A 44,177-nucleotide genomic window follows, 5' to 3' on the forward strand; every position below is an offset into this window, starting at 1 on the left:
ATTCTAGCTATTATAGACCCTCTTTTAGGTCTTAGCTACTTCAGCCCCTTTTTTTTTATTGTTAGCTATTTTGTCTGCTAACACATTTGGGTCTTTTCAAGACCCCTATGAGGCTAACAAAGCCTCATGCAAGTTACTAGCAGAGAAACAATTTCCCATTAATAGTGTTGGTCTGTTTCTAACACTATCCTCCAACGGTTCAGGTCACGACTTAAGTGGTAACTTAGGCAGTTGTTTCTTAATTCACCCTCAGTTTGCGCTAACAGCCTTGCACAATATTATTTCAACTCCTAACAGCTCGTTCTATGCAAGCTTTGATAATTTAGAATTATCCATGAACAAAAACTTCAAATTTGATCCAACTGAAGTTAAAAAGTCTACAAATCTTATAGCCGTTGAAAAAATTTTCCCCCTGTCTGACTATAAAGCGATTAAATACACTCGAACCGAAATACAGGGGAGTACACTTATTGAGGCTATAGAAAACTACATTATAAATCTTTCTCCTTTCCTTAGGGTAAAGGAGGACACATTTAAAATCCCAACAGATATTGCTGTACTGAAACTTTCAACGCCTGTCAGTCGGGAGATCCCCTTAATAGTGTTAAAACCTTTAGATTTTATTCAAAAAAAAAGGACAATACTCGGGGTAGGCATTACTCCACACTTTAAATTTAGTACGGGAGAATGTTGGCATGGAATGGAGAAAAAAGCTTATCCTGCAAAAACAAACCCAGCCCCCAATCCTTTTATTGTCAAAGAAGGAAACTCTTTTGTCCATAGACCTCTTTTACAAGGATTCGTACAACAGATAAAATCTTTGCCAACAGCAAGCAAATCTTACAGTTTATTCAAAGGAAAAGATGAAATTTTTGACCCCACAGAAAGTCGACAATATCATCGCCTTATTACTGAAAATAAAATGTATGATGAACTTTGCGGTCCCTTTACAATGGGCATGAGTGGCGCCCCTATTTTTATAGAAGAGGGAGCTCATTTTTCCTGCGTGGGTGTTGTTTCTCAAACCCAAAGTATATCTACAATCGGCCTGTTAGCGAATATCTATGAAGTTTTCTCAACCAAAATAATTTCAAAGATAGATCGGATCATTCAAGACAATAGTGATCTTTCTTTCAAAACACGGGCTGAAAAATTGGAACTATTGGCCAGTCTAAAAGAATCTGTAGCCAGAAACATAGAACTTGCCAAACCAGAAGAAGCCCTGAAAAACATAGATATTCTTATCTCATACGCAAAAAAGCTACCTGAACGGGGCTATTAATTACTAGATTTTGTAGAAAGAATAAAGCAAAGTTATTTTGAGCTTAAATTTCCAGATATTAGATATTTCTGGGAATTCATCTCATGGTATGGTATAAGGCCCTTTGTATTAAAAATAGGATTCAAAATGGATATTAGAAATTTAGCCATCATTGCACACGTTGACCATGGTAAAACAACCTTGGTGGATGCCCTGTTGCATCAAAGCGGAACTTTCCGTTCAAATGAAAGAATTGAAGAACGGGTGATGGACTCTAATGACCTAGAAAAAGAACGTGGCATCACGATTCTTGCCAAATGTACATCTGTTGAGTGGGAAGGCGTGCGCCTAAACATCGTTGATACCCCTGGACACGCTGACTTCGGTGGAGAAGTTGAACGTATTCTAGATATGGTTGATGGTGTTGTTTTGTTGGTAGACGCAGCAGAAGGCCCCATGCCCCAAACAAAATTCGTATTGACCAAGGCTTTGGCCCAGGGATTAAAGCCTATCGTTTTGGTGAACAAGATTGATCGCCCAGATGGCCGCCCTCAAGAAGTTGTGAATGAAGTTTTTGACTTGTTTGCCTCTTTGAACGCAACAGATGAACAGCTGGATTTCCCCATCGTTTATTCGTCTTCCCGCGAAGGTTGGGCTGTTTTGAATCTGGATGATCCCCGGGAAAATCTAAAGCCTCTCTACAAAGTTATTTGCGACCACATTTCCCCCCCTAATGTAGATAAATCTGGTCCCTTTAAGTTCTTATCAACTATTTTGGAATATGATTCCTTCGTGGGGCGTGTTTTGACGGGCCGTATTGCATCAGGCAAGGTATCCGTCAACATGCCTGTAAAGGTATTGGCCCCTGACAGCACAGTCAAGGAACAAGGAAAAATCAGCAAAATTATGGCCTTCCGCGGTATTAACCGTATTTCTGTTGACTCAGCAGAAGCAGGAGACATTATAACCCTAGCCGGTCTTCCCGATGCCACAGTGGGAGACACCATTGCGGATACAAGCGTCACGGAAGCGTTGAAGACAATTCCCATTGATCCACCTACCCTTTCTATGACTTTCAGCGTGAATACGTCTCCTCTAGCGGGCCGTGAAGGTAAGAAATTGACCTCTCGTATGATTCGTGACCGTCTATTCCACGAAAAAGAAATCAACGTTTCCATTCAGGTGACTGAGTCAGACGCAAAGGATTCTTTTGAAGTAGCAGGGCGCGGAGAACTTCAATTGGGTGTTTTGATTGAAACCATGCGCCGTGAAGGATTTGAGCTTTCCATCAGCCGGCCTCGCGTTTTGTACAAAACAGACCCCGTTACAAAGGAACGCCTGGAACCTATGGAAGACTTGCAAGTCGACGTAGATGAACCCTATGTAGGCATCGTGGTTGAAAAAATTGGTATCCGGAAGGGTGAATTGCTGGATATGTTCCCTATCGACGGGGCAAAGACTCGGCTAAAATTTATTGTTCCAACCCGTGGACTCATTGGGTATAGAAATGAATTCCTGACAGATACCCGCGGTACAGGGAACATGAACCGTTCTTTCCATAGCTATGGTCCTTACAAGGGCGAAATCTCTGGTCGCAGAAATGGTGTTTTGATTTCAACAGAACAAGGAAAAGCTGTTTCCTATGCCCTGTGGTTTATTGAAGATCGTGGGGTGCTGTTTGTATCCCCCGGTGATGAACTTTACACAGGCATGGTGATTGGGGAAAATTCACGCCCCAGCGACATGGAAGTAAACCCTATAAGGGAAAAGAAACTGACCAACGTTCGGGCTTCGGGTAAGGATGATGCGATTCGGTTGACTCCGCCCCGCCCCATGAACTTAGAGCAGGCTATTTCCTATATTGATTCGGATGAATTGATTGAGGTAACGCCTGCGTCTGTTCGTATTAGAAAAGTACATCTGGATCCTAATGCTAGAAAACGCTCTTCACGGGAAGATTAGGGAAAAGGGGAAATGAAAAAATTCTTCCCCAAATCTTTTTTTGAAGCCTATTTTTCACCTCGCGTTTTAAGCATTGGCTTCTTTGCATTCCCCTATGGAATGATGTTTTTTCTGGCGGTTACAACTCCCCAGATTTGGCTGAAAGAAATTGGCATTGACCACACTAGTATTGGTCTTTTTGCCCTGGTCAGCATCCCCTATGTCATCAAATTTTTATGGGCGCCTATGGTGGACGCCATCAAGATTCCTTTTTTGCATCGCCTAGGCCAACGACGCAGCTGGCTTTTGCTGGTGCATGTGTGTTTGGTGCTGGGCCTTATTATGATGGGTCAATCAAACCCTTCTCAAGGAGATCTAATGTATACAGGCTGCATCGCCTGCATTTTAGCCTTTTTTGCCGCCACGCAAGATATCATTATTGACGCTTACCGTATTGAAATTTTGAATAAAGACCTGACCGGCCCAGGCATCAGTATGCTGATTTTTGGCTATCGTTTGGGATCTATTACCGCCAAGGCCGGCCCCCTTTATTTGGCCCATAACTTCAGTTGGCCGCTTGCCTATATTGTCATGGCCATGCTGATTGGTATTGGAATTATTGCGACGTTGATGAACCCCGAGCCCCCTCACCCCAAAACCACCACCAACACCCTGTATCAGACGGTTGTATTACCTTTTCAAGAATTCGCCAACAGATCTAGCCTTTGGCCTCTGGTCTTTCTTTTTGTTATTTTCTACCGCTTTGGAGACGCCATGATCAATAATATGGCCGCCCCTTTTTATCTGGACATTGGCTTTACCAAAACTCAGATTGCTTCAGTCACCGGCATCTTTGGCATCTGCGCCACCATCGTGGGCGGGTTCTTGGGGGGCGCCCTGGTCAGACGGTATCACATTTTCAAATGTCTGCTCGTGTGTGGCCTTTTGCATGCTTTTTCCAATTCTATGTTTATGGTTTTAGCCTACTTTAAGAATGACTTGGGCATTTTATATGGATCTGTAGCGGTTGAAAACATCACGGGTGGCATGACGACTGCCGCTTTCTTCGTTTACTTGTCGCGCCTGTGTAAGCTAAACTTTGCGGCAACCCAATTTGCTCTGTTGACCTCTCTGTGGTCTCTATCCACTCCGCTCGCGAGCTTTAGCGGCTGGGTAGTTGACCAGTTGCATCAAAACTGGATTTCCTTCTTTTTCATTACGATTATCGCGGCTCTGCCCGGTATTCTTCTGATTGCCTGGCTGCCGAAATATCAGTTCGGAAATGAAGGAGCCATGGATTCGGTGAGTTAGTCCCCTTCCCCACAAATTAACGATTACTTCGCAAAACTGCTCCCTTCCCCACCCCCACTGCTTTCCTCGGACTTGATCCGAGGATCCATTCCTCATTTAACACGAAATACTCAACAAAAAGCTTGCAACTTTTTTCGGGAATGGTATTTTGTTCATCATGTTGGGGCTATAGCTCAGCTGGGAGAGCGCTACGATGGCATTGTAGAGGTCAGCGGTTCGATCCCGCTTAGCTCCACCAACATATATGGTTAGGGCTTGTAGCTCAGTTGGTTAGAGCGCGCGCTTGATAAGCGTGAGGTCGGAAGTTCAAGTCTTCCCAGGCCCACCAGTTTCTTCATTGCTATGGCAAGAAGATTCGGGTATATAAATAAAGTCCCGTATTGGGGGGGTGTAGCTCAGCTGGGAGAGCGCCTGCCTTGCACGCAGGAGGTCATCGGTTCGATCCCGTTCACCTCCACCATTTATTGGGGCTTGTAAAAAGTATAACTTATGAAAATACGTCGTTTTCAGGTCAACAAACTTATCCGCGATAAAACCACAGACCTTATGCGTTCCCATGGTATGTCTTTTGTCGAGCGCCCCATGGATACCCCCGAATATTTAGAACGTTTGAAAGATAAGCTTCGTGAAGAAACTCTGGAAGTTATTCATGCCAAAACGATTGAAGAAACCCTTGAGGAATTAGCCGACCTGTCAGAGGTCATGCACGCCCTTTCAAAAACCCTGGGCCTTTCTATGGATCAAATTGAAGAAAAACGCCTGGCGAAAAAAGAATCCCGAGGCGGTTTTGAGAAACGATTTTTTGTGGATTATGTTGATGGAACCTCCGCCAGTTACGGCACCCAGTATTTCCTGAACAATCCCAGTGAGTATCCTGAAGTGACAGAGGACAAATCAAAAGAATAACTGTCTCCCCGCCCCTTAAGTTTGCCCTTTCAAAATCATCCCGTTTCATTTATCGTAAAAGTATGGTTAAAAGTTTTGCAATTATCGTGCAGTGCCCTGTTTGTAGTGCTCAGTTTGAGGCTGAGCTGAAAGAGTTTGCTGCTTATTCTCGCCAAGTAAGATGCTCGAACTGTCAGCATGTGTGGCGTATTTCTAAGCAAGATGCCCTGCAGAGCCAACCAGTCCCTATGGACCCCGCCTATGAAGGCTTGGATGAAAAAGTAGCCAACACTCCTGAATCTGACGATATCGTTACTGAGGAAGTCGCCGAGGAAGAAACGGATGAAGCCCTGGAAGAGGAATTCGTGTCAGCCCACTCTTTTTTTGGCAGAAGACTTTTTATGATTGTTGTGCTGCTGGGCTTAATTTCCTCAGGCCTATATTTCGGAAAAAATTCAGTTGTTGAACTGTTGCCAGAAGCCCAGCCTCTGTATGATACCCTGAACATTTCAACGATTTCTTCATCTCATTTTAAATTGCGTGATACCTCTTGGAGCCGCACAACGTATAACGACCGCCCCTCCGTTATAGTAAAAGGCTTTGTTGAAAATACATCTCAGTCCGTTCGTCAAGCCCCCCAAATACAAATCAAGTTAAATGGGACTGGAGAATGCATGCCCGCCAGCTGGTTTGATGAATTTATTAATTTTGGCACAAAATCAGATCCTTCAAGATGTTTGCTGTATCAATCAACAGTCGCCCCCGAAAAAGATGTTGTGCTGCCCGGAGAAAAGGTTGAATTTTCTTCCGTTTATCCTTATGTTGAATCTGCAAAGATTAAAGAAGTGTTAGTGGATTTTGCCCCCTAACCCCTAAGGAAAGAAAGAGCCAATCATGACCTCAATTGAGAATTTTTTTAACGCGGAATTTCAAGAACATGCGGATGTTGTTCAAAAAACACAGTCTGCTATTTACGAACCCTTTTGTGAATTGCTAGAGCACTGCGTCACCTGTATTCAAAAAGGTGGAAAGATTATTTTCTTCGGAAATGGTGGCAGCGCGGGGGATTCCCAACATCTGGCCACAGAACTTGTTGTACGGTATCGTCACAACCGCATTCCCATTGCGGCAATCGCCCTAACCACGGATACATCAGCCTTAACAGCTATTGGAAATGATTTGGGCTTTGAATTTTTATTTTCCCGTCAGCTGGAAGCCCTTGGCAAACCAGGGGATGTGGCCATTGGTATTACGACCTCAGGCAAAAGTCCCAACATTACCCTGGCTCTAACCAAAGCAAAAGAAATGGGGATTGTGGCTGCTACCCTAACCGGCAAAGGGGGCGGAGACTTACACGGTATTGCCCACCCCATGATTATTGTGCCATCAAACACCACAGCCCGCATTCAAGAAATGCATATTATGATTGGGCAAATGCTGTGCGATGCCTTAGAAAAAGAACTTAAAATAGAAACATTTCCTGCGTAAAACCATGGACGATTTAGCCACCTATTTAGCTGCCTTTCCCAAAGCCCACGTTCTTTGCGTGGGGGATCTGATGCTTGACCGGTATGTGTACGGCACCGTTTCGCGCATTTCACCCGAGGCCCCTATTCCTGTCTTGAATGTAGACCGGGAGTTTTACACTCTAGGCGGCGTGGGCAACGTGGCTGCAAATATCGCGGCCTTGGGCGCAACACCTCATATGGTGGGCATACTGGGAAAAGATGTTTATGGGGAAACTTTAAAAGGCTTATGTACGGAAAAAAATATATCCCCCAAACCCCTGTTGGCACTACCCCATTTTCAGACAATTTTGAAGAATAGATATTGCTCCCAACAGCAGCAACTTCTGCGGGTTGATTATGAAAAAATTCAGACCTTTGACAAGGATGTGTATGACAAGATTTTAGATCAAGTCGAAAAGCTAATGCCTCAGGTCAAAGTGTTGGTTTTATCTGATTATGGCAAAGGCGTTTTGCACCCAGACTATGTGCTTAAGCCCCTTTTAAAGATGGCACAGGCTCATAAGATTCCCACAATCGTTGACCCCAAGGGCAAGGATTTTAGCATTTATCGGGGGGCTACCCTTGTGACGCCCAACCGGAAAGAACTGCAAGAAGCAACTAGTTTCCCTTGTAAAACGAATGCAGAGGTAGAAAAAGCTGCCCACTGGTTGATTCAAAATACTGGTATTCATAATGTGTTGGCCACGCGCAGTGAAGAAGGCATGACCCTGGTTCAAGACAAAAAAAGCCCCCTTCACTACCCTACACAAGCAAAAGAAGTCTTTGATGTATCAGGGGCTGGTGACACGGTTGTAGCCACCCTTGCCGTTGGACTGGCGGCGAATGTTCCCCTGGAAAAAGCCGTATCTCTGGCGAATCTGGCTGGATCTATTGTGGTGGGAAAAATTGGAACGGCAACCGTCAGCCCCCAAGAAATTTTGGATTCACAATTTTCTTCCCTCAGCCATTTGTACGCCGACAAAATAGGAACCGTGAGTCAAGCCCAAGACCAAATACGAAAATGGCGTAAAAAAGGATACAAAGTCGGGTTTACCAACGGATGTTTTGATCTACTGCACAAAGGACACATTTTCTTACTGCACGAGGCTCACAAAACTTGTGACCGTCTGATTGTCGGTCTGAACAGTGATGCTTCCGTAAAAACCTTAAAAGGGCCCAGCCGGCCTATCAAAGACCAAGAGGAGAGATCCCTGATTCTGGCTAGCCTACAAGACGTTGATTTTGTGACAATTTTTTCTGAAGAAACCCCTCTTAAATTGATTGAGGCCCTTGAGCCCGACGTGCTGATCAAGGGGTCAGACTATACAGTCGACAAAGTCGTTGGAGGCCCCTTTGTGAAAGCCCGCGGTGGCCAAGTGGTGCTGATCAATCTGGTGGATGGGTTTAGCACAACAGGCACCATTAAGAGTATGTCTGGGGAGTAAGCTCCTATGGATCCAACGGGTCTTTCCCGTGGACCCATTCTTTACTTATGCCTCTCTAAGCATCACTCTCTTTTTGTTCTGGTAATTTTGGTCTAGGCCTAGGTTTGGGTATGGGTTTCTCTGTCCCTGGTAAAAGACCAGTCTTTTTCAAAGTTGGAAACAAAGGAGTAGGGGAAGTGACCACTCTTTCTTCCAGCTTCTCTTCTCGGCTAGGTCTCCGTTTTAGCTTAACCCCAGCAGCTATTTGTGCTGCAATATCACCAGCGGAAGTAGCTGCTGAGGGAGGAGCCTTCGATGCAACCTCAACTTTCTTCAATTTTTTTCCTGCCTGTATTTCAGCCAAAAGGGCACTCTTTGGGTTACCTCCCTGATTCAGCTCGGCGTTACTTACTTCTTCCCCCTTTTTTAATTTATTAGCGGCTATTTGCTCGGCTAATGAAAGCGTCTCATGGCCTTTTGTTCCTGAAAAGGGAGCAGGCGGTGGTGGCGGTGGCGGAGGTGGCGCGCTTCCAAAAGGAGGAGGAGGTGGTGGTGGAATATTCGAACCGGTAGCCCATCCTTCCTCCACTGAAGAAGTTGGACGAGGCGATGATGACCGCTCCCTCACGACACAATATGCATCAGAGCGCTTTAAAATTTCAGCAACAAGTGGTTCAAGAGATTGTTGATTGGATTCAGGAAAGCGCTCTCGTAGAAGTTTTAAAATATCTGAACCCAAATGCCCCTTATCAGCAGGCATTTGACGCCCCCTACTTCCCATAGATGCTTGCACACCCTGCACATAATACAGCCCTATCAACGCAATACATAAAAACTTGAATTTCATTTACGAATACCCCCTAATTCTTTCTTTATTTTTTTCACGGTGTCACAAAAAAGTAGCCTCGTCAAATAATTTCCAAGAGGATGTAGGGACGCTTCTAAAAAAGCTTCTTTTTTAGGGCTTGGTATTTGGTCAGAGCTTGGTTCAATTTAATACCCCTATTTTTCCAATAAGCCCTTCTGAATCGATCAAAGGTTTTTCTATCAATTTTAGAAGTTCCTGATTTCAGGTTATAATGCAATTTGCCATGATATTTATTATGGGTTGATTGAGTAATTTCGGCCAATACCCCATCCTGCTGGGTTAAGTGGTGTAATTGTATAGGTTTATCGTCTGCCCCTAAAGGTGAATATCCTAATTTAAGTCGCTCTAAATTGGTTCTTCCCCTAGCATCTTTCTTAAGAGGTGAAATATGCGCTTGCAAAACCAATTGCTCATTTTTGTCAACCTTGTGCGCAAAAAACTCACAGGACTCAAAATGTCCCCCTACTGCGCCTATCTCAATAGAAGTAGCTTTTCTTAAAACTGCCCCCGCATTAAGCGGTGTTACAACTGGATTAGGATTTTTTTTACTGGGAACACGATCTCCAATATAATTGGTAAGCTCTGATAAAGCCCTACGTTCTATTTTAACGGGAGTCAAATGACTAGGCGATAAAAGCCCTAAAGATTTTCTTTTACTTGAACGACCGCTCCGCATGCTTGCCTCTATTTTTCCGTTGTTAGGCATACGCAATTCAGAACTTAATCGGGCTGCAACGGGATGTTGCACAGTATTTTCATCTAATATTTCAAAAAACAAAGACGACTTAGCAAAATTATTAAATAAAAAACAACAAAATAATAAATAAAATATATACTTATTCATAAAATACCTCTTCATATAAAGTGTTATATACTTATTATTAAATTTTTAATCAATATTTATTGTTGTTAATTTTAATTATTATTTAAATTTTATTGTTTTTCTTCAAAAGTTGTTTTTCTTAATGAACCCTGGTATAGTGAATAAATGCGTTGTATTGCCTATTCCACAGCTGAGTCTTACACTCTCAAAAAATTAGCCGATCATTTTCAAAGTGAGGGCGCCAAGTGCTCTCTGCACAATAAAGAGGTTCTTCACCTTCCTCGGGCCAAAGAAAAGGGCGATATTTTCTTTTTTGATTATGGATGTGTTGTTTTCTGGAACGTTCCTAAAAAGACTGAACACAGTATCTTAGAAACGCTAAAAAATTTCTCAGCCCATCCCTATCACAAGCAGGAATCAGATGAATTCGAATACGAAGTCAGTCGCAAAGAACCCAAAACACTTATAAGCAACGGGGTTATTACCCTGTCTGGCACGAAAGTTTTCAAAAAACTTGTTGTTTCTTTTGCTTTGTCCCAATCCGTTAAGCTGATGACTTTTGAAGAAGTTATTTTGAATGCCATTGAAGATACGCGAAATATGCCAGAAGAAATGGCATTACATGGGAAGGTCTCCCTATCTCGCAAAGAAATTTCCCAGAAAATGGGCCGTATTTTTATTGTGCGCCATTCGGTGAATTTGCATACAGAAATGCTAGATATTCCTGAATTCTTTTGGGAATATCCGGAATACGAATCCCTGTATAAAATGATTTTGAAAGACTTTGACGTTCCCCAACGTTTAGAAGTTTTGAACCGCCGCATGGAAATGATTCAAGAGCTTTTCTCTATGTTAGGCGGAGAACTAAACCACCAGCATTCGTCTCTGCTCGAGTGGATCATTATTATTCTGATCTCAGTTGAAATTGCCCTGTTCCTGTTGAAGGAAGTCTGGAAAATCGTTTAAATTAAATAGTGGTACCCGCGGCCGGACTCGAACCGGCAAGGCCGTTAAGCCAACGGATTTTAAGTCCGTCGTGTCTACCTATTCCACCACGCGGGCATGGAATGTTCCCAACCTAACGAAAGGCTCCTATATATTCAAGAGATAAAAACTTAAAATCCTGGAAAAAGAATATTTTTGACTTTGTTTTTGACAAAAGATAGACTTAATAAAAACAAAGGGGGAAATATTCTCGCTTTTGGGCCTATGAAAGCCCTAGCCGCCTTTCAAAAGATTTTTGTTTAGAGTTTGTGAAACAAGATGGAAGCTCTCAAAATGACGTGCCTCCTTTCAAAGTATTCCAAGGCAGTTCTTTAGGCGTTGGAAAGAAAGTAATGTATCGTTCTGAAAATGCTATGTCTGTCACAAAAGCAGGTACAGCTTATCAGTATTGCTTCCAAAGACCTAAAAAGACACATCTTGATAGAATGAAGTTTGTGTGGACCACGGATGATGTGCCCTCTGAAAATCTGGGTTTGAAAGTGACAGGCTTTGAATACCTTGGAGAAATGAAAGAAATCAACGAATAACAGGGAACTTTTTTACACCTTCTGTAGTTTATAGAACAGAAGGTGTAATTTTGTTGTCAAAATTATGACCTTTAGTTAATGTAAATCCCAATGGAGACGCCTTATGGCATGGCATAAATTTTCTTATTCAATACTGCTTTATGCTTTAGTATTTTTGGCATTCTGCGACAGTACACAATCTGCAATAACTCATGAGGAACCAATGGAGCCACTTATTCGTATAGTTCAAATTACAGACACTCACATCATGCCAAAAGGTGAACATTGGTGTAGCAAAACCGAAACTTTAACAAACCGTCGTCTGCAAGATGTGATCGAAGAAGTTAATGCTTTAGATCCTGATTTTGTCGTTCACACGGGTGATATTACGGATACGGGTGATCTGGCTTCTTATGAACATGCGAAAGAATTATTAGATCAGCTGAAAGCTCCTTATTTTCTGACCTGCGGAAATCATGATAACTTTCAAAACTTAAAAAGTGTCTTTCCAAAGCAACCCTTCATGAGCAATCATTTTGCATTACACGATTTAAATGGCAGCTTTATTCGAACATTAATTCTCGATACGCGTATTCCCGATAAAGATGAAGGTGTTTTATGCCCAGAACGCATACAGTGGCTTAAAGATCGTCTTGAAGAAGATTCCGAAAAACCCACTCTGCTTTTTATGCATCATTTTCCTATTGAGGTTCAAGAACCCCTATTTTCTTCAATAAATCTGAAAAACAGCTCTGAATTAGAGCGGATTATTTTAACCAATCCTCAAATTATGGGGGTTTACTGTGGTCATTACCATCACGCTGCTTCCGCCGTTTTTGGAGGGATCCTGTGCTGGATTTCCCCCAGCACGGCCCCTTCCCATGTTTTGGAAGGCAGCAAATGTTTGGGACTGACCCTAAGTAATCCTGCCTACAGCCTTCATAGTTATCAAAACAAAAAAACTCATAGTAAAATAATGACAATTGCTCCTTTTGTACCCTTATAGAAAATGAAAAAGATCTTAATCCATAAACCGGCAATGAAAATTGTAGGGATCTCAGCCCGTACCAACAATGCTGCTGAAATGAACCCTGCAACCGCCAAGATTGGGGCCACAGTTCAGGAGTATTTTCATCGGGGCCTTCCAGAAAAAATTCAAAATCGCGCATCCCCCGGCACCACCTATTGTATTTACACAGACTATGAAAACGACTTTCAAGGGGATTACACTTATTTCATCGGAGAAGAAGTCTGTTCTTTTAATGAGATGCCAAAGGGCCTAAACTCTCTTACCATTCCAGCACAAAACTATGCCCAATTCACGGCGGGCCCCGGCCTTATGCCAGGCGTTTGCATTGAAGCCTGGCAAAAAATTTGGCAAATGGCTCCTGAAGACCTGAGTGGCCCCCGAAGCTATCAAGCTGACTTTGAAATCTACGACGACCGCGCTCAAGACCCTCAAAATGTAGTGCTGGATATTTGTATTGGGATTAAATAAAAATGCCTGAAATTGGTTTCGTTGTAAGAAGGACGATAATAAAAACCTAGGCTTTCTTAAAATCTAATGCCACCACATAAATTTCGGCAGATTCTTTCCGGCTAGCTTGAGGCTTTACGTGCTTAACTGTTTTAAAGTGCTTTTTTAAATTCTTCAAAAGATCTGCGTCTGATCCCCCTTGCCATACCTTGGAAATAAACGTCCCCCCGGGGGCAAGAACCTTTAAAGCGAAATCTAAAGCCATTTCAGACAGGGCAATAATACGTAAGTGATCTGTGCTTTTGTGGCCTGTTGAGGGTGGCGCCATATCGCTTAGAACAACATCTGCAGGACCCTTTAAAAGTTTATAAAGCTCCTCAACCGATTCCAGTTTGGTGAAGTCCATTTGTAGGCAAATGGCCCCCTCAAGAGCATCCATGGGTAGAATATCCAAGGCAATCACTTGGGATTCGGGTTTGCTTGTATCAACCTTTTCCAAAACCACCTGAGTCCACCCCCCTGGGGCTGCCCCTAAATCGATGACACGACATTTCTTTTTAAACAAATCAAAGGTTTCGTCCAGCTCAAGCAACTTAAAGGCTGCGCGAGAAAGGTAACCTTTCTTTTTGGCCTCCATCACAAAAGGGTCGTTCAATTGGCGCTGCAACCATTTCTTTGAAGAAATAGTACGCCCCTTTTTCTTTTTAAGCTTGACGGTTTCAGACCGCCCCGACAGGAAAGTTGTTTTCTTAGTCATGCCCGTATTGTAGCGATTGTCGACCGTTAAAAGCAAAGAGTTTTTTAACCTTATCTCTAGTACCGTTTCCAAAAAATTAAGGAGAACGAATGAAACCAGGGTCGAGGGCTTCGATCTGCACTTGACGCACACGAGAAGTCCAAGATCCCGCAGGTTTGCGAAGTAATCGTTCATTTTTGGGAATAGTGCTCCAGGGGCGATCTTTCTGAGAATGCCGAACTGTTTCCACATAAAATCCCCCTGCCCTTTCTGTGATCATATGGGCACCCTGAAAAAAAACATCGAATCGATCTATGATAATTTTGGGTCTTGTACAAAAGGTTCGTGCTTTTCTAAGAGGCTCAGCTGCAATCAAAATATCGGCCTGCTCACAAGCCTTTTCTAAAGAGTCCAGGTTTTTTAGATACGCAATTTTCGTGGGGCCCCTTTGGAAAAAACATCCTCCTTCAAAAAACTCTACGGGAGCTAAAACTTTATCTTTCTTTTTGCCTTTAAATTTTAAGGTTTTATCTGGGTCTACCCCTAGTCGCGCCGCCCAGGCCTCGGGCAGAAAAGATCGGATGCGGGGAGATGAAATATAAAGCTTTCCACCATTTTCAATTCCAATGGATTTGGCATCCCCCGATACAAACAAAAAAGGTTTTTCATCCTGACAAAAACTAAGTCCAAACAGACAAAATCCCACCAACCCAACAAACCGAATAGGTCCCTTCCAAATAAGCAGCCAGAGCCCCCCAAAGGCAAAACAAACAAGCCCCCACAGGGGAATGCTCGACACAAAAACTGAGGCCCCGGGAAGACTTGATACATGCTCCGCCACCTTTTGCATCAAGCCCAATCCCTGACCCAAAATCTTGATACCCCCATCCAGGGAATAACCGCATGCAAAGGCAATGACACAGATAATGCCCACAGGCATCACCCAAAAAGTCAGCAAGGGCAAAACTAAAAGATTTGATAAAATAGCCTGCAGGGAAAACTTATGAAAATGATAAATAGTAAAAGGAAGGGTTGCGCAGGAGGCAATAATGCTTGAGAAAATAATACCCCCGCCGTACAGCAGAATTTTTTTTGGCCATGAGTCGGACAGGCTCCTTTGCAAGGGAACCCCACCCCATTCATAGAACCCAATCAGGGCCACAACAGCGCTGAAAGACATCTGAAAACTAGGCGTCAGCAAAGATTCAGGCTGCATCAGCAAAATAGCCAAGGCCGCAATGGCCACCAGTCGTAAAGATAAAGGATTCCGATCTAACAGTACCGCTACCATCATCAGGGAAAAACTGATGAAAGACCGCTGGGTCGGAATGCTGGCCCCTGACAAATTCAGGTAAAGAAAACTGCTAGTCAAGGCCCCTATGGCCGATAATTTAAACAAAGGAACCCGCAGTAAAAGCCCCGGGATTAGGCCAAATAAAACCCGAAAAAACAGAAAAGACAAAGCCCCAATCAAGCTAAGGTGCAGCCCCGAAATGGCCAGCACGTGGGCCAAACCAGAGTCGGCGAACTGTTGCCGCGTTTCTTTTGAAAGTCCGCCTGTATCCCCCGTGAGCAGAGCCGCCCCAATCGCACCATTTTGACCTGTCAAATGGGTTTGCAAATAAGCCGTTAACGCAGCCCGAAATCGCTTAAAAGAATCTCTGGCTGATACGGTTTTGGGAGTGACCGCTATAATTTTTGTGACAAATCCCATACCACTGACACCATCAAAAAAAGCCCGTCGTCGGAAATCATAGGCCCCCGGATAAGGCGCCCCAGAAACCGCCGCAATCTTCGCTTTCAAGACAATTGCATCTCCCATTTGCAAAGACATATCTTTATTTGTTTTGCACAGTAACCTGACCAAAAAGGGATGATCCGTCTGCTTTTCATTGATGTGATCTATACGCACCAAAAGACGTCGTCCGTTGGGCGTATCTTGAACATTTTCCAAAGTTCCTTGTATAGTTTTCATCCCCATAGATCGATGCAACAGAGGTGTCTGTAAGGAATGGGTTCTGAACTGGGCCACAGAAAATCCGATCAAGGCACAAACCATTAGGATCAGAACACCCTGCACTGATCGAAAACTCACAAAATAGATAACCCCCGCCAGAACTAGAGAGAAAGCAGGAAATACCCACTGCAACACTTGGGGTGGTTCCTGTTGTAAATTAAAATAAACCCCAATGCCCAAAGCCACAGCTACAGGCATCCACAGAAAAAGACGGCTTTTCTGGTGATCTAAAAACGATTCGATGGTTTGAAGAATAGTTATGGTTGCCTCCGTCATATTTTAATGATTATTTGACAAGCTTTAGATAGCCATTTACCATAAAAATACATATAAAAAAAGCCACAAAAGGGGATGCTATTATGAAAAATGAAAAAGTTATTCAGCTGCTGAAAGAAGCCCAATCCGGGACCTATGTGTTATCTTTGAATACACAAAAGTGTCATTGGAATGTTGAAGGCATTAATTTTCACTCTCTTCACCTAATGTTTGATGCGCAATATACGATGTTGGCAGAGGACGTGGATGTGTTGGCTGAACGCCTGCGCGCCCTGGGAGAGTACGCCCCTGGTAGCTTTAAAGAATTTGAAAAATTTTCCCCTGTTGATGCTTTGGAGAAAACAAAACTATCAGAATGTGAAATGCTACAGTTCTTGGTGAAAGAATATGAGAAACTGATTGCCACCTTGTTGAAGTTGGTGGAGGAGTCCTCAAAAAGCAAAGACGACGGCACGGCTGACATTGCGCTCGGCCAATCTGAAATTCGCCAAAAAACCTTGTGGATGCTAAGAAGCAGCTTGAAGTAGAGGGTTTTCACGCCCGCCCCGCTGCCTTCCTCGGGCTTGCCCCAAGAACCCTAGCTAAGGATTTGGAACAATTATTTGTGCACGTGTAAGCGCTCCCATTCTTTCAAGCTCCAAAATAGTTTGAAATTGTAGCACTCGACGTGGGTAATCTTGAATAATAGAAAGAATGACTCGATTGACAACATCTATTTTTACTGGGGCTGCCATCTCCAGTAAATAAGGCTCAATCCCGTGCACCGCTGAAATGATTTCCTGCAAATTTTTTGTCTGTCCTGCCAAATCAGAAAGCAAGGTGGACGTTTCCAGAAAATAGTCCGATGCGGAAAAAGCCCCCTTTACTCTTTGTCGTATAGTTTCTTGATCCGGCAACTGAAGAATTGCAGTTTGTATGCCCTTAAAAAAAACAGCTTTTGAAGCAGCATCTTCTTCAGATTCTCCAGCAGCAGCCCAAGCATTTACACATCCTAATAATCCGATGAATAGTATGACTATAATTTTCATATTTCCCCTCCCTAAATTTATAGTTTATTCCTTAGAATATATCAGATGCTTATCATTTTCTAGCTCATTATTGATTCAACTAAGGCTTTGGGATACGCTCTGTAAGTCGAAGAAGCCCCATTTCCTCAAGGACTACAATTATTTTAAACTGGGCTTCCAACTCTGAATGATCTTGAATAATAAGCAAAATAATATCATTCATAACCTCTGTCTTGCGTGTAGCAGAAAGTTGAATAGAAGATCCGCTGTCATACACTGCCGAAATAATATCCTGAAAGCTCTTGTCTTGGCCGGCAAGTCCTTCAAGCAACTTAGATTGCTGAAGAAAAATCTCTGTCCTGCCACCTAAATGCTTCTGAAGCCTATGGCGCAATGCCTTTTCGTCTGGCAACCGCACAATTGTTTGCAAAAGAGTTTCATCCAGCCTGTACTCGGGTCGAGCCACCGCCTGAGAATTCGTGCCCCCTAAAAACCCTACAATAGCCAGAAAAAATCTTAGGAAAACAACCAATAAAGTCCCCCCACCAATATAATGGTTGTAATGATCCACCCTATAATCCCCACCACAATTTTTTGTTTGGCAGGCCTGTTTCTGTTGGCTGGTTTGAATTCCATGGTAAGCTCCGTACACTCTAATTTCTAGAAATAGTATCCACATCATAAAAAAATTTGTATTGTTTGGCCAGCCCTTATTCAGTATCTTACTGCTATGTATAAAATCTTGTTTTTAGCGCTCTTATTTCCCTGCCTTTCTACAGCTAGCTCATTCAATGGCGCTGATCTTAGCTTGGTCTGGGGGCTACCCTTTGCCGGTATTCTTTTGTCCTTGGCCTTGCTTCCCCTCATAGTACCCCATTTTTGGCACAAACATTATGGCAAAATCATCGCCGGATGGACCCTTGCTCTTTTAGCCCCCTTTTGGAGTATCTTTGGATACGCTACAGTCACCACATCCCTTGCCCACAGCTTGCTTTCCGAATACATTCCCTTTGTTCTAATGATTGGGGCCCTCTTCATCGTAACAGGTGGTATTCGACTTAAAACACACTGGAAAGGGACCCCCGTGGGCAATGCGGGCATCCTGCTAGCGGGCACCTTTATCAGCAGTTGGATTGGTACAACGGGGGCCAGTATGCTGCTTATTCGCCCCCTGCTTTTGGCCAACGCCTGGCGTCAAAACAAGACTCATGTTTTTATCTTTTTTATTTTTCTGGTTTCTAATATTGGCGGATCCTTAAGTCCTTTGGGGGACCCTCCTCTGTTTCTGGGCTTCTTGCAAGGGGTTCCCTTCTTCTGGCCTCTCCTTAATCTATGGGGCCCAGTTTCTTTGATGAGCCTGGCTTTACTCGCAATTTTCCTAGGTTTTGAATCTTATTTCTATGGCAAAGAAGAAAATAAACCTTTGGAAATTTTGCCTAAATCCATAAAAATTGAGGGCAAACGGAATCTATTTTATTTGGCGGGAATCATTGGGGCTGTTTTACTAAGTGGCAGTTGGAAATCTGATATTTCTTTTATGGTATACGGTACAGAACTTGCCCTGGAACATATCCTGCGGGACGGTTCAATGATCCTTTTTTCTTTGCTCTCTCTTGCGTCCACTCCCAAACACATCCGGGAAGAAAATCACTTTTCTTGGGATCCCCTTATGGAAGTTGCCAAAATTTTCCTAGGTATTTTTATCACTGTGGCCCCAGTTTTGGCTATTTTAAAAGCGGGAGAATCCGGCGCCCTAGGCCAAATCGTTGCCCTGGTTAATCAAGATGGTAGTCCCCACAACGGCATTTACTTTTGGTTGTCAGGACTTTTTTCTTCCGTCTTAGACAATGCCCCCACCTATATGGTTTTCTTCTTTATGGCGGGCGCTGACGCGACAGAACTAACAACTCATCTGCCCAGCACACTAGCCGCTATTTCCCAAGGATGTATTTACATGGGGGCGCTAACCTATATCGGCAACGCCCCCAACTTTATGGTCAAGTCTATCTTGGAACATCGTGGCGTCAAAATGCCCAGCTTTTTCGCCTATATGGCCTGGTCCTTCAGCATTTTGATTCCCTTGTTTTTAATACTAACCCTGTTCTTGTAGAATTTTTTGCTCTTTGATCACTAGATGGATGAAATCTTCTAAGTAGATTTCAACCTTTTCTAAACCTACCCTCAGTTTATAAATTTTTTCTTGCGATTTCATCAAATTTTTTGTGGCTTGCAAGTTGTTTTCTGGACCAATTTTTTCTATACAAGATTTGATTTTACTGTCTTTCAACGCCTGATTCAAATTTTGCCAAAGAACTTCAAATGCCTTATCTGTATCTAAATCTGCCCGGGTTTTTGAAAAGGCTTTCTCTTTCTGTGCATAAGGCATGCGTTCAAAAGACATCAGATCATCCCCCCAAGGTTGCGCCGCCAGCTGAGGCCCAGAAAAAATATTCTTTCTAAAAAAGTACGTATAAGTCAAAGCCGTTCTATGCATTTTTGGGGTGATTTTTTCAGTCAACAGCAAAAGATCTAAGCCCGTACCCGACCAAGACTTTTCTTCAAACTCCGGTACGGAAAGCTCTCGTTTAAGCATTTCTAAAAATTGAGACCTATGGGCAAGAACTTTTTCTTGTGTTGAGTGGTTTTCGGTTTTCGGCCTTGTTTCTAGCAATTTTTTTAAAGGACGCCCCCCAGCTTTTTTTCTTTTGTGGATAGGATATTTATTTTTTGTAGACATTTTTATACTCCTTTTTTATTTTAGATTTACTGTTTCTTTTATGGATATATTCATTAATACATTTTTTACTTAAAGTAAATATAAGTAATTAAAAAAAGTTAATGCTTTGTTTTTCATCCTTACAAGAATGGAGCAAATTAAAAATTCTATAGATACAAGGAATCACCTATATAATTTGCAAAATTCCCCGCCCCCCAGTACAATCTGCCCATGCTTAGACACTTGCACAAAAAATCCTTTACCCTTATGGGGCACCAAACGTCTATTGCCTTAGAACCTGAATTCTGGGAAGAACTTTCTAAAATAGCCGTCCTTAACAAAGTCTCACTGGCTGGCCTGATTTCTAAAATCGATGAAAATCGCACAAATCAGAAACTTCCCCATAGCCTAGCCAGTTGTTTAAGGTTATATGTATTAAAATATTTAAAAAATAAGGAAATAATGTGAAATTTATCAAAATAATAGGTTTAAGTTTTTTTATTGCTTTATCAGCCCATGGGGCGACAAATTCAGACCTTGAATCTGAAGACAGATGTCTTTCACCTTCTCCAGATTTTGAACCAGAAAGCAGACGTCTTTCATCTCCTGTCGAAGGTGTGGCAGAAACTCTAGATCTTTCTAAATTATTTAAAAATTTACTATCTTTGTTAGAGCCACTTAAACCCTCTGTCGTCAAAAGAAAAAGTTTTGAAGACGCGGACAGTCCTGCATCCAAAAGAAAATAGAAGCCACATTATTCTTCAGTGATCGTCTGCACCTCTAATACTTTTTTCTTTAGATTGAATTGATTCAAGGCCAGGCCAGACAGTACAAAAACAGCCCCCAACAAAATCAGCCTGGTTGGCACTTCATTTAAGAATAGAAATCCGAAAAGCATAGAAGTAACGGGAATCAATAAGGCAAAATGCAGCACCTTTGCGGGTGGATATTTTTTCAGCAAAAACCCCCAAATGCTGTATCCCACAACCCCTGAAATGAAAGAGGAATAAAGCAAAGTTATGGTGGTTTCCAGAGAAATATGCGTAAAGCTATTTACAAAAACATCTTTCCCCTCCACTACCCAAGAGAGTCCCAAAAGAGGAATGGGTGGAATAATATTCATCCACAAAATCAGATGAACCATATTCAACTGATGGGCCGACCGCATAGCAATATTTGAAATAGCACAAAATATAGCCACCAACAAAACCGCAGACAACCCATAAGTAGAGAAAGTATTCGTTTCAACCTGAAAGGCAATCAAGCCAATGCCCATAAACGCAATGATCATACTGACCCAATTTTGCCAATTGGGCCATTCTTTCAACCATATAATGCCCAGGACTAGGGTAAAGAATACTTGCATTTGCCCCAACAGGGCCACAAGCCCCGCAGGAAGCCCCCAATAGATGGCCAATAAAATCAAGGGCAACTGAAACGTCCCAATGAAAAGCCCCAGCATTCCTATCATTTTCCACGATGGTGGCCGGGGTATAAAAAATAAAAGAGGCCACACACAGACAGATCTTAAGGCCGAGAAAACCAGGGGCGACATGGTGTGCAACCCCATTTTCATAACAGGGAAGTTAAGCCCCCATATGACCGCCAACAAGACTGCTGCAAAGATATGTTTTGGTTTCAAACTGCCCCTCTCACCCCCTCAATAATCCGGTTTTGAACGTCTTCCGTCAAATAAGGATGCATAGGCAAACTAATCACTTCCTTAGCGCAATGATCTGTGACCTTTAAACCCTCAGGATCCCTAGGGAATTCCCTATAGGGGGCCTGGGTATGCAAAGGATGTGGATAATACACAACCGCTGGGATGCCCTGTTGGTTCAAATGATCCCGCACATGGTCACGGTTAGTAATCCTCAAGGTATATTGGGCCCAAACGGAACCGCCGTGCTCTGGCACAAAGGGAACTGTCGCCACATCTTTCAATGCTGCTGAATAGTGGGCCGCCACTTTATTACGCAGTTTCATTTCATGGGCAAATATTTTCAGCTTCTCAATCAAAATCGCCGCCTGCAACGTATCAATACGGCCTGTCAACCCCAGTCGAGAGGTCTCATATCGCACCTTCCCCTGCCCATGCAGCCGAATAGACTTCATGGCATCGGCTAGTTCTGAATCCTGGGTGAAAATGGCCCCCCCGTCTCCATAGCCGCCTAAAGGCTTGGCGGGAAAGAAGCTAGTTGTTCCAATCAGTCCATAAGCAAAAGTAGATTTACCCTTATAGGTCGCCCCAAAGCTCTGGGCCCCATCCACAATAGTCCACAATTTATGAGCCTTCGCAAGTTCGTTTATTTTATCGTGGTCAGAGGGTTGCCCAAACAGGTCCACAGAAATGATTCCTTTTAGATTAAGCCCCAGCTTTTTCGCATGATGAATTGACCTCTCTAAGCTTATGGGGCACATGGTATAGGTTCTTAAATCAATATCCACAAACACGGGCGTTGCCCCGCGCAAAGCCACAACTTCCGCTGTTGAAATAAAGGTGAAAGAGGGTACAAAAACCGCATCCCCCGGCCCAACATCTAAGGCCATTAAAGCAATGGTGATAGCGTCCGTTCCGTTAGAGCACGAAATCACATGAGGCATATGTGTAAAGGCAGACAGATCTTTTTCAAATTCAACGACCTCGGGCCCCATAATGAAATGACCGTGGTCCAGAACTTTTTTGATGGCCCCATCGATGTTAGGCCGAATAGTCTCAAGCTGAGTTTTAAGATCAATAAATGCGACTGTGTTTGTTTTGTTCATATCCTTTTCCTTTTTCCTTTTTGGTGCGCCCGAGGGGATTCGAACCTCTGACCTTTGCCTCCGGAGGGCAACGCTCTATCCAGCTGAGCTACGGGCGCCTAGTGTGGTATATTACTTATAACCGAAAAAGGATCGATATAATCAAAAACTTTGGGTATACTATATTCAATTATTGTTTCACTTTGTAAATAGAATAATATGAATTCGCCACAAATATCTGAAAAAATCTACACCACCCACCGGGAACAAGTCTCGTGCCAGGGAGATAAATCTGGAAAACATCCCAAAATTTATCTAAAGCTTCCCCCAACAGGGCAAGTCAAGTGCCCCTATTGTTGCAAAATTTTTGCGAAATCTGCCCCATGAGAAACGCCCTTAAATACTTCCTTACTTTTTTCGGCCTAGGTTTATGGCCCAAAATGCCGGGCACTTGGGGTAGTCTAGGTGCCATCCCCCTGGGAGTAATCTTGCTGTATTTTGGCGGACCCAAAGCAATTTTGACCGTGGCCCTTTTCTTGTTTTTCCTCAGTTGGCTTGCCACCAGAATCTATACGGCTGATTCCACAATTAAAGACCCCCAAGAAATTGTCATCGACGAGGTCATCGGTATGCTGATCAGCATGGCCTTTTGCCACAACGATCCAATCTTAATTCTACTAGCCTTTATCTTGTTCCGCCTATTTGACATTTTCAAAATTGGCCCCGTCCGCTGGGCCCAAAACCTGTCCGGAAACCCCTGGAAAGAATCCTTGGGTGTTATCCTGGACGACACCTTAGCTGGCCTCTACACCGGCCTTATCGTCTATGGGGTAAGCTGCTTTAGGTAGCCAACCCCTTAATTTTTACAAATGCGCCAACTTTTGCATAGCAATCTAAAAATCCGTATGCTAAATCATAAAGAATGCAGGACAAAAAAACTGACTCTTATGCCAAAAAAAATGCTGAGCGCTTATCTAAAGCCCTTCGCGAAAACCTGCTGAAAAGAAAACAACAGAAACGAGCTAAAGAAGAAACAGTAAAGAAAGATACTTAGGAGATTTTCATGGGAATAATGCCAGATACTTGGATTCGGGAACAGGCTAAAAAGGGCATGATCACGCCCTTTGCGGAAAATCAGGTCGCAAGCGGCAAAATTTCTTATGGACTTTCATCTTATGGCTATGATGCCCGGGCAGCCCGGGAATTCAAGATTTTTACCAATGTGGACAGCGCTATTGTTGACCCTAAGAATTTTTCGAATTCATCTTTCGTTGATCGGGAAACAGACGTCTGCATTCTGCCCCCCAATAGTTTCGCCCTGGCCCGCACGGTAGAGTACTTCAAAATTCCCCGAGATGTGCTGGTCATCTGCCTAGGTAAATCAACCTATGCCCGCTGCGGCATTATTGTGAACGTAACGCCTTTGGAGCCCGAATGGGAAGGCCATGTGACGCTGGAATTTTCAAACACAACCCCCCTGCCCGCCAAGATTTATGCGAATGAAGGCGTGTGCCAGTTTTTGTTTTTTAAAGGAGATTCCTTGTGTGAAGTTTCTTACAAAGACCGGGCTGGAAAATACATGGCGCAAACAGGCGTGACCTTGCCTAAAATTTTGAGTAAATAATATGGATAAGCTAAGGATTCAGGGCGGATTCCCCCTTAAAGGATCGGTCACCATAGGGGGCGCTAAGAATGCCGCTCTTCCCTTGATGACCGCTTGTCTATTGACTTCTGAACCTCTTGTTTTAGAAAACATTCCCAATCTGGCTGACATCCATAGTCTGAAAAATTTGCTTGAATCCTTGGGCGTCAGTTGTTCCTTAGACATGAATGATCGTCGCATGACTCTGCAGGCCCAAGATCCATCCATTCATGCAGACTATGAACTTGTGCGTAAAATGCGGGCATCCATCTTGGTGCTTGGTCCTTTGCTAGCCCGAAAAAGAAAAGCAACAGTTTCCTTGCCCGGCGGCTGTGCCATTGGAACCCGCCCCGTAGATTTGCACCTAAAAGGCCTAGAGAAATTGGGTGCCTCAATTGAATTAAAAGACGGTTATATTTTTGCAGAAGCTCCAGATGGTCTTAAGGGCGCTGATGTTGCCTTTCCTCTCGTTTCCGTCACGGGCACAGAAAATTTGTTAATGGCCGCCACTTTAGCCAAAGGGCAAACACGACTGCTGAATGCTGCTCGGGAACCTGAAGTTATAGACTTGGCTAACTGCCTGGTCAAAATGGGAGCCAAAATTGAAGGGATAGGATCAGATACTTTGATTGTTCAGGGAGTTGACTCTTTAAGGGGAACTACTCATTCCGTCATTCCCGATCGCATAGAAATGGGAACCTACATTATGGCCGCCCTGGTCACCAAGGGAAAACTTGAAATTAAGAATGCATCTTTAGACCTTTTGCCAACAGTCAAAAATATTTTAGAAGATGTGGGGGCTGTATTTGAACAACACGAGCACAGCTTCACCGTACATGCGCCCCATGGTTTAAAATGCGTCAATGTCATTACTGAGCCCTTCCCAGGGTTCCCCACAGATCTTCAGGCCCAATTTATGACCCTTATGTGTGCCAGCACGGGTAACTCCATGATTACGGAAACCATTTTTGAAAACCGGTTTATGCATGTGGCGGAGCTCATTCGAATGGGCGCCAACATTCACATTCATGGATCAACCGCCATGGTCACAGGTGGCGCTGAATTAAGGGGTGCCCCCGTTATGGCAACCGATCTACGGGCCTCGGCCTCCTTAGTGTTGGCAGGCCTTATGGCTCATGGAGAAACCCTTGTTCAGCGCATATACCATTTAGATCGGGGTTATGAATCTATGGAAGAAAAACTTAAATCTTGTGGTGCCCATATTGAAAGAATCTCACAACCTGATACAGTAATAAAATGACTCAGGATAGTTTGACACACAAACCCTTAAAACTGATGGCCAAATCTGGCAAAGATTTGCATGTGCTGTCAGCCTGCGTTCAAGATTCCTTAATTCCCCTCCATGGTATGCGATATGATGAAAAAGGGAAAAAATTTAATGTATATGCGAATCGCTACAAGTGGGAATCTCATCATCTAAATCCTAAACAACCTCACGGAGAACGTGTTCACAGTGGCCTTTCCTTTGATAATGTAGAGCAAGTTGAATACGCCGGCTTTGACCCGAAAGTTGATGCAGGAAATTCTTTATATCTATTGGCCCTGAAACATTTACCCCCTTATGTACAAATGACTTTTGCTAAGGACGCTAAAATTCGCCTAAAGGTACCTGAGCTGTCTGTAAAGCTAAAAGACAGCGACCACGCCCCCTGGCCCGCAGCTAAGCCTGACCACAATCTATAGTCTTGCCGAACAGATTATTCTATGGCATATGTTGGGAAAGTTTTTTTCGCCGTCGTGGCTCAGTGGTAGAGCACACCCTTGGTAAGGGTGGGGTCGAGGGTTCAATTCCCTCCGACGGCACCATTATCCTACCTCTTCCTACAAAAGTATCATTTTTGCAACACATGTGGCTTTTGTTAAAGCAATTTTCTCAAAATGCTCTTGCTTCTTGGGTTAGAATACATTTAGATTGGGGTCATGTAATATATTTTTAGTTTAGGAGAAACAAAAATGAAAAAAATATTAGCAACATCTGCTCTAGCTGCAGTACTCGCGTTCTCAGCTGAAGCAAAATTCGAAGGCTTCTATGCAGGAGCTCAAACTTCTTACAGCAAAAGCACAGTTAGTTTAAAAGGTGCTCCTAGAACTGGTCAGACTTCAAAAAGCACAAACCCTGCTGGTTACGCTTTGGGTCTTAACGGTGGTTATGGCTGCAACATGGGTGCCGTTTATCTTGGCGCTGACTTGAATGCAGGTTATGACTGGGCTAAGCACACAAATGGTTCTACAAAGTTCCAAGCTAAGAACAACTGGTTCGCAGGTCTTGGCGCACGCGTAGGTGCTCATGCAACAGATAACTGGTTAGCTTATTTGTACCTTGGGGTTGATTACAGCCGTACAAAGCTGTCTTACTCAACTTCCACACAAGCAAATTACAACAAAATTAGCAAGACTTCTAACGTATACTCTTACGTTCCTGGTCTTGGTACAAGCTACAAGTTCAGCGACAACATTTATGTTGATGCTAACTACAAGTATGCTAGATCTTTCTCTCAATCTAGACCTAGCCATTATGTATTCGCTAAGAGTACTCAAGCTCATGTCTTCACTATCGGTGCAGGATATCAGTTCTAATCGAACTAAATACTATAAAGGAAGCCCCAGATTTTCTGGGGCTTTTTTTTATGCCTTCCTCAGAAACTTTACACAAAAAGCTTCTTCAATCTTTCAGATCTATCCACCCCATCCAACCCCATATCCCTAATCCAATCCAGTGCTCTGTTATCATTTGAAAAAAGCCAGTTGAGTCCATGCATGGCCAGCAACATTTTTGCGTGATGGGGGCGCTGCCTCCGTTCAAAGGTTTGCAACATACTATAACTACCCACATCAAGACCATTGTCCCGGGACTTCCCTAATATATTCACCAGATTTTCCACATCTTGAACGCCTAAGTTAAAGCCCTGCCCCGCTAAAGGGTGCATGCCATGGGCTGCGTCCCCCACCAAACAAAATCGGGGTTTGACAAAATTAGACATAAAATTCCCCGTCAAAGAATAGGTATGCAAAGATCCTTTTCGGGTAATTCCACCCAGAAACTCCATATGCTCAGCCACTTTTGCATCAAATTCTGCCTCAGATACCTGCAAAAGATTCTCAGCATAAGAATTTTCTACAGTCCAAACAATTGAGGATTGATATCCACCTTGAGCTGGCAAAATGGCAAAAGGCCCCGTGGGCAAAAAAAATTCATAAGCTTTATTTTCATGGGCAAGGGAATGCTGATAAGTCGCCACAAAGGCCTGCTGATCGTAGTCCCATTCTCGACAGGGCAGCCCCACTAGAGATCGACTCAGAGAATTCTTCCCATCGGCCCCAATAATCAAAGAGGCCTTGGCTACAAAGGGCTGCCCCTTCTGTTGCCCCCCCACAATCCCATACGGTGTTTCAAAAATTATCGATTCAACATCAACACCCCCCTGATACTGAATATCAAATTGGCCTGCCCACTCAACAATGGTCGTGCGCATAGTTTCAAAAGGAATCATATATCCTAGGGGATTCCCCCGATTAAGCGTCTTAGAAAAAGTCACCTGCCCCCGCCCCTGATTTGAAGCATGAACCTCATCAAGGGGCGTTGCATGGGCCCGCATCAATTCCCACAAGCCAATCTGTTGGAAAAAAATCTGTGAGGCAGGAGTCAGCGCAATCAGCCGCCCATCCACTCCCTCAACCATCTTTTGATGGGGTAGGGGTTTTTGGTCAAGCAAAGACACAGAAAACCCAGCCTGAACAAGCGTTCCCGCCAAAATAGACCCTATGGGCCCCGCCCCAATAATGCTAATATTTGTTTGGTTTTCCATTCTTGAATCCCTTTTCCAGCCTTACGAGAAGGGACACAGTCCTGACCCGAGGACCCACGTCTTAGTCCGCAGGGCCGGCGCCTTCATTTTGTTTGCGTCTTTTTTCTGCGGCTTCAGCGGCTCTTCTTCTGAGTTCGTCGCGGGAAGGAGCAGCTGATTTCTTCCTTGGCGCAATAGCAGGACCTTTTTTGCGAGACATCTTTGCAAACTCGGCGGCCAATGCATGTTTCAAATGACTGTCTGCACCCTCTAAGTCCCCCTCAATAAGTTCGGCAAAAGTATCAGCTTGTCCTTCAAAACCCTTGTTATCTTCTAACCCATATTCCTTCAACTGTCTTTCCAAGAAAGCTTTATACAGCTGCCCCATTTCTTCAGGGGTTGTTTGCGGGGTTGCGCCTAATGCCACTAACTTTTTTGACATCCAGGTTGCGTGTTGAGAACTCTCTCTAAAATTAGATTGGGCCAGCAGTATTTTCATTGAGGCGGGCCCCTCAGCTTGACCAAAAAGTTTATCTAGCTCTGGGTCAATTCCGCGCAGGCCGATTACAATACGTTCTGTGATGCCCTTGGTGCAACTTGCGGCATTACCGCTGGGTCGTCCAGCATCTTCATAAGCTGTAATGGATTCTCCTATAAATTGCTTAGCCCATAGCTGTAGTTGAGCCGGGTGGAAATGCCGAACAAACGCATAGACTTGGCATAACTCCCTTTGAGCATCCTCGCTTTCCAGCCCCCTTGCTATGGCAGCCTTAGCAGTTGCGAGTTCTTGACCGCTATAAAGTTTTTCTGCTAGAGCGTTCACTGCTGCAAAAGATCTGGAAAATTCCAGAGTTTTTACTTTGCCGCGTGTAAGTCTTTCTTGTATACCCTCCAAAACCGCATCATTGAGCCGCTTAGTTTTAGGAGACTCACATCGCGCCCCGTCAGAAGGCCCTGCATCGGCTGGCCCTGCTACTTGAGTGTCCGCATAATTATGCACTTCAAATGCCCGTCCGGGGGTTGCAGTAGCGGGATGGGCATGGTTACGAAGAATTTCTAACATCACGTTTGGCCCGGCGCCTTGCGTTTCTCCTCGTGTTTCAGCTTCTCTGTAAAGACGAAGAGTTTCAGTGGCGCGAGCAGCTCTCTCATGAGCAGGCACAGCTACTAGAACGGTTATTATATAGAGACGTACACTTCCATCCATTGCAGAAGTGAAGAGTCTTTGAGCGGCGCTACTAAAGCCATTCCTCTCATGAGCAGGCACAGCTGCTAGGGCGGATATTATCGCGGCACGCACATTCGCGTCACGTGTACTTCCATTCGTTTCAGAGGGGAGGAGTCTTTCAGCATCACTAATAAAGTCATCCCTCTCAGGAGCAGGCACGCTTGCTAGACTTTGTATTATCTGGGTACGTGCAGACTGCTGGAAATATTCATTTTCCATTGCAGGGGTAAAGAGTCTTTGAGCATCGCTAATAAAGCGATCCCTCTCAGGAGCAGGCACAGCTGCTAAAGCGGATATTATCCCGATGTAATCAGGTGCACCCATTTTAGGGTTAAAGAGTCTTTTAGCAGCGCTCATAACGCCATCCCTCTCAGGAGCAGACACACGTTCGAGAGCGGATATTATCACGGCACGATAATATCCATCCATTGTAGGGGTGAAAACTCTTTGAGCAGCGCTAATAAAGCCATCCCTATCAAAAGCAGGTATAATGGCGAGACCTTCTATTATACGGCCACGGTCATCTCCAGACATTTCAGAGGTGATGAGTCTTCGAGCATAATCGCAAACACTTACCCTATCCTGCGCAGAAATTCTATCAATGGAATCAACGATAGATTGACATCCGGCTTTTAAGCCCTTACACAAAGGCTCAGCCAATTCTTCAACAGAAGGCTGATGAGAGTTATCATCCCTATGCGCTGCAAACGCAACGGGCGCTCCCACTAGAATTCCGCTTATCAAAATAAAAAATATTTGTCTGAATTTTGTCATTGTCCTACCTTCCGTTTTTTTATCTTTGCATTTTTTATGGAGGGCGTCAAAAAAAAGAATAAGGATCCATATCAACTTGTTTCTTAACGGTTGAAGGAATTTTGACATCTTTAAGCCACAGGCGTATGACCTCTTGAATATTAATGTTTTTGTCAGTCTTGACCAAAAATCGCCAACGGTATTGCTTTTTTAGGCGGCTTAAAATGGCGGGGGTGGGCCCCCAAACCGTCAAGCCTGCATGGCGGGGAATACGCTTGGCCAATTCTCTGGCCACGCTTTCCACTATATCCGCCCGGTGGCTTGATAAAATAAGAGCTGCCAGCCTGCCAAAGGGCGGAAACCCATGAATCTGTCGATCGCTCAATTCCCCCTGCAAGAAGTCATCAAAATTTCCCTGGGATAAAGATTCCATCACCAAATTCTCTGGTGCATGGGTTTGAATGAAAACTGTCCCCTTGTGATGGGCCCGTCCAGCCCGACCTGACACTTGATGTAGCATTTGATAGGTACGCTCCGGCGCCCTCAAATCTGTGCCATGCAGGCTTAGGTCTCCGTCAATAATGCCCACCACCGCCAAATTGGGAAAGTGGTGCCCCTTGGCCATCATTTGCGTTCCAATCATCAGCTGAGTTTTGCCTGATTCAATATCCGCAAAAGTTTCTTGCACCTTGGCGGGCGTTTCCATGGTATCGCTGCTGATCATCACAGACTGCACCTCGGGAAATAATCCCTGTACTTCCTCAGCCAGGCGCTCAACCCCCGGCCCACAAGGCTTCAGGGAATCCTTTGTCTGGCAGGATTCACAGCCCAGATAATTCTTTTTCTGGTAGTTACAATAGTGGCACCGTAAAAGACCCTGTTCCTTATGATACACAAGGGTGGCATCACAGTGGGGGCATTCGGGGCGCGCCCCACAACAAGAGCACACCATAAAGGGGGAATAGCCCCGGCGATTCAAGAACAGCAAGACCTGCTGCTGATTGGCAAGTCCCTTTGAAATGGCATCAAACAGGGGTTTTGAAATCCACTTAGAGGCCATTTCGACCTTTTTCATATCAACCAATTGCACATCTGGCAACTGGGCTTCCCCATGGCGTTCTGTCAGCGTTAGATGCTCATATTTTTCATCCAAAATATTTTTCAACGTTTCCAAGGAAGGGGTGGCAGACGCCAACACCACAGGGCACTGTTCAAAACGTCCCCGCATAACGGCCATATCCCGGGCATGATATAGAACGCCAGATTCCTGTTTGTAGCTGGCATCATGTTCTTCATCCACAACAATCAATCCCAGATTCTGATAGGGCAAGAAAAGGGCTGACCGAGCCCCCACCACAACTGAAGCTTCCCCCCGGGCCAAAGCACCCCAATTCCGGCGCCGTTCTGTATCTTTCAAAGATGAGTTCCATAAAAGGGGCGCAAACCCAAATCTGGACTTAAACCGCTCTAACCATTGGGGGGTCAAAGCAATTTCGGGCAATAAAACGAGGGCTTGTTTGCCCTGGGCAAGCGCCTCTGAAACCCCTTTAAAATATACTTCTGTTTTGCCAGATCCTGTTACCCCTTCTAACACTTGCACAGCAAATTTCTTGTTCCCTACGGTCCCTACAATTTTTTCCGCACAGAATTCTTGCGTCTTGGACAAAGTCATGGGTTTAGTCGGGTATTGTTCTTGCTCTGATGCGTCAGGTTTTCTTAATAGTTTTTGGAAACTGGCCACAGGCAAACTTAAAACCATTTTTAATACAAGCCCTTTTTCCACCATATAATAATTGGAAACCCAATCAATAAGGTCTATCAAGGGCTTTGATAAGGGCGGAAATTCAAAAACCGTTGATACGGCCTTTACCGTCATGTTTTCTGGCTTTTCTTTATGGTTATCCCACACGACCCCCACAACTTTGCGGCTGCTAAAGGGCACTTCCACGTAAGTTCCCCGAGGAATAGGAATAGGGCTGGAATAGGTAAACGCTTGGGAAAAAGGTAAGGGAAGAAGAATATCTATGAATTGATTTGAATCTAGAGCCATCTTTTTATATATTACATATACCTAAGAAATAGAAAGGGAATTATGAAATTTTTTATAGACGGCGTAGATGTTCCAGAAATTAAAGAACTTGCCAAAATGGGTGCTGTAGATGGGGTTACAACAAATCCCAGCATTATAGCCAAATCTGGCCTTGATTTTAAAAAAGTTATTGCTGAAATTTGTGATCTTGTTGACGGTCCTGTTAGTGCAGAAGTATCTGCTACAGAGGCGGCAGACATTATTAAAGAAGGCCAAGTTTTGGCCAAGATCGCTTCTAACGTTTGCATTAAAGTTCCCCTAACGGCTGAGGGACTCAAAGCCTGTCGCCATTTGACTGACCAGGGCACCATGGTGAATGTCACCCTTTGTTTTTCAGCGGGACAAGCCTTGATGGCCGCAAAGGCCGGGGCAACCTTTATCTCCCCCTTTATTGGTCGCCTGGATGACATTAGCCAAAACGGCATGTATCTGATTCAAGAGATTTGCCAGATTTATAATAATTATCCGGAGTTAAATACAGAAATATTGGTGGCTTCCGTTCGCCATCCTCGCCACATTATTGAGGCTGCTCAGCTGGGTGCCCATGTGGTAACCGCCCCTTCAAAAGTCATTCGTCAGCTTTTGAATCATCCTTTAACGGACAAAGGTTTAGCTGACTTTTTGAAAGACTGGAAGGCCACAGGACAATCTATTCTATAGATTTTCTGAACTTTTTTATTAATACATCTGTTTTTGAAGAATTAAGCAAATATATCCCTCTTTAAAGAAAGAGCTACTGTTTTTAAAAAAAAATTTTTATTTCGTTTTAGTTGGACTATTGCTGTCTTTGGCGCAGCTTTCCTATAGCGCAACTGGGGATGAAGAATCGTCTGTTGAGGCCAACGTAATGCCTTTACCAAACGCAACTCCTTTAATTAACCCAGACCCAACACCTTTGCTTAAATGTACTTCTTTTATGAGTCGTTGCTTGCCCCGTTTTTTCCACCCTCAATTAAAGGGGGAAAACCGCAGAGCTGTCCTAAAGGCTTTGAAAGGACTTCCACCAGAAGACACCCAGAATCTTATCTACCATGCCAGCAGAATCATTGATCCGTTCAAGAACGTACAGTACCGTGTCGATATTATAAACTATTTAAAAAAACTCCCTCCAGATAAAGTGGGCCATGTTGTGAGTGCTAGCCAATTTCTATTTACACCAGATAAGTCGTACAATGTAGATTTTATGAAAATTTTTGGAGGAATAGAGAATGATGAGATGCCTGATTTTATTAATCAGTCTTTAAATTTGATGTCTCCCCTCATAAATACGTATGATCGATTTCAGATTGCCCAAACCTTTAAAGACATTCCTTTTGAAGAAAGAGACTCTGTTGCCGACTCTGCCCTAGAACTGTTTACAAACGATATGGATGGATGGATGGGAGCGGTCCCAACTTTTAATGGCCTTAGGTAAAATCTCCTCTGAAAAACGTAGCTCTGTTGCTAAAAGTGCAAAACCTCATTTTAATTTTGGTCAGGACAAGAATAGAGTTGTCGGCAATATAGCTCTATTATTTAAGTTAGGACAACTTCGTGTTCGGGAATTTGATATTGAAGTGGCTGCACAGAAACTTATAACTCCAGAAACAAGCTCCGAAGACCAGACAAACATTAGAAATACACTGTCTCACCTTGCGCGTTCACACAATTCCCTTCAAAGAGGTTTATCTTCAAGCAATCTTCTTAAACTAAAAAAATATAAAATCGGCTGTATGACGACCGAACTTTAATCCCGATAGGGCTGATCTAAATTGACCGGCTGATGTTTTATACGCTTTAAGTCTTCGTCATAAATGACCTCTGTGAACCCCGACAAGGGGAAGTCTTTACGAAGGGGATGCCCCTCAAACCCATAATCCGTCAGGATCCTTCTTAGGTCTGGGTGACCTGAAAATTTGATGCCATACATATCCCAAATTTCCCGCTCGTACCACGGGGCAGACCGATAAATATGCCCGACTGAAGGCACAAAATCTGTCTCATCAAGAAACGTCGTCAATTGAATTCTGTGATTCAATTCAATACTTAATAGATTATAGACAAGCTGAAATCTCTTTTCAGTAGTTACATAGTCAACTCCACAGACGTCCATCAATTGGTTAAATCGACAAAGCGGATCCCGTTTAATCCCCGCTAAAATCTTATCAATCTCTTGAAAGGGTACGCGCACAACAAGCTCCCCCTCCTCTATAACAGGCATCAACTCATGCTGGGGAAATAAAGATTGAATATGGGGAATAAGATCTTTTAACTGACTCATTTTGCAGCACTCTTTTGTTTTTTGGGAACTGATCCCCGTATTTTACGCTGCAACTGCAAAATACTATAAAGTAAAGCTTCCGCCGTTGGGGGGCATCCGGGCACATAAATATCCACCGGAATGATGCGGTCACACCCTCGTACAACGGAATAGGAATGATAATAATACCCACCTCCGTTAGCACAAGATCCCATGGAAATCACCCACTTTGGATCCGCCATTTGCTCATACACCCGGCGTAAAGCCGGGGCCATTTTATTGGTTAACGTTCCCGCCACAATAATAACATCCGCTTGTCTAGGGCTGCCCCGAAAAACAACCCCAAACCGATCCAAGTCATACCGACTGGCTGCCGTCTGCATCATCTCAATGGCACAACATGAAAGCCCCAGACTTAGGGGCCACAACGACCCACTTTGGGCCCAGGCCGCAATTTGGTTTATCTTAGTCACCACAAATCCTTGACTCGAAAAACCAGTTTCTAGTCTTTGCAGCAAATGATCTTGATCCATTCCCAAGACTTCATCGGCCGTATGAAAGGTTAAATCCAATCGAAGACTCCCTTCTTCCATTCATAAATAAACCCAGCCCCTAGAAAAGTTAAAAATAAAACCACAGACAACAAGCCATACAAACCAAGGGTATCAAAAGAAATGGCCCAAGGAAATAACAAGGCTAACTCAAGATCAAAAACCACAAACAAAACAGCAACAACATAAAATCGAGCATTAAATTGTTGGGGCAGCCCCTGAATGGGGTCAAAACCGCACTCATAATTTTTTAGTTTTTCTAGAGTTGGTGTTTTATGAGACCAGATAGAAGATAGCAAATAAACAACCGCTGCCACCGACGCTGCCGCCATAAAAAAAAGCAGAACATAAACATAGGGATTCAAAACCATACTTTATCAATATCATAGAAGAAAAAAGGTGTATACAGAGGAAACCCCTTGAAATTAAAAAACTAATCCTTATATACATTGTAGAAATGTTTTATAGAGGATTAAAATGATTTATAAATTTGGTTTGTTATTAGCTTTTTCTGTGAGCTCTGCTATGGGCAGTTTTAACGATTGGCCTAGCATAGCGCAAGAACTTAACCGTCGCGCAGCAAGCGGTGATTATTCTTTGTTAGAAACTTTTTCTGCCTTCAGGGACCAAGTAACCCCACAACAGATGGCTGAGATATTAGCTTTGCCATCTCCCGCAGCGGCAGCAAGACCAGCCGCAGCCCCTGCTCCTAGAGCACAGGCTCTTACACCAGAAGACACCGCCTTGTTGACAAGGGCAAGAACTGATTTAGACACCGCTTTACAAGAAAGCCCTAATGGCTTGAATGCCCACAACGTAGTCGTTGTGAACAGTCATGGGGCCGAAGCTTTAAGAATTGCTGAAACCTGTTTCTTGGCACAAAAAACCATGACTTTGGATGCTATGAAAGAAAAGATTTCCTCTTGGGCGCGCCCAGATCAGCAAGCTGCCTTAGCTAGGGCTCTTGACCAATTTACAAGTTATTTTTCTGGCAACCCTCGCGGAACAGAGGTCCAACTTAATATTTTAGAGATTTACTCTACCAGCGTTTCGCTAGCAGAAAAAATGCATGATAGAACAAAATTTGCGTTTAGCGATAACCCATCCCTACAGATGACTGCCAAAGGTCTAATTGTGAATTCATTTTTAGAAAATCATCAGACCCAAGGGGGCTGTCGTGCTGGTTATGAAAACCGAGGCGGACGCGATTTGTTGACTCTTGTAACAGCCTTTAAACCTGAACGCTTCTAAAGCTATATACATTCAGCAAATTCCTGTCCTTCGGATACACTCTAAAAACAGGCTTTTTGGGCAAGACGTCCACATTAATAATACATTCAACTTTTTGCCCTTTTTCAAGGAAACCGGGCTCAATCCGACCAAGAGCTTGATTTGTTTCAAAGCTTAAGAGCGGTCTATCTTGCATGCCAAAAATTTCCAACTCGGGCATCTGGCAATTTTCGGATGCCATCAACTGAATGTGTAGACTTATTTTTCCCCATTTTTTCTTATTTTGAACCCGATAGTGAACAGATGGAAAATCCTTTCGTTCCACCTGTAAGGGGCTTCCCAATACAAGGGGCTCTCCGGCCACTTCAAGACAGGGCCAGATACAAATTTTAGCATTCCCCCCTTCCCACATAAGCGCTCCTGCTCCCTCAGCCCCCTTGACCTTAAAAACCAGGGAATGATGCAACCGTTCCACATCATTCGGATGACTTGGAAATCGGTCTTTACGGGCCGCCACCCAACAGAAAGGAATATCATTTCGACCCCTTGGCCAGGGCCAATAAACAACCAATTGCCCTGCCTCACAAAAGGATCGACAGGCATGGGAATTAGGAAACTCAACCCCCTGATAATAAGTGGTAAAACAATGGCGCAGAGAATCAAGCAATCCTTCTTTTTTCACTAATCCCCCTAAGGTCTCTGACCAATAGGGAACCACTTGAGCAGGCTCTCTTTCCAATAGTCCTCTCTTCACCTGATTCCAATTTTTCTGAATACTGGCCCCCTGTTCCACAAAGGGCTGGAACTTATCAAAATGGGGGCCCACACAAATATCTGCATCCCACGCTTTCGCCAGCTCAATAAAATTTTGATCTTGCAGAGAATTTTCCAAAATTTCATGTAATCGTTTCCGCCCCTGAAGCTTGTCCATAAGGTTCTGCAAGGTGATATATTCATGAATTTTAAAGTCTCGCAGATTGGTACCTTGAAAATCTGGGTGGCTATCCCATAGGTCCAGCAATTCCTTTTCAGAAGCGTTCCCATTAATCTTAGCTTGGAAGGCATTCAAAATATCTTTGTAGGCATAATAGGTTGATAGAAAATCCCGAAAAGCTATAGGAACATGAAGTTTCTGAACACTCAGTTCATGGTGGGTTAAAAATTCATGTCCGCCCAGGAAATCCTGATTTCGAACCAACAGCCCCAGCTGTCCGAACAAAGAGCTCATATGACTAGCCAAATCAACGCGCTCTTGAAAATCAGCGGTATTTTTCTTGTTGATCCTTTTAAAGCGTTCAATGATTTCTCGTTCCAAGTAATCATCGTAAGATTGATGAACCCTATAAAAAGAATCGGCTACATCAATAGATTTCCTTAAATCTGCCAGCGAGTTAACTTCTGCCCTGACCTGATCCAAAAACTGTGTCAAGGGATTGCCTTTGATGATTTCTTCATCCCGCGGCATATAGAAAGCAAGCTGCTTATCATGATCCCAAAACCTTAAAATATCTTCAGCGCTCACGTCTTCCATACAGAATTTTTTGAATTGGTCCAGGGCCTCTGTATAAGCCATGGCTTTTTTGATATCTTCTGAATCCTCTAAGGTTCCCAAAAATTCTTCCTGCAGAAAAGGATACTGCTGGCATAGGGTCGCCACATTTCGGTAGTCATCTTCCTTTGCGTACCGCTTAAGCTTTTGCAGGATCGCTACTTTCTCTTGGGTTGCCCCCCCAGGAAAAATAGAAAAACCCAATCGTTTTTCCTTTTCACACCAAACACAGTCCGAAAAATGATCATCAAAAAAGTGATTCATATTGGCTGGGCACGCTGAAAGATGGGGAATAACCTCCTCCAACACCCTTACCCACTCGGCCGCACTCAATCGACTTGATGGATCTTCATGCCCCCCAATAAAGGTTTGATAAAAAGATTCCTGCAGTTTGGAATGTAAATCTCCATACGTAATATAAAATTGCTCTTCTTTAGTTTTTTTCAGGGACTTCATTCCCTCTTTCACGCAGGCATCCAAGGTTTTCTCGCCCTCTTGTGCCAGCCCCGCAAAAGGATGGAATCCTAATAGCAACAGATGAATAATAATTCCCAAGCCAAACCGATCATGCTGCTCGGTCCTTACTGTTATCTTTAAATCCAACCCAATCAATTCAGGGGGCGTAAAGCCTTCAGACCCTACCCCACAGAAAAATGTTTCCTTCTCTCCTTGAATTTGAAAAGAATCCGTATCAATCGCAGAAACCAGAGCCCGATCCGTCACCAAAAAGTTATCGGTTTTTAAATCGCCCACCACATAATTTTTCTCATGCAAAGACCTTAAAATAACCGCCAAGTTATAGGCCGTTACATGCAAATAATACCAGTGAAACCCTGCCGCATTTTTCTTACGTAATTTGGTGTTGTATACATGATTTAAGCTTAGGGCACCCGGGACCCGAGGCATCAAAAACCCCACGGGTTCTTTTTCTGCCCCCAACAGAATGTCCTGGGGCCAAGCGATGGGCAGGTAATCCTGTTTTTCCTGCAGTACTCCAGGGGCTCTCTCAATCATTGTTTTTAACTTCTTAAAAACCACCTTATCGGGCTGATGAAAAATTTTGGCCAGAACTCCAGGAATTTGTGTTTGCCAGATAACCCCCTCCCCTCCCATAGAAACCTTATGGAGCAAAGAAATAGGGTCCCGGTTCGAAGCACGATAATACATCCTACACCCACTGCGCTATCAGAAGGGTTTTATCGTCTTCCGTTTTGGCATTCACCCGATCCGATGACAAAAAATTCTTTAATTCTTGGTGAATTTTCTCTTGAGAAGGCCTTGTTAAAAGATACTCCTCAAAGCTTGAAAAGAAGCCCTTAAATCCTTGTTTAAGACGGGCATCAATACTCAAGCCGCTAATGCCATCCGTCCCCAAAGCTAAAAACCGAGGCCCCTGAACAACTGCCAACCGCAAATCATAATTTTCTTCCGTAATAAAATGGGTTTCGTTAATGAACTCCTTATGATCTTCCCACAGCATCAAATCAAAATCGCCCTCGGTTTTCGCCACCAAGAATCCATCCCCTACCTGAGCCGCCACTGCATAGTCAGGGGTTACCACACACCCCAAAAAAGTGGTTTCTATATTCTTAAGGGGAATTTGAATGTGATGGGCATGACCCAATAGCCGATCTTGAAGTTCCTGCATAAGAGCCCTTAATTTTGCCGTCGCCAATTCGGGAGAATCTACAGCGTCCCCCCACTTTTCTGTACACAATTGTATGAAAGTTTCCGTTACGAAGTGAGATCCTATTTGGCTTAACTGTGCCGTTCCAGCCCCATCAGCCACACAGGCAAACAAGGTATCTCCCTGAACTTTATATTGGTTAGCATCTTGACAGGGGGTGCCTGCAAACCTGTGCATGCTTCCCTGAACTGAATCGCCCCCAACAATCCATACCATCAGGGACACACCCATCCCTCGGACGCCGGCAGCTTCATCATCTCCGAGCCCAATTTCCCCACAGACACTCGACGAACTGAGGCCGAAAGCCATTTGAACAGCTCAGAAAACTGAAGATCTTTCAACCAAATAGGGGGGAATTCCTTGGGGGCCAAAGCCGATAGAATCTCTTGATCCGCCCCTTCAACGCCGATTGTAAAAAAACTTAATTTGTGACGGCTGACCATATCATGGATTTGTTCTTTAGCTTGTTTCCAAGTATCCCCATCTGTTGGGGCCCCATCGGTGATCAAAAACATCCAGGGGCGATAGTATCCAATTGCCGCCTCTTGATAAGACTTTTTTCGGTCTTCTAAAGCTGCAATCCCCAGCTGAAGGGCTTCCCCCAGGGGTGTCCGCCCCGCCGCCTGCAGGACGGGGGCTGTGAACTCATCAATGGTCACAAAGTTTTGTAAAAGTTTAACTTGTTCCCCAAAGGTAACAATTGCAACTTCCACCCTTAAACTTGCGATCGTATCTTGCTCAACATCAAATTTAAAAGTGGCAAGACCTTCATTCAAGGCCTGGATGGGTTCCCCCTCCATAGATGCTGACACATCAAGCAATAGAACCACTGGACAGCGATTTTCTGGATTTTCTAAAAACTCAGGACTTCTTAAAGCCATTATATCCCCATTCGTTTATAATCAAAGTATAACTTGCCCTATACATAAAGAGAAGAGACAGTTATATTTTTCCTAGAAATTAAGGGGAAATCAATAGTTCCCGCAAGCTTAATGTCTTGATTTTCTCTCTTCCTCACAACTATCTTGAAAAAATCAGAGCATTCCTTGACATTTAAAAAATGGGTACCTATATAAGTATTGTTGAAGTTTTATATAGGAAAAGTTATGAAAAAGTTTTATCTATTATTATTGTTGTCTGTTTGGTCAACTCAAGGATTTGGGGCTGGGGCTGCTCCAGCTGATCCTGAGCCAGGACAGTGTGGGTATGTTGTGGGTCAAGGTGTGGGGAGAGCTCTGCCAGTATTCGCACCAGTGGCCATAAAGATTCCTTCTTGCACTTCATCAGAACCTGAGCATGCTGCAATGTGTTCCCAAAAAGCAGCATCAAGAGGAGTACATCCTCAACCCAGGGGGCTAGAGGCGGATTCTCCTTTTGATCAATTCTGTAAAAATATCCAAATCAACCCAGAAAAATTTACGGAAGAACAAGAAGACGATAAGAGAAAGCTAAGAAAAATTTTTACAAAAACAAATATACTTGGAACTTTAGCCCTTGAAACTTTAGTCCAGTCCACTCAAGAAATAATTAGTATTGCAACATGGGAAAATGAAGAGGCCCTATTGTATGAAACTATAAAAATTCTAGATTTATTATATAAAAAACCACTAGCTGATCAAACATTTTGTTCTCAATCTCTAAAAGTTTGTGAACTGGCCATCAGAAAGAGGCAACCCGATACCCCTAAAAGGGAAATACCATTTTTTGGTTCGGCCTATCAATTTGAAGCTGCAGGCATTTTGCTCAACATTGATAATATTCATGATAGAAATATTAAGCTAACAAAAATCATACAAGAGTTAACAGCCTCCAAGAGAGATCCTATAAGCGTCATACACACAATAGGAGAGAGTGGTGCGGAATCTTTCCCTGACACACCCGATGATCTAAGTAGCTTCAGCTTGCATATTTGGGGCAAAAAGTATGATCCCTCTGATGATGACGATGATATCGCCGCAATATTCAAGTGCTTTGACAAGATGGAACAGAATGAAAAAACAGAATTATATAGGGCCTTTAAATGCTTGTCTCCAGCAAAACCTCATGAATCCTCTCCAAACATTTTTTGCCAGCTGTTGAAAGGGGGACAAAATACACGCGGAGAATGGTTCGATAAAACTACCTCTAAGCAAAGAATTGCACATAGAAATTTTCTAACGTCCTATACGTTAAGTATTTTGAACTACGAGTTACAAGATTCTATGGGGCAGATAGAAGAGATATTAAAATGTATCGGGAAATGCCCAGAAAAAGGACCTATTTTTGCAGAGGCTATGATGAGTTTTACGCAAGCAACCTGTGAATTCAATTTCGGCAGACCTCAGGGAACGAATCCCGCAACACTAGAAAAAAAGGGGATTATACGTACGTTAATAGGCTTTGATTTCGTATGGGACCCATTGAAGACACCTGGCCACGTGAAGCGCATTGTGGATAAAATTAATGCAAAAGAAAATCCTGCCTTGATTGTTCAGTGGTTAAGAAATCCATAGAAATGGGCTTTGCAAAAACGTACATCTCTAGAAAATCCCCTGGCTTTGACCAGGGGCTCTATTCAGCACTATGTTCTAAATAATCCAACACGCCCTGCAGAATATAGGCTGCTGCAATCTTATCAACAGCCTTGTCTCTCTTTTGAAAAGACATGTCCCCACTTATCAAAATATCCATAGCTGCCTTCGTAGATAACCGTTCATCCCATAAAATCAAAGGCATATCGTAAAAAGACAGAAATTTCTGAACGAATTTGCGGGTCAGCTTACACCGTTCTCCTTCAGACCCATTCATGTTAAAGGGCATACCAATAATCAGGGCAGCTGCATTATAGGATTCAACCATCTCCACCAACGCATTCAGGTCAGTCTTTAGGTCTTTGCGTTTTAAAGTGGAATGAGGAGTGGCTATTTTGCATCGTGTATCTGACAAGGAAATACCGATAAATTTATCCCCATAATCAAGACCCAAAAGCCGTTGACCTGGTTTCAATACAGAAGCTAGTTGGTCAATTTCAATAATCATAAAACCCTGTTCATAAAAACCACGTCCTTGCGAGGAAGCTGTAGGCTGACGAAGCAATCCAGCTTCCTTTTTTTTGCCTTCCTCGGCCTTGAGCCGAGGATCCACGCCTTACTTCCTGGGCTGCATTCGCACCCCATGGGCCCTCGGGTCAAACCCGAGAGATTCAATTATGGGGGAAAGCCCAAAATCTCGCCGTTTCGCGATGGAGTGCCCCAAAAGATGGGTTTTACGCCTTTAGGTTGGTAGTATCGATCTTGATTCCAGGCCCCATTGTTGAGCTAATTGAGAATTTCTTAACGAAAACTCCCTTAGCGCCTGTTGGCTTGGCTCTTATAATTGCATCGTACAAAGCCTTGATGTTTTCGAAAATAGCCTGCTCTGAGAAACTCAGTTTGCCAACGCCCGCTTGAACGATACCGCTTTTTTCTGCACGATATTCAACTTGCCCAGCTTTTACAGCGTGAATAGCCTTTTGAATGTCTGCTGTTACGGTTCCCAATTTTGGGTTAGGCATAAGACCACGGGGGCCTAAAGCCTTACCAAGTTTACCTACTTGAACCATCATGTCAGGGGTTGCGATACATTTATCAAAGTCTGAGCGACCTTTCAAAACTTCTTCAACCAAATCTTCAGAACCCACAACGTCAGCGCCGGCTTTTTTAGCTTCTTCTACACGTTCTGGCTTTACGAAAACAGCAACACGCACTGTCTTTCCAAGGCCATGAGGCAATTGGATAACGCCGCGGACCTGTTGGTCAGCCTTTTTCGTATCAACGTTCAGATTGATTGCAACGTCAATAGTTTCATCAAACTTTGTCTTGGCCGCCCCTTTTAAAAGCTTTACAGCCTCTTCCAGAGTGTAAGACTTGGTGCGATCAACAGTTTCATAAGTTTTTCTTAATCTTTTTCCGTATGTCATGATTATTCTACCACCTCGAGTCCCATTGAACGAGCAGATCCCTTAATCATTTGGGCTGCTGCTTCGATGTCATGAGCGTTTAAATCCGCCATTTTTGCTTGTGCAATTTCACGCACCTGAGCCATTGTTACTTTACCAGCAACCTGACGGCCAGGGGTCTTTGAACCACTTTCCAGTTTAGCTGCTTTTTTCAAGAAGTATGTGGCTGGGGGTGTTTGCGTCACGAAAGAGAAAGTACGGTCTGCATAGGCCGTAATTTTTACAGGAATTGGAGTCCCTGGTTCCATCTTCTGTGTGTGCGCATTAAAGGCCTTACAGAATTCCATAATGTTGAGTCCCCGTTGACCCAAAGCAGGGCCCACTGGTGGGGATGGATTCGCTTTTCCCGCAGGAATAATTAGGCTGATGAAGCCTACAACTTTTTTTGCCATTTTTATCCTCATTTGAAGATGTGGTACGATCATGGCTGATCTCCCACAAGTTACACAAGGCCACATCCGCAGCCTGTTTCGTGGGGCAGATTACCCCATAACTCCACAAAAATCAAATGAAATATTACTAAACTTCCCGGCTTCCTGCTTCTAAAATCTGTATGGGGCACTCTTCCTTGGAATTTGCGGCGCCTCCTTTTCCTGAAGCTGCATAAACCCAATCCGCAATTTTCCTAAAAACTGCCAGATCAATGATCTTAAATTCCCAATTTCGAATCCCCAGATCAGCTTGCCCAACTAAGCTATGATCGGCTTGATCAGGGTGACGATGGTGATACTTAAGATAATTTTTAAAAATTTCTCTTTCCGCTGAAACCAAAGCAACGCCTTTCGGATGAAAATGATAGGCTATGCCCAACAAAGATTGATCGTGTCTATGAGAAATATTACCCCCATCATCATCTAGCAATAAAGTTTTAGGGGCTGAAGTAGCTAAGGATTAATGTTTAGATGATTTATACCAGGATTT

At 43.7% G+C, this 44,177-nt stretch carries 48 protein-coding genes and 6 tRNA genes; 30 read left to right on the forward strand and 24 right to left on the reverse strand.

All coding sequences use genetic code 11. The features are described from left to right. The first annotated feature begins 70 nt into the window (after positions 1 to 70). The 10 genes from WCG05_04365 to hldE all read left to right on the forward strand — a co-directional run bounded on the left by WCG05_04365 (position 71) and on the right by hldE (position 8,351). Complete coding sequence (locus WCG05_04365; GenBank protein MEI8321226.1) at positions 71 to 1,282, forward strand: hypothetical protein; 1,212 nt, start codon at positions 71 to 73, stop codon at positions 1,280 to 1,282. Positions 1,283 to 1,408: 126 nt separating this feature from the next. Next, positions 1,409 to 3,223, forward strand: coding sequence for a translational GTPase TypA (gene typA / locus WCG05_04370; protein ID MEI8321227.1), 1,815 nt, complete (start codon positions 1,409 to 1,411; stop codon positions 3,221 to 3,223). A 12-nt stretch (positions 3,224 to 3,235) separates the two neighbouring features. After that, entirely contained in the window at positions 3,236 to 4,513 is a 1,278-nt protein-coding gene (locus WCG05_04375) for an MFS transporter (GenBank protein MEI8321228.1), read from the forward strand. A gap of 162 nt (positions 4,514 to 4,675) precedes the next feature. Continuing rightward, a tRNA-Ala gene (locus tag WCG05_04380) sits at positions 4,676 to 4,751 on the forward strand. Positions 4,752 to 4,764: 13 nt separating this feature from the next. Then, positions 4,765 to 4,841: transfer RNA gene (locus WCG05_04385), tRNA-Ile, on the forward strand. Between the two features lie 56 nt (positions 4,842 to 4,897). Beyond that, positions 4,898 to 4,973, forward strand: a tRNA-Ala gene (locus WCG05_04390). Positions 4,974 to 5,002: 29 nt separating this feature from the next. Further along, positions 5,003 to 5,419, forward strand: coding sequence for a nucleoside triphosphate pyrophosphohydrolase (locus WCG05_04395; GenBank protein ID MEI8321229.1), 417 nt, complete (start codon positions 5,003 to 5,005; stop codon positions 5,417 to 5,419). Between the two features lie 62 nt (positions 5,420 to 5,481). Beyond that, positions 5,482 to 6,267, forward strand: coding sequence for an MJ0042-type zinc finger domain-containing protein (locus WCG05_04400; protein MEI8321230.1), 786 nt, complete (start codon positions 5,482 to 5,484; stop codon positions 6,265 to 6,267). Positions 6,268 to 6,292: 25 nt separating this feature from the next. Continuing rightward, entirely contained in the window at positions 6,293 to 6,886 is a 594-nt protein-coding gene (locus tag WCG05_04405) for a D-sedoheptulose 7-phosphate isomerase (protein MEI8321231.1), read from the forward strand. A gap of 4 nt (positions 6,887 to 6,890) precedes the next feature. Then, entirely contained in the window at positions 6,891 to 8,351 is a 1,461-nt protein-coding gene (gene hldE / locus WCG05_04410; protein MEI8321232.1) for a bifunctional D-glycero-beta-D-manno-heptose-7-phosphate kinase/D-glycero-beta-D-manno-heptose 1-phosphate adenylyltransferase HldE, read from the forward strand. A gap of 55 nt (positions 8,352 to 8,406) precedes the next feature. Here hldE and WCG05_04415 read toward each other — a convergent pair whose 3' ends face one another. Together WCG05_04415 and WCG05_04420 are read right to left on the reverse strand one after the other, a co-directional pair. Next, the gene (locus WCG05_04415; protein MEI8321233.1) at positions 8,407 to 8,775 is read right to left on the reverse strand and encodes a WH2 domain-containing protein; all 369 of its coding nucleotides are present in this window, start codon (positions 8,773 to 8,775) and stop codon (positions 8,407 to 8,409) included. Positions 8,776 to 9,271: 496 nt separating this feature from the next. Beyond that, entirely contained in the window at positions 9,272 to 10,042 is a 771-nt protein-coding gene (locus tag WCG05_04420; GenBank protein ID MEI8321234.1) for an HNH/ENDO VII family nuclease, read from the reverse strand. Positions 10,043 to 10,186: 144 nt separating this feature from the next. Here WCG05_04420 and WCG05_04425 point away from each other — a divergent pair, with 144 nt between their 5' ends. Then, positions 10,187 to 10,987: an RMD1 family protein gene (locus WCG05_04425; GenBank protein ID MEI8321235.1), complete on the forward strand. Its 801-nt coding sequence runs from the start codon at positions 10,187 to 10,189 to the stop codon at positions 10,985 to 10,987. A 9-nt stretch (positions 10,988 to 10,996) separates the two neighbouring features. Here WCG05_04425 and WCG05_04430 read toward each other — a convergent pair. Then, positions 10,997 to 11,083: transfer RNA gene (locus WCG05_04430), tRNA-Leu, on the reverse strand. 191 nt (positions 11,084 to 11,274) lie between these two features. On the opposite strand from WCG05_04430, the gene WCG05_04435 reads away from it, so the two are divergent. The 3 genes from WCG05_04435 (at position 11,275) to WCG05_04445 (ending at position 13,030) form a co-directional block, all read left to right on the forward strand. Further along, positions 11,275 to 11,553, forward strand: coding sequence for a hypothetical protein (locus tag WCG05_04435; GenBank protein MEI8321236.1), 279 nt, complete (start codon positions 11,275 to 11,277; stop codon positions 11,551 to 11,553). A gap of 202 nt (positions 11,554 to 11,755) precedes the next feature. Next, positions 11,756 to 12,538: a metallophosphoesterase gene (locus WCG05_04440; protein ID MEI8321237.1), complete on the forward strand. Its 783-nt coding sequence runs from the start codon at positions 11,756 to 11,758 to the stop codon at positions 12,536 to 12,538. Positions 12,539 to 12,541: 3 nt separating this feature from the next. Further along, positions 12,542 to 13,030, forward strand: a complete 489-nt coding sequence (locus WCG05_04445; protein ID MEI8321238.1) for a GyrI-like domain-containing protein — start codon at positions 12,542 to 12,544, stop codon at positions 13,028 to 13,030. A 46-nt stretch (positions 13,031 to 13,076) separates the two neighbouring features. Here the strand turns inward: WCG05_04445 and WCG05_04450 are convergent, their stop codons facing one another. After that, a complete protein-coding gene (locus WCG05_04450) occupies positions 13,077 to 13,766 on the reverse strand; it encodes an RlmE family RNA methyltransferase (GenBank protein MEI8321239.1) in 690 nt (229 codons plus the stop codon). A 76-nt stretch (positions 13,767 to 13,842) separates the two neighbouring features. Further along, entirely contained in the window at positions 13,843 to 16,038 is a 2,196-nt protein-coding gene (locus WCG05_04455; protein ID MEI8321240.1) for a ComEC/Rec2 family competence protein, read from the reverse strand. A gap of 83 nt (positions 16,039 to 16,121) precedes the next feature. Between WCG05_04455 and WCG05_04460 the strand changes: the two genes are divergently transcribed. Beyond that, complete coding sequence (locus WCG05_04460; protein MEI8321241.1) at positions 16,122 to 16,565, forward strand: DNA starvation/stationary phase protection protein; 444 nt, start codon at positions 16,122 to 16,124, stop codon at positions 16,563 to 16,565. 54 nt (positions 16,566 to 16,619) lie between these two features. Here the strand turns inward: WCG05_04460 and WCG05_04465 are convergent, their stop codons facing one another. Together WCG05_04465 and WCG05_04470 are read right to left on the reverse strand one after the other, a co-directional pair. Beyond that, complete coding sequence (locus WCG05_04465) at positions 16,620 to 17,066, reverse strand: hypothetical protein (protein MEI8321242.1); 447 nt, start codon at positions 17,064 to 17,066, stop codon at positions 16,620 to 16,622. 79 nt (positions 17,067 to 17,145) lie between these two features. Then, on the reverse strand, positions 17,146 to 17,727 hold the full coding sequence (locus tag WCG05_04470; GenBank protein ID MEI8321243.1) for a hypothetical protein: 582 nt from the start codon (positions 17,725 to 17,727) through the stop codon (positions 17,146 to 17,148). 48 nt (positions 17,728 to 17,775) lie between these two features. On the opposite strand from WCG05_04470, the gene WCG05_04475 reads away from it, so the two are divergent. Further along, positions 17,776 to 19,155 carry a sodium:proton antiporter gene (locus WCG05_04475; GenBank protein ID MEI8321244.1) on the forward strand — a complete coding sequence of 460 codons (1,380 nt, stop codon included), beginning with the start codon at positions 17,776 to 17,778 and terminating at the stop codon, positions 19,153 to 19,155. Here WCG05_04475 and WCG05_04480 read toward each other — a convergent pair. Further along, positions 19,138 to 19,782: a hypothetical protein gene (locus WCG05_04480; protein ID MEI8321245.1), complete on the reverse strand. Its 645-nt coding sequence runs from the start codon at positions 19,780 to 19,782 to the stop codon at positions 19,138 to 19,140. The genes WCG05_04475 and WCG05_04480 overlap by 18 nt on opposite strands. 210 nt (positions 19,783 to 19,992) lie before the next feature. On the opposite strand from WCG05_04480, the gene WCG05_04485 reads away from it, so the two are divergent. Next, on the forward strand, positions 19,993 to 20,229 hold the full coding sequence (locus WCG05_04485; GenBank protein ID MEI8321246.1) for a ribbon-helix-helix domain-containing protein: 237 nt from the start codon (positions 19,993 to 19,995) through the stop codon (positions 20,227 to 20,229). Beyond that, the gene (locus WCG05_04490) at positions 20,226 to 20,507 is read left to right on the forward strand and encodes a hypothetical protein (protein ID MEI8321247.1); all 282 of its coding nucleotides are present in this window, start codon (positions 20,226 to 20,228) and stop codon (positions 20,505 to 20,507) included. Before WCG05_04485 ends, WCG05_04490 begins: the two co-directional genes overlap by 4 nt. 8 nt (positions 20,508 to 20,515) lie before the next feature. On the opposite strand, the gene WCG05_04495 is transcribed toward WCG05_04490, so the two are convergent. From WCG05_04495 to WCG05_04505, 3 genes are all read right to left on the reverse strand, one after another. Continuing rightward, positions 20,516 to 21,403: an EamA family transporter gene (locus WCG05_04495; GenBank protein ID MEI8321248.1), complete on the reverse strand. Its 888-nt coding sequence runs from the start codon at positions 21,401 to 21,403 to the stop codon at positions 20,516 to 20,518. Beyond that, positions 21,400 to 22,527: a DegT/DnrJ/EryC1/StrS family aminotransferase gene (locus WCG05_04500; protein ID MEI8321249.1), complete on the reverse strand. Its 1,128-nt coding sequence runs from the start codon at positions 22,525 to 22,527 to the stop codon at positions 21,400 to 21,402. The genes WCG05_04495 and WCG05_04500 overlap by 4 nt, the downstream gene beginning before the upstream one ends. A 21-nt stretch (positions 22,528 to 22,548) precedes the next feature. Further along, a tRNA-Arg gene (locus WCG05_04505) sits at positions 22,549 to 22,625 on the reverse strand. Between the two features lie 264 nt (positions 22,626 to 22,889). On the opposite strand from WCG05_04505, the gene WCG05_04510 reads away from it, so the two are divergent. The 7 genes from WCG05_04510 to WCG05_04540 all read left to right on the forward strand — a co-directional run bounded on the left by WCG05_04510 (position 22,890) and on the right by WCG05_04540 (position 26,746). After that, positions 22,890 to 23,354: a phosphatidylglycerophosphatase A gene (locus tag WCG05_04510; protein MEI8321250.1), complete on the forward strand. Its 465-nt coding sequence runs from the start codon at positions 22,890 to 22,892 to the stop codon at positions 23,352 to 23,354. Positions 23,355 to 23,428: 74 nt separating this feature from the next. Further along, on the forward strand, positions 23,429 to 23,560 hold the full coding sequence (locus tag WCG05_04515) for a hypothetical protein (GenBank protein MEI8321251.1): 132 nt from the start codon (positions 23,429 to 23,431) through the stop codon (positions 23,558 to 23,560). 9 nt (positions 23,561 to 23,569) lie between these two features. Next, positions 23,570 to 24,130 carry a dCTP deaminase gene (dcd, locus tag WCG05_04520; GenBank protein MEI8321252.1) on the forward strand — a complete coding sequence of 187 codons (561 nt, stop codon included), beginning with the start codon at positions 23,570 to 23,572 and terminating at the stop codon, positions 24,128 to 24,130. A gap of 1 nt (position 24,131) precedes the next feature. Next, positions 24,132 to 25,409 carry a UDP-N-acetylglucosamine 1-carboxyvinyltransferase gene (gene murA / locus WCG05_04525; protein MEI8321253.1) on the forward strand — a complete coding sequence of 426 codons (1,278 nt, stop codon included), beginning with the start codon at positions 24,132 to 24,134 and terminating at the stop codon, positions 25,407 to 25,409. Next, complete coding sequence (locus WCG05_04530) at positions 25,406 to 25,852, forward strand: DUF2948 family protein (protein MEI8321254.1); 447 nt, start codon at positions 25,406 to 25,408, stop codon at positions 25,850 to 25,852. The genes murA and WCG05_04530 overlap by 4 nt, the downstream gene beginning before the upstream one ends. Before the next feature lie 48 nt (positions 25,853 to 25,900). Beyond that, positions 25,901 to 25,975, forward strand: a tRNA-Thr gene (locus tag WCG05_04535). A gap of 147 nt (positions 25,976 to 26,122) precedes the next feature. Then, entirely contained in the window at positions 26,123 to 26,746 is a 624-nt protein-coding gene (locus WCG05_04540) for an outer membrane beta-barrel protein (GenBank protein ID MEI8321255.1), read from the forward strand. A gap of 68 nt (positions 26,747 to 26,814) precedes the next feature. Here WCG05_04540 and WCG05_04545 read toward each other — a convergent pair whose 3' ends face one another. The 3 genes from WCG05_04545 to priA form a co-directional block, all read right to left on the reverse strand. Continuing rightward, a complete protein-coding gene (locus WCG05_04545; GenBank protein MEI8321256.1) occupies positions 26,815 to 27,975 on the reverse strand; it encodes an FAD-dependent monooxygenase in 1,161 nt (386 codons plus the stop codon). A 61-nt stretch (positions 27,976 to 28,036) separates the two neighbouring features. Further along, positions 28,037 to 29,956 (reverse strand): small VCP/p97-interacting protein, encoded by a 1,920-nt coding sequence (locus WCG05_04550; GenBank protein ID MEI8321257.1) that lies wholly within the window; start codon positions 29,954 to 29,956, stop codon positions 28,037 to 28,039. Positions 29,957 to 30,002: 46 nt separating this feature from the next. Then, positions 30,003 to 31,985 carry a primosomal protein N' gene (gene priA, locus WCG05_04555; GenBank protein ID MEI8321258.1) on the reverse strand — a complete coding sequence of 661 codons (1,983 nt, stop codon included), beginning with the start codon at positions 31,983 to 31,985 and terminating at the stop codon, positions 30,003 to 30,005. Between the two features lie 42 nt (positions 31,986 to 32,027). Here priA and fsa point away from each other — a divergent pair, with 42 nt between their 5' ends. From fsa to WCG05_04570, 3 genes are all read left to right on the forward strand, one after another. Then, on the forward strand, positions 32,028 to 32,684 hold the full coding sequence (gene fsa / locus WCG05_04560) for a fructose-6-phosphate aldolase (protein MEI8321259.1): 657 nt from the start codon (positions 32,028 to 32,030) through the stop codon (positions 32,682 to 32,684). Between the two features lie 118 nt (positions 32,685 to 32,802). Next, positions 32,803 to 33,438: a hypothetical protein gene (locus WCG05_04565; GenBank protein ID MEI8321260.1), complete on the forward strand. Its 636-nt coding sequence runs from the start codon at positions 32,803 to 32,805 to the stop codon at positions 33,436 to 33,438. After that, positions 33,425 to 33,754 (forward strand): hypothetical protein, encoded by a 330-nt coding sequence (locus tag WCG05_04570; GenBank protein ID MEI8321261.1) that lies wholly within the window; start codon positions 33,425 to 33,427, stop codon positions 33,752 to 33,754. Before WCG05_04565 ends, WCG05_04570 begins: the two co-directional genes overlap by 14 nt. Here WCG05_04570 and WCG05_04575 read toward each other — a convergent pair. Genes WCG05_04575 through WCG05_04585 form a run of 3 tightly spaced genes read right to left on the reverse strand, consistent with a single transcriptional unit; the run spans position 33,751 to position 35,179 of the window. Beyond that, positions 33,751 to 34,284 (reverse strand): NADH-quinone oxidoreductase subunit C, encoded by a 534-nt coding sequence (locus WCG05_04575; protein ID MEI8321262.1) that lies wholly within the window; start codon positions 34,282 to 34,284, stop codon positions 33,751 to 33,753. The two genes, WCG05_04570 and WCG05_04575, sit on opposite strands and share 4 nt — an antisense overlap. Beyond that, positions 34,281 to 34,796, reverse strand: a complete 516-nt coding sequence (locus WCG05_04580) for an NADH-quinone oxidoreductase subunit B family protein (protein ID MEI8321263.1) — start codon at positions 34,794 to 34,796, stop codon at positions 34,281 to 34,283. Before WCG05_04580 ends, WCG05_04575 begins: the two co-directional genes overlap by 4 nt. Before the next feature lie 29 nt (positions 34,797 to 34,825). After that, positions 34,826 to 35,179, reverse strand: coding sequence for an NADH-quinone oxidoreductase subunit A (locus WCG05_04585; protein ID MEI8321264.1), 354 nt, complete (start codon positions 35,177 to 35,179; stop codon positions 34,826 to 34,828). A 112-nt stretch (positions 35,180 to 35,291) separates the two neighbouring features. On the opposite strand from WCG05_04585, the gene WCG05_04590 reads away from it, so the two are divergent. Beyond that, positions 35,292 to 36,065 (forward strand): hypothetical protein, encoded by a 774-nt coding sequence (locus tag WCG05_04590; GenBank protein MEI8321265.1) that lies wholly within the window; start codon positions 35,292 to 35,294, stop codon positions 36,063 to 36,065. Here the strand turns inward: WCG05_04590 and WCG05_04595 are convergent. Genes WCG05_04595 through WCG05_04605 form a run of 3 tightly spaced genes read right to left on the reverse strand, consistent with a single transcriptional unit; the run spans position 36,046 to position 40,161 of the window. Next, a complete protein-coding gene (locus WCG05_04595; protein MEI8321266.1) occupies positions 36,046 to 38,760 on the reverse strand; it encodes a hypothetical protein in 2,715 nt (904 codons plus the stop codon). The genes WCG05_04590 and WCG05_04595 overlap by 20 nt on opposite strands. 1 nt (position 38,761) lies before the next feature. After that, positions 38,762 to 39,496 carry a PP2C family serine/threonine-protein phosphatase gene (locus tag WCG05_04600; GenBank protein ID MEI8321267.1) on the reverse strand — a complete coding sequence of 245 codons (735 nt, stop codon included), beginning with the start codon at positions 39,494 to 39,496 and terminating at the stop codon, positions 38,762 to 38,764. Then, positions 39,496 to 40,161: a VWA domain-containing protein gene (locus WCG05_04605; GenBank protein MEI8321268.1), complete on the reverse strand. Its 666-nt coding sequence runs from the start codon at positions 40,159 to 40,161 to the stop codon at positions 39,496 to 39,498. The genes WCG05_04600 and WCG05_04605 overlap by 1 nt, the downstream gene beginning before the upstream one ends. A gap of 225 nt (positions 40,162 to 40,386) precedes the next feature. Between WCG05_04605 and WCG05_04610 the strand changes: the two genes are divergently transcribed. Next, positions 40,387 to 41,772, forward strand: coding sequence for a hypothetical protein (locus WCG05_04610; GenBank protein ID MEI8321269.1), 1,386 nt, complete (start codon positions 40,387 to 40,389; stop codon positions 41,770 to 41,772). A 58-nt stretch (positions 41,773 to 41,830) separates the two neighbouring features. On the opposite strand, the gene ruvX is transcribed toward WCG05_04610, so the two are convergent. The 4 genes from ruvX to WCG05_04630 form a co-directional block, all read right to left on the reverse strand. Continuing rightward, positions 41,831 to 42,403 carry a Holliday junction resolvase RuvX gene (gene ruvX, locus WCG05_04615; protein ID MEI8321270.1) on the reverse strand — a complete coding sequence of 191 codons (573 nt, stop codon included), beginning with the start codon at positions 42,401 to 42,403 and terminating at the stop codon, positions 41,831 to 41,833. A gap of 121 nt (positions 42,404 to 42,524) precedes the next feature. Beyond that, positions 42,525 to 43,220, reverse strand: a complete 696-nt coding sequence (gene rplA / locus WCG05_04620) for a 50S ribosomal protein L1 (GenBank protein ID MEI8321271.1) — start codon at positions 43,218 to 43,220, stop codon at positions 42,525 to 42,527. Beyond that, positions 43,220 to 43,648 carry a 50S ribosomal protein L11 gene (gene rplK / locus WCG05_04625; GenBank protein MEI8321272.1) on the reverse strand — a complete coding sequence of 143 codons (429 nt, stop codon included), beginning with the start codon at positions 43,646 to 43,648 and terminating at the stop codon, positions 43,220 to 43,222. Before rplK ends, rplA begins: the two co-directional genes overlap by 1 nt. Positions 43,649 to 43,775: 127 nt before the next feature. Further along, positions 43,776 to 44,117, reverse strand: a complete 342-nt coding sequence (locus tag WCG05_04630; GenBank protein MEI8321273.1) for a hypothetical protein — start codon at positions 44,115 to 44,117, stop codon at positions 43,776 to 43,778. Positions 44,118 to 44,177: the final 60 nt, after the last annotated feature.

The sequence above is a fragment of the Alphaproteobacteria bacterium genome, assembly GCA_037146715.1.
Lineage (GTDB): Bacteria > Pseudomonadota > Alphaproteobacteria > UBA7879 > UBA5542 > JBAWWO01.

Coding starts and splice junctions, on each gene's coding strand:
- WCG05_04590 (MEI8321265.1), top strand. CDS start 35,292: ATGATTTATAAATTTGGTTTGTTATTAGCTTTTTCTGTGAGCTCTGCT.
- WCG05_04610 (MEI8321269.1), top strand. CDS start 40,387: ATGAAAAAGTTTTATCTATTATTATTGTTGTCTGTTTGGTCAACTCAA.
- WCG05_04440 (MEI8321237.1), top strand. CDS start 11,756: ATGGAGCCACTTATTCGTATAGTTCAAATTACAGACACTCACATCATG.
- WCG05_04485 (MEI8321246.1), top strand. CDS start 19,993: ATGCTTAGACACTTGCACAAAAAATCCTTTACCCTTATGGGGCACCAA.
- priA (MEI8321258.1), bottom strand. CDS start 31,985: ATGGCTCTAGATTCAAATCAATTCATAGATATTCTTCTTCCCTTACCT.
- WCG05_04395 (MEI8321229.1), top strand. CDS start 5,003: ATGAAAATACGTCGTTTTCAGGTCAACAAACTTATCCGCGATAAAACC.
- typA (MEI8321227.1), top strand. CDS start 1,409: ATGGATATTAGAAATTTAGCCATCATTGCACACGTTGACCATGGTAAA.
- WCG05_04480 (MEI8321245.1), bottom strand. CDS start 19,782: ATGTCTACAAAAAATAAATATCCTATCCACAAAAGAAAAAAAGCTGGG.
- WCG05_04570 (MEI8321261.1), top strand. CDS start 33,425: ATGGCCTTAGGTAAAATCTCCTCTGAAAAACGTAGCTCTGTTGCTAAA.
- fsa (MEI8321259.1), top strand. CDS start 32,028: ATGAAATTTTTTATAGACGGCGTAGATGTTCCAGAAATTAAAGAACTT.
- WCG05_04540 (MEI8321255.1), top strand. CDS start 26,123: ATGAAAAAAATATTAGCAACATCTGCTCTAGCTGCAGTACTCGCGTTC.
- WCG05_04595 (MEI8321266.1), bottom strand. CDS start 38,760: ATGTATTATCGTGCTTCGAACCGGGACCCTATTTCTTTGCTCCATAAG.
- WCG05_04605 (MEI8321268.1), bottom strand. CDS start 40,161: ATGGCTTTAAGAAGTCCTGAGTTTTTAGAAAATCCAGAAAATCGCTGT.
- WCG05_04425 (MEI8321235.1), top strand. CDS start 10,187: ATGCGTTGTATTGCCTATTCCACAGCTGAGTCTTACACTCTCAAAAAA.
- WCG05_04470 (MEI8321243.1), bottom strand. CDS start 17,727: ATGATGTGGATACTATTTCTAGAAATTAGAGTGTACGGAGCTTACCAT.
- WCG05_04530 (MEI8321254.1), top strand. CDS start 25,406: ATGACTCAGGATAGTTTGACACACAAACCCTTAAAACTGATGGCCAAA.
- rplK (MEI8321272.1), bottom strand. CDS start 43,648: ATGGCAAAAAAAGTTGTAGGCTTCATCAGCCTAATTATTCCTGCGGGA.
- WCG05_04510 (MEI8321250.1), top strand. CDS start 22,890: ATGAGAAACGCCCTTAAATACTTCCTTACTTTTTTCGGCCTAGGTTTA.
- WCG05_04460 (MEI8321241.1), top strand. CDS start 16,122: ATGAAAAATGAAAAAGTTATTCAGCTGCTGAAAGAAGCCCAATCCGGG.
- WCG05_04400 (MEI8321230.1), top strand. CDS start 5,482: ATGGTTAAAAGTTTTGCAATTATCGTGCAGTGCCCTGTTTGTAGTGCT.
- WCG05_04450 (MEI8321239.1), bottom strand. CDS start 13,766: ATGACTAAGAAAACAACTTTCCTGTCGGGGCGGTCTGAAACCGTCAAG.
- WCG05_04375 (MEI8321228.1), top strand. CDS start 3,236: ATGAAAAAATTCTTCCCCAAATCTTTTTTTGAAGCCTATTTTTCACCT.
- WCG05_04475 (MEI8321244.1), top strand. CDS start 17,776: ATGTATAAAATCTTGTTTTTAGCGCTCTTATTTCCCTGCCTTTCTACA.
- WCG05_04545 (MEI8321256.1), bottom strand. CDS start 27,975: ATGGAAAACCAAACAAATATTAGCATTATTGGGGCGGGGCCCATAGGG.
- WCG05_04500 (MEI8321249.1), bottom strand. CDS start 22,527: ATGAACAAAACAAACACAGTCGCATTTATTGATCTTAAAACTCAGCTT.
- WCG05_04420 (MEI8321234.1), bottom strand. CDS start 10,042: ATGAATAAGTATATATTTTATTTATTATTTTGTTGTTTTTTATTTAAT.
- WCG05_04465 (MEI8321242.1), bottom strand. CDS start 17,066: ATGAAAATTATAGTCATACTATTCATCGGATTATTAGGATGTGTAAAT.
- WCG05_04455 (MEI8321240.1), bottom strand. CDS start 16,038: ATGACGGAGGCAACCATAACTATTCTTCAAACCATCGAATCGTTTTTA.
- murA (MEI8321253.1), top strand. CDS start 24,132: ATGGATAAGCTAAGGATTCAGGGCGGATTCCCCCTTAAAGGATCGGTC.
- WCG05_04575 (MEI8321262.1), bottom strand. CDS start 34,284: ATGAGTCAGTTAAAAGATCTTATTCCCCATATTCAATCTTTATTTCCC.
- WCG05_04550 (MEI8321257.1), bottom strand. CDS start 29,956: ATGACAAAATTCAGACAAATATTTTTTATTTTGATAAGCGGAATTCTA.
- WCG05_04445 (MEI8321238.1), top strand. CDS start 12,542: ATGAAAAAGATCTTAATCCATAAACCGGCAATGAAAATTGTAGGGATC.
- hldE (MEI8321232.1), top strand. CDS start 6,891: ATGGACGATTTAGCCACCTATTTAGCTGCCTTTCCCAAAGCCCACGTT.
- WCG05_04580 (MEI8321263.1), bottom strand. CDS start 34,796: ATGGATCAAGATCATTTGCTGCAAAGACTAGAAACTGGTTTTTCGAGT.
- dcd (MEI8321252.1), top strand. CDS start 23,570: ATGGGAATAATGCCAGATACTTGGATTCGGGAACAGGCTAAAAAGGGC.
- WCG05_04600 (MEI8321267.1), bottom strand. CDS start 39,496: ATGGTATGGATTGTTGGGGGCGATTCAGTTCAGGGAAGCATGCACAGG.
- WCG05_04405 (MEI8321231.1), top strand. CDS start 6,293: ATGACCTCAATTGAGAATTTTTTTAACGCGGAATTTCAAGAACATGCG.
- WCG05_04515 (MEI8321251.1), top strand. CDS start 23,429: ATGCAGGACAAAAAAACTGACTCTTATGCCAAAAAAAATGCTGAGCGC.